At 63.8% G+C, this 55,103-nt stretch carries 57 protein-coding genes, 1 tRNA gene and 1 pseudogene (2 of these 59 cut by a window edge); 15 read left to right on the top strand and 44 right to left on the bottom strand.

Annotated elements, in window-relative coordinates:
* A protein-coding gene (locus AC1DEK_RS10710; protein WP_478125197.1) for a PD-(D/E)XK motif protein crosses the window boundary here: on the top strand, nt 1-50 show its 3' end. It extends 904 nt beyond the left edge of the window; 50 of the gene's 954 nt are visible here — the last part of the coding sequence; its start codon lies beyond the left edge, outside the window; its stop codon occupies nt 48-50.
* A gap of 87 nt (nt 51-137) precedes the next feature.
* Here AC1DEK_RS10710 and AC1DEK_RS10715 read toward each other — a convergent pair.
* From AC1DEK_RS10715 to AC1DEK_RS10730, 4 genes and pseudogenes are all read right to left on the bottom strand, one after another.
* Nucleotides 138-380: pseudogene (locus tag AC1DEK_RS10715) on the bottom strand (tyrosine-type recombinase/integrase); the annotation flags it as partial.
* Nucleotides 377-628, bottom strand: a complete 252-nt coding sequence (locus AC1DEK_RS10720; RefSeq protein WP_478125198.1) for a phage integrase central domain-containing protein — start codon at nt 626-628, stop codon at nt 377-379. The gene AC1DEK_RS10720 and the pseudogene AC1DEK_RS10715, both read right to left, overlap by 4 nt.
* Before the next feature lie 178 nt (nt 629-806).
* Nucleotides 807-881: transfer RNA gene (locus AC1DEK_RS10725), tRNA-Arg, on the bottom strand.
* A gap of 44 nt (nt 882-925) precedes the next feature.
* Nucleotides 926-1,564 carry a TetR family transcriptional regulator gene (locus AC1DEK_RS10730; protein WP_478125199.1) on the bottom strand — a complete coding sequence of 213 codons (639 nt, stop codon included), beginning with the start codon at nt 1,562-1,564 and terminating at the stop codon, nt 926-928.
* A 161-nt stretch (nt 1,565-1,725) separates the two neighbouring features.
* Between AC1DEK_RS10730 and AC1DEK_RS10735 the strand changes: the two genes are divergently transcribed.
* The 4 genes from AC1DEK_RS10735 (at nt 1,726) to AC1DEK_RS10750 (ending at nt 8,508) form a co-directional block, all read left to right on the top strand.
* The gene (locus AC1DEK_RS10735; protein ID WP_478125200.1) at nt 1,726-2,973 is read left to right on the top strand and encodes an efflux RND transporter periplasmic adaptor subunit; all 1,248 of its coding nucleotides are present in this window, start codon (nt 1,726-1,728) and stop codon (nt 2,971-2,973) included.
* Nucleotides 2,974-2,986: 13 nt separating this feature from the next.
* A complete protein-coding gene (locus tag AC1DEK_RS10740) occupies nt 2,987-6,151 on the top strand; it encodes an efflux RND transporter permease subunit (protein WP_478125201.1) in 3,165 nt (1,054 codons plus the stop codon).
* Nucleotides 6,138-7,640: an efflux transporter outer membrane subunit gene (locus AC1DEK_RS10745; protein ID WP_478125202.1), complete on the top strand. Its 1,503-nt coding sequence runs from the start codon at nt 6,138-6,140 to the stop codon at nt 7,638-7,640. Before AC1DEK_RS10740 ends, AC1DEK_RS10745 begins: the two co-directional genes overlap by 14 nt.
* Before the next feature lie 193 nt (nt 7,641-7,833).
* Nucleotides 7,834-8,508 (top strand): c-type cytochrome, encoded by a 675-nt coding sequence (locus AC1DEK_RS10750; protein ID WP_478125203.1) that lies wholly within the window; start codon nt 7,834-7,836, stop codon nt 8,506-8,508.
* Nucleotides 8,509-8,580: 72 nt separating this feature from the next.
* Here the strand turns inward: AC1DEK_RS10750 and AC1DEK_RS10755 are convergent, their stop codons facing one another.
* The 4 genes from AC1DEK_RS10755 to AC1DEK_RS10770 are packed head-to-tail and all read right to left on the bottom strand — an operon-like array spanning nt 8,581 to nt 11,390.
* Nucleotides 8,581-9,126, bottom strand: a complete 546-nt coding sequence (locus tag AC1DEK_RS10755; protein WP_478125204.1) for a DUF2946 family protein — start codon at nt 9,124-9,126, stop codon at nt 8,581-8,583.
* A gap of 29 nt (nt 9,127-9,155) precedes the next feature.
* On the bottom strand, nt 9,156-10,130 hold the full coding sequence (locus AC1DEK_RS10760) for a YheT family hydrolase (protein ID WP_478125205.1): 975 nt from the start codon (nt 10,128-10,130) through the stop codon (nt 9,156-9,158).
* Nucleotides 10,130-10,582: a YybH family protein gene (locus tag AC1DEK_RS10765; protein ID WP_478125206.1), complete on the bottom strand. Its 453-nt coding sequence runs from the start codon at nt 10,580-10,582 to the stop codon at nt 10,130-10,132. Before AC1DEK_RS10765 ends, AC1DEK_RS10760 begins: the two co-directional genes overlap by 1 nt.
* A 43-nt stretch (nt 10,583-10,625) precedes the next feature.
* On the bottom strand, nt 10,626-11,390 hold the full coding sequence (locus tag AC1DEK_RS10770; RefSeq protein WP_478125207.1) for a Rossmann-fold NAD(P)-binding domain-containing protein: 765 nt from the start codon (nt 11,388-11,390) through the stop codon (nt 10,626-10,628).
* Between the two features lie 45 nt (nt 11,391-11,435).
* Here AC1DEK_RS10770 and AC1DEK_RS10775 point away from each other — a divergent pair, with 45 nt between their 5' ends.
* From AC1DEK_RS10775 to AC1DEK_RS10785, 3 genes are read left to right on the top strand one after another with little or no spacing between them, the layout of a single operon-like run.
* Nucleotides 11,436-12,032, top strand: coding sequence for a LemA family protein (locus AC1DEK_RS10775; RefSeq protein WP_478125208.1), 597 nt, complete (start codon nt 11,436-11,438; stop codon nt 12,030-12,032).
* A gap of 15 nt (nt 12,033-12,047) precedes the next feature.
* On the top strand, nt 12,048-12,968 hold the full coding sequence (locus AC1DEK_RS10780) for a TPM domain-containing protein (RefSeq protein WP_478125209.1): 921 nt from the start codon (nt 12,048-12,050) through the stop codon (nt 12,966-12,968).
* A gap of 2 nt (nt 12,969-12,970) precedes the next feature.
* Nucleotides 12,971-13,489, top strand: a complete 519-nt coding sequence (locus AC1DEK_RS10785; RefSeq protein WP_478125210.1) for a TPM domain-containing protein — start codon at nt 12,971-12,973, stop codon at nt 13,487-13,489.
* Nucleotides 13,490-13,511: 22 nt separating this feature from the next.
* Here the strand turns inward: AC1DEK_RS10785 and AC1DEK_RS10790 are convergent, their stop codons facing one another.
* The 17 genes from AC1DEK_RS10790 to AC1DEK_RS10870 all read right to left on the bottom strand — a co-directional run bounded on the left by AC1DEK_RS10790 (nt 13,512) and on the right by AC1DEK_RS10870 (nt 30,436).
* Nucleotides 13,512-14,084, bottom strand: a complete 573-nt coding sequence (locus AC1DEK_RS10790; protein ID WP_478125211.1) for a Crp/Fnr family transcriptional regulator — start codon at nt 14,082-14,084, stop codon at nt 13,512-13,514.
* Between the two features lie 32 nt (nt 14,085-14,116).
* The gene (locus AC1DEK_RS10795; RefSeq protein WP_478125212.1) at nt 14,117-15,763 is read right to left on the bottom strand and encodes an ATP-dependent DNA ligase; all 1,647 of its coding nucleotides are present in this window, start codon (nt 15,761-15,763) and stop codon (nt 14,117-14,119) included.
* On the bottom strand, nt 15,760-16,785 hold the full coding sequence (locus AC1DEK_RS10800) for a ligase-associated DNA damage response exonuclease (protein WP_478125213.1): 1,026 nt from the start codon (nt 16,783-16,785) through the stop codon (nt 15,760-15,762). The genes AC1DEK_RS10795 and AC1DEK_RS10800 overlap by 4 nt, the downstream gene beginning before the upstream one ends.
* Before the next feature lie 41 nt (nt 16,786-16,826).
* The gene (locus AC1DEK_RS10805; protein ID WP_478125214.1) at nt 16,827-17,993 is read right to left on the bottom strand and encodes a Gfo/Idh/MocA family protein; all 1,167 of its coding nucleotides are present in this window, start codon (nt 17,991-17,993) and stop codon (nt 16,827-16,829) included.
* Nucleotides 17,994-18,224: 231 nt separating this feature from the next.
* Nucleotides 18,225-19,190, bottom strand: a complete 966-nt coding sequence (locus AC1DEK_RS10810) for a substrate-binding domain-containing protein (protein ID WP_478125291.1) — start codon at nt 19,188-19,190, stop codon at nt 18,225-18,227.
* Nucleotides 19,191-19,255: 65 nt separating this feature from the next.
* Nucleotides 19,256-20,281 (bottom strand): ABC transporter permease, encoded by a 1,026-nt coding sequence (locus AC1DEK_RS10815; RefSeq protein WP_478125215.1) that lies wholly within the window; start codon nt 20,279-20,281, stop codon nt 19,256-19,258.
* Nucleotides 20,253-21,779, bottom strand: a complete 1,527-nt coding sequence (locus AC1DEK_RS10820; protein ID WP_478125292.1) for a sugar ABC transporter ATP-binding protein — start codon at nt 21,777-21,779, stop codon at nt 20,253-20,255. The genes AC1DEK_RS10815 and AC1DEK_RS10820 overlap by 29 nt, the downstream gene beginning before the upstream one ends.
* Nucleotides 21,779-22,948 (bottom strand): ROK family protein, encoded by a 1,170-nt coding sequence (locus AC1DEK_RS10825; protein WP_478125293.1) that lies wholly within the window; start codon nt 22,946-22,948, stop codon nt 21,779-21,781. Before AC1DEK_RS10825 ends, AC1DEK_RS10820 begins: the two co-directional genes overlap by 1 nt.
* Nucleotides 22,949-23,259: 311 nt before the next feature.
* Complete coding sequence (locus tag AC1DEK_RS10830) at nt 23,260-23,679, bottom strand: F0F1 ATP synthase subunit epsilon (protein ID WP_478099104.1); 420 nt, start codon at nt 23,677-23,679, stop codon at nt 23,260-23,262.
* Between the two features lie 16 nt (nt 23,680-23,695).
* A complete protein-coding gene (gene atpD / locus AC1DEK_RS10835) occupies nt 23,696-25,111 on the bottom strand; it encodes a F0F1 ATP synthase subunit beta (protein WP_478125216.1) in 1,416 nt (471 codons plus the stop codon).
* A gap of 51 nt (nt 25,112-25,162) precedes the next feature.
* A complete protein-coding gene (gene atpG, locus AC1DEK_RS10840) occupies nt 25,163-26,038 on the bottom strand; it encodes a F0F1 ATP synthase subunit gamma (RefSeq protein ID WP_478125217.1) in 876 nt (291 codons plus the stop codon).
* A 21-nt stretch (nt 26,039-26,059) separates the two neighbouring features.
* Complete coding sequence (gene atpA / locus AC1DEK_RS10845; protein ID WP_478125218.1) at nt 26,060-27,613, bottom strand: F0F1 ATP synthase subunit alpha; 1,554 nt, start codon at nt 27,611-27,613, stop codon at nt 26,060-26,062.
* A gap of 36 nt (nt 27,614-27,649) precedes the next feature.
* Entirely contained in the window at nt 27,650-28,180 is a 531-nt protein-coding gene (locus AC1DEK_RS10850) for a F0F1 ATP synthase subunit delta (RefSeq protein WP_478125219.1), read from the bottom strand.
* An 8-nt stretch (nt 28,181-28,188) separates the two neighbouring features.
* Nucleotides 28,189-28,659, bottom strand: a complete 471-nt coding sequence (locus AC1DEK_RS10855) for a F0F1 ATP synthase subunit B (RefSeq protein ID WP_478125220.1) — start codon at nt 28,657-28,659, stop codon at nt 28,189-28,191.
* Nucleotides 28,660-28,740: 81 nt separating this feature from the next.
* Entirely contained in the window at nt 28,741-29,004 is a 264-nt protein-coding gene (atpE, locus tag AC1DEK_RS10860; protein WP_019657641.1) for a F0F1 ATP synthase subunit C, read from the bottom strand.
* A gap of 61 nt (nt 29,005-29,065) precedes the next feature.
* Nucleotides 29,066-29,935, bottom strand: coding sequence for a F0F1 ATP synthase subunit A (gene atpB / locus AC1DEK_RS10865; RefSeq protein WP_478125221.1), 870 nt, complete (start codon nt 29,933-29,935; stop codon nt 29,066-29,068).
* 12 nt (nt 29,936-29,947) lie between these two features.
* Nucleotides 29,948-30,436 (bottom strand): ATP synthase subunit I, encoded by a 489-nt coding sequence (locus AC1DEK_RS10870; protein ID WP_478125222.1) that lies wholly within the window; start codon nt 30,434-30,436, stop codon nt 29,948-29,950.
* Nucleotides 30,437-30,608: 172 nt separating this feature from the next.
* On the opposite strand from AC1DEK_RS10870, the gene AC1DEK_RS10875 reads away from it, so the two are divergent.
* Genes AC1DEK_RS10875 through lipA form a run of 4 tightly spaced genes read left to right on the top strand, consistent with a single transcriptional unit; the run spans nt 30,609 to nt 33,546 of the window.
* The gene (locus tag AC1DEK_RS10875) at nt 30,609-31,514 is read left to right on the top strand and encodes an aminotransferase class IV (RefSeq protein WP_478125223.1); all 906 of its coding nucleotides are present in this window, start codon (nt 30,609-30,611) and stop codon (nt 31,512-31,514) included.
* Nucleotides 31,511-31,822, top strand: a complete 312-nt coding sequence (locus AC1DEK_RS10880) for a YbeD family protein (protein WP_478125224.1) — start codon at nt 31,511-31,513, stop codon at nt 31,820-31,822. The genes AC1DEK_RS10875 and AC1DEK_RS10880 overlap by 4 nt, the downstream gene beginning before the upstream one ends.
* A gap of 10 nt (nt 31,823-31,832) precedes the next feature.
* Nucleotides 31,833-32,513: a lipoyl(octanoyl) transferase LipB gene (gene lipB, locus AC1DEK_RS10885; protein ID WP_478125225.1), complete on the top strand. Its 681-nt coding sequence runs from the start codon at nt 31,833-31,835 to the stop codon at nt 32,511-32,513.
* Nucleotides 32,514-32,532: 19 nt separating this feature from the next.
* A complete protein-coding gene (gene lipA, locus AC1DEK_RS10890) occupies nt 32,533-33,546 on the top strand; it encodes a lipoyl synthase (RefSeq protein ID WP_478125226.1) in 1,014 nt (337 codons plus the stop codon).
* Nucleotides 33,547-33,572: 26 nt separating this feature from the next.
* On the opposite strand, the gene AC1DEK_RS10895 is transcribed toward lipA, so the two are convergent.
* From AC1DEK_RS10895 to AC1DEK_RS10980, 18 genes are all read right to left on the bottom strand, one after another.
* Nucleotides 33,573-34,820 carry a SulP family inorganic anion transporter gene (locus AC1DEK_RS10895; protein ID WP_478125227.1) on the bottom strand — a complete coding sequence of 416 codons (1,248 nt, stop codon included), beginning with the start codon at nt 34,818-34,820 and terminating at the stop codon, nt 33,573-33,575.
* A 6-nt stretch (nt 34,821-34,826) separates the two neighbouring features.
* Complete coding sequence (locus tag AC1DEK_RS10900) at nt 34,827-35,648, bottom strand: c-type cytochrome (protein ID WP_478125228.1); 822 nt, start codon at nt 35,646-35,648, stop codon at nt 34,827-34,829.
* 7 nt (nt 35,649-35,655) lie between these two features.
* Nucleotides 35,656-36,117 carry a DsrE family protein gene (locus tag AC1DEK_RS10905; RefSeq protein ID WP_478125229.1) on the bottom strand — a complete coding sequence of 154 codons (462 nt, stop codon included), beginning with the start codon at nt 36,115-36,117 and terminating at the stop codon, nt 35,656-35,658.
* A 13-nt stretch (nt 36,118-36,130) separates the two neighbouring features.
* A complete protein-coding gene (locus AC1DEK_RS10910; protein WP_478125230.1) occupies nt 36,131-37,165 on the bottom strand; it encodes a 3-oxoacyl-[acyl-carrier-protein] synthase III C-terminal domain-containing protein in 1,035 nt (344 codons plus the stop codon).
* Nucleotides 37,138-38,106: a hypothetical protein gene (locus tag AC1DEK_RS10915; RefSeq protein WP_478125231.1), complete on the bottom strand. Its 969-nt coding sequence runs from the start codon at nt 38,104-38,106 to the stop codon at nt 37,138-37,140. The genes AC1DEK_RS10910 and AC1DEK_RS10915 overlap by 28 nt, the downstream gene beginning before the upstream one ends.
* Before the next feature lie 13 nt (nt 38,107-38,119).
* Nucleotides 38,120-38,989 carry a hypothetical protein gene (locus AC1DEK_RS10920; protein WP_478125232.1) on the bottom strand — a complete coding sequence of 290 codons (870 nt, stop codon included), beginning with the start codon at nt 38,987-38,989 and terminating at the stop codon, nt 38,120-38,122.
* Nucleotides 38,986-39,576: a hypothetical protein gene (locus AC1DEK_RS10925; protein ID WP_478125233.1), complete on the bottom strand. Its 591-nt coding sequence runs from the start codon at nt 39,574-39,576 to the stop codon at nt 38,986-38,988. Before AC1DEK_RS10925 ends, AC1DEK_RS10920 begins: the two co-directional genes overlap by 4 nt.
* Nucleotides 39,573-40,751, bottom strand: coding sequence for a type III PLP-dependent enzyme domain-containing protein (locus AC1DEK_RS10930; protein ID WP_478125234.1), 1,179 nt, complete (start codon nt 40,749-40,751; stop codon nt 39,573-39,575). The genes AC1DEK_RS10925 and AC1DEK_RS10930 overlap by 4 nt, the downstream gene beginning before the upstream one ends.
* On the bottom strand, nt 40,751-41,008 hold the full coding sequence (locus AC1DEK_RS10935) for an acyl carrier protein (protein WP_478125235.1): 258 nt from the start codon (nt 41,006-41,008) through the stop codon (nt 40,751-40,753). The genes AC1DEK_RS10930 and AC1DEK_RS10935 overlap by 1 nt, the downstream gene beginning before the upstream one ends.
* Nucleotides 41,009-41,059: 51 nt before the next feature.
* Nucleotides 41,060-42,169 carry an ABC transporter permease gene (locus tag AC1DEK_RS10940; RefSeq protein ID WP_478125236.1) on the bottom strand — a complete coding sequence of 370 codons (1,110 nt, stop codon included), beginning with the start codon at nt 42,167-42,169 and terminating at the stop codon, nt 41,060-41,062.
* Nucleotides 42,166-43,083 carry an ATP-binding cassette domain-containing protein gene (locus AC1DEK_RS10945; RefSeq protein ID WP_478125237.1) on the bottom strand — a complete coding sequence of 306 codons (918 nt, stop codon included), beginning with the start codon at nt 43,081-43,083 and terminating at the stop codon, nt 42,166-42,168. The genes AC1DEK_RS10940 and AC1DEK_RS10945 overlap by 4 nt, the downstream gene beginning before the upstream one ends.
* Complete coding sequence (locus AC1DEK_RS10950) at nt 43,080-44,627, bottom strand: acyl-CoA ligase (AMP-forming), exosortase A system-associated (protein WP_478125238.1); 1,548 nt, start codon at nt 44,625-44,627, stop codon at nt 43,080-43,082. Before AC1DEK_RS10950 ends, AC1DEK_RS10945 begins: the two co-directional genes overlap by 4 nt.
* Nucleotides 44,628-44,718: 91 nt before the next feature.
* Nucleotides 44,719-46,098 (bottom strand): hypothetical protein, encoded by a 1,380-nt coding sequence (locus tag AC1DEK_RS10955; protein WP_478125239.1) that lies wholly within the window; start codon nt 46,096-46,098, stop codon nt 44,719-44,721.
* The gene (locus tag AC1DEK_RS10960; protein WP_478125240.1) at nt 46,095-46,904 is read right to left on the bottom strand and encodes an outer membrane lipoprotein-sorting protein; all 810 of its coding nucleotides are present in this window, start codon (nt 46,902-46,904) and stop codon (nt 46,095-46,097) included. The genes AC1DEK_RS10955 and AC1DEK_RS10960 overlap by 4 nt, the downstream gene beginning before the upstream one ends.
* Nucleotides 46,897-48,330, bottom strand: a complete 1,434-nt coding sequence (locus tag AC1DEK_RS10965) for an ABC transporter permease (RefSeq protein ID WP_478125241.1) — start codon at nt 48,328-48,330, stop codon at nt 46,897-46,899. Before AC1DEK_RS10965 ends, AC1DEK_RS10960 begins: the two co-directional genes overlap by 8 nt.
* Nucleotides 48,324-49,028 (bottom strand): ABC transporter ATP-binding protein, encoded by a 705-nt coding sequence (locus AC1DEK_RS10970; protein WP_478125242.1) that lies wholly within the window; start codon nt 49,026-49,028, stop codon nt 48,324-48,326. The genes AC1DEK_RS10965 and AC1DEK_RS10970 overlap by 7 nt, the downstream gene beginning before the upstream one ends.
* A gap of 16 nt (nt 49,029-49,044) precedes the next feature.
* Nucleotides 49,045-50,250: a beta-ketoacyl-[acyl-carrier-protein] synthase family protein gene (locus tag AC1DEK_RS10975; protein WP_478125243.1), complete on the bottom strand. Its 1,206-nt coding sequence runs from the start codon at nt 50,248-50,250 to the stop codon at nt 49,045-49,047.
* Nucleotides 50,247-50,606 carry an acyl carrier protein gene (locus AC1DEK_RS10980; protein ID WP_478125244.1) on the bottom strand — a complete coding sequence of 120 codons (360 nt, stop codon included), beginning with the start codon at nt 50,604-50,606 and terminating at the stop codon, nt 50,247-50,249. Before AC1DEK_RS10980 ends, AC1DEK_RS10975 begins: the two co-directional genes overlap by 4 nt.
* A gap of 263 nt (nt 50,607-50,869) precedes the next feature.
* Here AC1DEK_RS10980 and AC1DEK_RS10985 point away from each other — a divergent pair, with 263 nt between their 5' ends.
* The 3 genes from AC1DEK_RS10985 to AC1DEK_RS10995 are packed head-to-tail and all read left to right on the top strand — an operon-like array spanning nt 50,870 to nt 54,385.
* Entirely contained in the window at nt 50,870-52,393 is a 1,524-nt protein-coding gene (locus tag AC1DEK_RS10985; protein WP_478125294.1) for a class I adenylate-forming enzyme family protein, read from the top strand.
* Complete coding sequence (locus AC1DEK_RS10990; RefSeq protein WP_478125245.1) at nt 52,374-53,501, top strand: SLC13 family permease; 1,128 nt, start codon at nt 52,374-52,376, stop codon at nt 53,499-53,501. Before AC1DEK_RS10985 ends, AC1DEK_RS10990 begins: the two co-directional genes overlap by 20 nt.
* 35 nt (nt 53,502-53,536) lie before the next feature.
* Nucleotides 53,537-54,385 (top strand): DMT family transporter, encoded by an 849-nt coding sequence (locus AC1DEK_RS10995; RefSeq protein ID WP_478125246.1) that lies wholly within the window; start codon nt 53,537-53,539, stop codon nt 54,383-54,385.
* Here the strand turns inward: AC1DEK_RS10995 and AC1DEK_RS11000 are convergent, their stop codons facing one another.
* A protein-coding gene (locus AC1DEK_RS11000; protein ID WP_478125247.1) for an NADP-dependent oxidoreductase crosses the window boundary here: on the bottom strand, nt 54,386-55,103 show its 3' portion. 317 nt of this gene lie beyond the right edge of the window; only the last 718 of its 1,035 coding nucleotides appear in the window; its start codon lies beyond the right edge, outside the window; its stop codon occupies nt 54,386-54,388.

Here is a 55,103-nt window from a genome sequence, read left to right on the forward strand (position 1 = left end):
TGCCCTCCCTCGAAGTTATGGAAGTCCGGCAGATTCTTGAGAGGGTCTGACGCACGACCCCACTGGCACCGCCAGGAATTTTCCATGATCGTGCGCGCCGTGCCCCGGAGCCGGTGGGCGGTCATCACGTCCTTGGCATACCCCATTCCGCGCAGCGCGGCATTGACCGTGTTCTCGCTCATCGGGCGCTCCCCGGTGCGCATGCTCGGAAACACATATCGCCCGTGACCCGTGGCGGGGTGCAGGTCGCGCAGAAGGTCAACCGCTTGGGTCGACAGCGGAACGATGTGATCAATCCACATCTTCATCTTTGCGCCCGGGATGCGCCACTCGGCTGCGTAGAGGTCAATCTCCGCCCATTTCGGCCGTACGCAGTTCACCGGGGCGCACGAACACGAGCACAGACAGCTTCAGTGCAGTAAGGGAATACATGTGCCCGCGCAATAGCGGCGTAGTGGGTCGGCTCGATGGTCGCTAGCGCGCCACGAAGATCCGCCGTCACATCTCGCTCTACTAGGCCAGTCGCAACGGCGTAGCGAAAAACTTGTGAGCAAATCTGCACGAGGCCGTGGGCGCTTTCATGGGATGCCCCGCGCCTCCATGCGTCGACTGTGTCTCCAAGTGCCATGCCTCGCCTTCCACGCTGTAAGTACCTCAAAATCCAAGCGGTAGCCGGTACTTACGAAAGAACCGACGGTACCGTTCGTAGCAGTACTGTCCGAGGCGACGTGAGACGAAGAAAAACCCGCTGTACCTGGGAAGTACGCGGGTTTTGAGACGGTGTGAGACGCTGTGAGTTTGTAACTTGGTCCCGCCGCCAGGAATCGAACCTGGATCTCAGCCTTCGGAGGGCCGAATTCTATCCGTTGAAATACAGCGAGATGGGTGTCTCCTGAGCGTGTCAGGAGCCTCGTATTATCGCCTATCAGCCAGCGCTCGCCAACGGCCGCACAAAGCCCAGGCCTGAAAGATAGACACGGAAGGTTCGCCGCCCCGTGGACACGAGATCGAAGGCCTCCGGGTCCAGCAGCCAGTCCTGGATGAGTCCGCTGATCAGCGCATGCAGCCCCTGCGCCGCCGCCGCCGCGGGGATCGGCATCCGGATGCGGGCGCGCCGGGCGCCGCCGAGCAATGCCTTCTCAAAATCAACCACGCAGGCGTTGCGTGCTTCCAGGTGCCGCTGGTGCACCGATTCCATGTCGTGCGTGTATTCGACCTTGTGCGTGGCCACCTCGAACACGCGCCGCACCTGGGGGTCGGAGGTCATTTGCTTCAGGGCCTCGACCATCATGCTTTCGACATCGTCAACGGGGTCGGCGTCGGGGCCGCCGGCCACCTTCTGCGCGGCAGCCTCCAGCGGCAGCGTGATGCGATCCATCATCGCGTTGAAGAGATCGGCCTTGTCCTTGAAGTGCCAGTAGATCGCGCCGCGCGTGGCGCCGGCGTGTTGGGCAATCTGCTGCAGCGACGTCTGCGATACGCCCTGCGCCTGAAAGAGCACTTCGGCCGCATCGAGCAAGCGATGCCTGGTCTCCTGTGCCTCTTCCTTGGTACGACGAGCCACCTTGTCCCCTTTTTATAGAATCTGCTGCGCTGCGCAAGCCGTCACTATACATGCATGAATGTATGTAAACTACGGCACTTTCCCGATGGCCGACTTCGCCGTGTTGCCTTTGGCAGCCGCGCGGACATGCGCTGTCCCCGTCCTCGTTTCAAAGGAATCGCATGCCCGTCCTGCATGTCTCGCGCCTCTCGTTGTTTTCGCCGCGCAACGCGGCCATTGCAGCCGCCGCCGCAGCGCTTTTTGCGCTGACCGCCTGCGGCAAGAGCGAAGCCCCGGCCGGCCATGCCGGCGGCGCGGCGCCACCACCGCCTGAAGTCGGCGTGGTGGTTGCCACACCCACCAACGTCGGCCTGATCACGGAACTTCCGGGACGGCTCGAGGCCTCGCGGGTGTCGCAAGTTCGCGCACGCGCGGCGGGCATCCTGCAAGAGCGCCTCTTCAAGGAGGGCACCGACGTCAAGGCGGGCCAGTTGCTGTTCCGCATCGATCCGGCCCCTTATGCCGCTGCCTCGCGCAGTGCCGAGGCGAGCCTCGCGCGCGCCGAAGCGAACGCAGCGCAGGCCAAGGCGCTGGCCGAGCGCTACAAGCCGCTGGTCGCCGCCAATGCCGTCAGCAAGCAGGAATACGACAACGCGGTCGCCGCGCAGAAGACGGCCGAAGCGGACGTGGGCGTGAGCCGCGCCGCGGTCACGACCGCCAAGATCAATCTCGGCTACGCCGCCGTGACTGCGCCGATCTCCGGCCGCATCGGGCGTGCGCTAGTGACCGAAGGCGCCCTCGTCGGCCAGGGCGATGCCACCGAGCTGGCGGTGATCCAGCAGATCAATCCGGTCTACGTGAACTTCACGCAGTCGGCGACGGACGTTCTCCGGCTGCGCCGCGCGATGGAAGCTGGCCAGTTCAAGCGCGCCAGTGGCCCGAACGCCGCCAGCGTGCGCGTGGTGCTCGAGGACGGCAGCGAATACCCCCTGCCCGGCAGGCTGCTGTTTTCTGACCTGACGGTCGACGCCACCACCGGCCAGGTCACGCTGCGGGCCGAAGTTCCGAATCCCAACGGCACGTTGCTTCCGGGTCTGTATGTGCGCGTGCGCCTGGAGCAGGCTCAGGCTGCCAATGCGATCACGGTGCCGCAACAGGCCGTTACGCGCACGCAGCAGGGCGACACGCTGACGGTGGTCGAACCTGACGGCAAGCTCACCAAGCGCACCGTCAAGATCAGCGCGGCGCAGAACAACCAATGGGTGGTGCTCGAAGGCCTGAAGGCCGGCGAGCAGGTGATGGTCGACGGCTTCCAGAAGCTGCAGATGATGCCGCCGGGCACGCCCGTGAAGGCGGTGCCATGGAAGGCCCCCGCGCCGGCAGCTCCTGCTGCCGCGGCAGAAGTTCCGGCTCCCGCCGCGAAGCAGTAAGGAGCTCGCCCGCATGGCCAAGTTCTTTATTGATCGTCCCATCTTCGCGTGGGTGATCGCGCTGTTCCTCATCGTGATGGGCGGCGTGGCAATCACGCAGCTGCCGATCTCGCAATACCCGCCGGTGGCACCGCCTGCCATCGTGATCAACACGGCTTATCCCGGTGCGTCGGCGCAGACGCTCGAAGACAGTGTGCTGTCGGTGATCGAGCGCGAAATGAACGGCTCGCCCGGTCTCATCTATATGGAGTCGGTCGCCCAGGCCGATGGCACGGGCACGATCACGATCACTTTCGAGACGGGCACCGACCCCGACCTCGCGCAGGTGGACGTGCAAAACCGCCTCTCGCGCGCCACGCCACGCCTGCCGGCGGCCGTGACGCAGCAGGGTGTGCGGGTGGACAAGTCGCGCAACAACTTCCTGTTGTTCACGATCCTGTCTTCGGACAACCCCGATTTCGACCCGATCGCGCTGGGCGATTACGCATCGCGCAACGTGGTGCCTGAGCTGCAACGCGTCGCCGGTATCGGCCAGGCGCAGTTGTTCGGTACCGAGCGTTCGATGCGTGTGTGGATCGACCCGGCCAAGCTGCAGGGCTTCAACCTGTCGCCCGGGGACGTGAATGCAGCCATCAAGGCGCAGAACGCGCAAGTCTCCTCCGGCATCATCGGCGACCTGCCGAACGTGCCCGGCCAAGCCATTGCCGCGACGGTGGTGGTCAATGGGCAGCTCACGTCGGTCGAGCAATTCGGCGACATCGTTCTTCGTGCCAACACCAACGGCTCGACGGTTCGGCTGAAAGACGTCGCTCGCATCGAGCTCGGCGGCCAGGCTTATTCGACGTCCGCTCGCCTGAACGGCCAGCCCGCGGTCGGTATCGGCGTCCAATTGGCGCCGAGCGGCAACGCGCTGGCTTCGGCAAAGGCGATTCGCGCCAAGATGACCGAACTCTCGCGCTTCTTCCCGCCGGGCGTGAAGTGGGTGATTCCGTACGACAGCTCGCGCTTCGTGAGCATCTCGATCCGCGAAGTGGTCAAGACGCTGTTCGAGGCTGTGGCGCTGGTGTTCGTGGTGATGTTCCTGTTCCTGCAGAACTGGCGCTACACGATCATCCCGACGATCGTGGTGCCGATCGCCCTGCTCGGTACGTTCGCGGTGTTGTTCGCGCTGGGCTTCTCGATCAACGTGCTGACGATGTTCGGCATGGTGCTGGTGATCGGTATCGTGGTGGACGATGCGATCGTGGTGGTCGAAAACGTCGAGCGCATCATGAGCGAGGAAGGACTGTCGCCGCTCGAAGCCACACGCAAGGCGATGCGCCAGATCTCCGGCGCGATCATCGGCGTGACGGTGGTGCTGATCTCGGTGTTCGTGCCGCTGGCATTCTTCGCCGGCTCGACCGGCAACATCTATCGCCAGTTCTCGGCGGTGATGGTGGCGTCGATCGGCTTCTCAGCTTTCATGGCGCTGTCGCTGACGCCGGCGCTGTGCGCAACGCTGCTCAAGCCCGTCGAAGCTGGTCATCATCACGAGAAGACGGGCTTTTTCGGGTGGTTCAATCGCGGCTTCTCGCGCACGGCCAAGGGCTACGAAAGCTTCGTGTCGCGCATTCTGCGGCGCGCCGCGCGTTATCTCCTGATCTACGTCGCGATCATTGCGGCGGTGGTGCTGGTGTATCGGCAGTTGCCCACGTCCTTTCTTCCGCAGGAAGACCAGGGCAACATCATCGTGAACGTGCAGTTGCCTCCGGGCGCCACGCAGGAGCGCATGCTGTCGGTCATTCAGGATGTCGAGGGCTACATCCTCAAGCAACCCGAAGTCGAGAGCATGGTCGGGGTGCTGGGTTTCAGCTTCTCGGGCCAGGGCCAGAATGCCGGTCTCGCCTTCGTGACGCTCAAGGACTGGGACCAGCGCAAGGACCCGGCCCATTCCGCTGATGCGCTGGCAGGTCGCGCGTTCGGCGCGCTCTCCGGCATTCGCGACGCGTTCATCTACCCGCTGAGCCCGCCGCCCATTCCCGAACTGGGCAATGCCAGCGGCTTCACGTTCCGACTTCAGGACCGTGGAGGCCTGGGCCACGAAGCGCTCGTCAACGCGCGCAACCAGATCCTGGGTGCGGCGAGCCAGAGCAAGCTGCTGACACAGGTGCGTCCCGAGGGCCTCGAAGATGCGCCGCAGTTGCAGATCGACATCGACCGCGACAAGGCGAATGCATTGGGCGTGACTTTCGATGCGATCAACACCACGCTATCGACAGCGCTCGGTTCCGCCTACGTGAACGACTTCCCCAATCAGGGCCGTCTGCAGCGTGTGGTGGTGCAGGCCGACGCGCCGGCGCGGATGCAGCCGGAAGATCTGCTCAAGCTCAACGCGAGCAATAGCCAAGGCATGCCTGTGCCGCTCTCGACGTTTGCGACCACCCGCTGGATCACCGGTCCGCAGCAGACGGTGCGCTACAACGGCTATCCGGCGATCCGCATCTCGGGTTCAGCGGCACCGGGCTACAGCTCGGGCGCTGCGATGGCGGAGATGGAGAGGATCGCTGCCCAACTGCCGGCCGGCTTCGGCTACGAGTGGACCGGGCAATCGCGCGAAGAAAAGCTCGCCGGCTCGCAGGCCATCATCCTGTATGGCTTCGCGATCCTGGCGGTGTTCCTGTGCCTGGCCGCGCTGTATGAAAGCTGGACGATTCCGCTGTCGGTGATCATGGTGGTGCCGCTGGGCGTGCTCGGCGTGCTGCTCGCGACGCTGATCCGCTCCTACTCCAACGACGTGTACTTCCAGGTCGGGCTGATCACGATCATCGGCCTGTCCGCGAAGAACGCGATTCTGATCATTGAATTCGCCAAGGACCTGCAGGCGCAGGGCAAGGGCGTGATCGAGTCCGCATTGGCCGCCGCCCACCTGCGGTTCCGGCCGATCATCATGACGTCGCTGGCCTTCGGCCTCGGCGTGCTGCCGCTGGTGCTCGCCAACGGCGCCGGCTCCGCAAGTCAGCGTGCCATCGGCACCGGCGTGCTCGGCGGCATGCTGACCGGGACCACGCTTGCCGTGATCTTCGTGCCGGTGTTCTTCGTGGTCGTGCGCACGCTCTTCAAGGGCAGCGATCGCCAACACGAAATGGACAAGCGACATGCGCAGGCTGCGGGTATCGAGGAAGACCATGACAAAGAGTAAGTACACCCCCAGGCTCGCGCACTTCGTGTCGCTCTCCACCCCCTTGCAGGGGGCAACACCTGCGGCCCGGCGGAGCCGGTTCCGCGGTGTTTCACGCGGGGGGCTTGCCGCTGGGGCGGCGGCCGTGGCGGTTCTTCTGAGCGGGTGCTCGTTGATTCCTACTTATGAGCGGCCTGCGGCGCCTGTGCCTGCGGTGTTTCCGAACACGCAGGCGGCCGAGGCGCAGCAACCGCTGGCATCGACGATCGCCTGGCAGGACTACTTCACCGATCCGCGGCTTGTGAAGCTGATCGAGATGGCGCTGGCCAACAACAAGGATCTGCGCGTGGCGGTGCTCAATATCGAGCAGGCGCGTGCGCAGTTCCAGATTCAGCGATCGGCGCTGTTTCCGGCTCTCAATGCGTCCGGCAGCGAGAACCGTCAGCGGCCTTCTCTGGTGGGCCCTGGCGTGTCGACCGTCTACCAAGTCGGCGTCGGGATCACGTCGTGGGAACTCGATTTCTTCGGGCGCATTTCCAGCCTGAAGGATGCGGCGCTGGCGCAATATCTCAGCACCGAGGAATCGCGCAAGGCGGTGCAAATCAGCCTTGTCGCCGCCGTCGCCAACGGCTGGTTGGCGGTGCTGGGCGATGACGAGGTGCTCGAGATCACGCGCCAGACGATGGTGACGCGCGACGAGTCGCTCAAGCTCACGAAGATGCGTTTCGACAATGGCGTGTCTTCAGAGATCGACTATCGCTTTGCCGAATCGCAAGCCGAGACCGCGCGCGCAACCTACGCACAGCAGCAACGCCTGCGCATGCAGGATGAGAATGCGCTGGCGCAATTGCTTGGCGCGCCGATGCCGCCCGATGCCACCACGGGAAGCAGCAAGGGGCTCCAGGCGCTCGCGCCGATGCAGGACCTGCCCGCCGGGCTGCCATCGGACCTGCTGATCGAACGGCCCGACATTCGCGCGGCCGAACAGCAGTTGATTTCGGCCAACGCGAACATCGGCTCAGCCCGCGCCAACTTCTTCCCGCGCGTCACACTGACGTCGTCGATCGGCACCGCCAGCACCGAGTTCTCGGGGCTCTTCGGCAGTGGGTCGAAGGCATGGACTTTCGCACCGCAGATCACGTTGCCGATCTTCGACGCGGGCCAAAACCGAGCGACGCTCGAATCGGCACGCGTGAGCCGCGACATTGCCGTAGCGCAGTACGAAAAGACCATCGAGACGGCCTTCCGGGAAGTCGCCGATGCGCTAGCGGGCCGTGCAACCTTCGATGAAGAACTGCGCGCCCTGCTCGCTCAGTCCAACGCCGAGGAGATCCGCTTCAAACTCTCGGACCTGCGCTACCGAAACGGTGTGGCAAGCGGCCTGGACCTGCTGGACGCACAACGCTCGCTCTACACGTCCCAACTCGCAACAGCTCAAACGCGTCAACGAAGGCTACAAAACCAGGTAACACTCTTCAAAGCCCTCGGCGGCGGCTGGAGCACAAAGTAAGCCAACGATCAAGGGCGGCGCAAAGCGCCCGCCCCTTCGCGGGCTGCCGCGGATCCGGCTTCGCCGGTCCGCCGGCAGCGCCCCCTGCAAGGGGGTGGGCGGCTACACGAAGTGAGCCAACCTGGGGGTCTCTCTATAATCCCGCGGTTGATTTCGAAAAGCCCCCCGAAGAGCCCCCGATACTGAGGACCCAATGAGCGACGACCCGCACTACCAGGCCACAGAAGAAGCCCACACAGGCCCGATCAAGAATCCCAAGCAACTCCTGCTCGCGGTATTTTTCTCCTTCGTTGCTCCCATCCTGATCATTGCGGGCCTCGTCTCGTACGTGGTCTCCGGAACCCATCCTTCGGGTTCCGCCGTGGGCGAAAACATGTCGCTGTACGGCGTCTCAAAAGACATACGCGATCGCGAAATCGCCGAGCGCCTGAAGAAGGTCGGCTCGATCGAGATCCGCGATGCCAATCGTCCCCTCGCTGCCGGCGAAGCGGTGTTCAAGGCGCAGTGCGTGGCCTGTCACGGCAGCCCGGGCATTCCCGCCGCGCCGCACCTGGGCGATGCCGCCGCCTGGGGGCCCCGCATCGGCCAAGGCTACGCGACGCTGCTGGAGCATGCGCTCAAGGGCAAGGGCATGATGCCTCCGCAAGGCGGTGGCGATTTCGAGGACCTGGAAGTGGGTCGCGCAGTGGTCTACATGGCGAACGCCGGCGGTGCCACGTTCCCCGTGCCGGATCGACCTGCTGCTGCGGCGGCTCCGGCCGATGGCGCTGCACCGGCGGGCGATGCTGCACCGGCGGCTACCGCAGCGCCGGCAGCAGCCGCTGCCGAAGCAAAGCCAGAGACCAAGCCCGCCGAAACGAAGCAGTAGTCTTCGGTCAGTCACCCAACGCAAAACAGCCCGCATTCGTGGGCTTTTTTGTTGCTTCCTGCCAGCGAGTGGTCAGTCCGACGCGGATGATCTGGCCAGTTGCCGCGCAGCCGGGCTCACGACGAACCCAAATTGGCCGGGCAAGTCTCCTGCCCGTACCTCCTGCGGCGCCCACCGTCCCTGATCGATGGCATCCGATGCTGTGCCGACGTCCTGCGTATGAACCAGCCCAAGCCCGATGGGCGAGGCCAGGTACAGCTTTCCCGCTTCATCCAGAAGACAAGCAGAAGGTTCGATCGCCACGCCCGTATGCGAGCGGACGGAGAAATCCTCGCCGATACGCCAGACCCACGGTGCGGTTTCCAGTTCAACATACACGCGCTGCGGCCCATTCTGGAAGAACCACTGCCCGAGATCGTCGTGTTCGTAGTTGCGCTGGATGAAGTCGATCAGCTTCTCGTGGCGCAGCATCGACCCTTTGGCGAGCGCGAACGCTCCGGCGGCTTGCGTTCGATCGTCTCGCAGGTACCAGTTGCCGCGTGCATCGAGGCCCAGCCATCCATAACAGTGCGGCACGTTGGGCCACTTGGCGAGCGCCTGCTTGACGATGTCATCCATAGGGCCGATTTTGCGCCTGTCATGGCCAATCAGCGCTGACCCAACCATTCGACGACGCGCTCAGGCATTTCGCGCACATGACCGGGCGGCATTCCACCCGGAAAGCCGACGTGCCCGCCATGGGCGGGCTGCCAAAGCGTCACGTGGCGACCGACTTCCCCTTGACGCGGAAGGCTATAGGCCGGCACAAAAGGATCGTTGGCAGCGTTCACGACCAGCGCCGGAATCCGGATGGCATGCAGATGCGGCTTGGCCGAGCCGCGCTTCCAATAATCATCCGTGTCACGGAAGCCGTGCAGCGGCGCGGTGAAAACATTGTCGAAGTCGTACAGGGTCCGGGCGGCGGCGAGCTTTTCACGATCGAACAAGCCCGGATGCTGCGCCAGCTTGGCGAGCGCCTTCGGCTTCATGGTCGACAAGAACATGCGCGTGTAGACAAGCTTGTTGAACCCGCGCCCGATGGCGGCTCCCCCTGCGGCCAGATCGAGCGGCGCCGAAATGGACGCGACCGCGCGCGCGGATTTCGACGCCTCGCTGCCCGCCTCCTCGGCCCAGCGCATCAAGGCATTGCCGCCGAGGGACACACCCGCCGCCCTGACGACCTCGCGGCGCTCGCGCAGCCGCGCGAGGATCCAGCCGATTTCCTCGAAATCGCCCGAATGGTAGGCACGCGGCGCCAGGTTGAGTTCGCCACTGCAGCCGCGAAAGTGGGGCACGGCATAGTCCCAGCCGCGCTCCATCGCGAAGGCAGCGAACGCTTCGGCATAGTGGCTGCGCGACGAACCCTCCAGACCGTGAAACAGCACGAGCAAGGGCTTCTGAGCTTCACTTCGCCCGCCAAGCGGGGCGTCCAGAAAATCGACGTCGATGAAGTCGCCGTCGGGAGTGCCCCAGCGCTCACGCCGGTAGTCGGGCAACGGCGTCATCACACGGCGCCCGTACAACGCGGCCCAAATGGTTTGCAAGTTGCCGCCCGGCAACCAACGCGGCGCAACGTACTGCATCAGTGAATGGTCTGCGGAGCTTCGCCGGAATCGCCAGGATCCTGCACGCTGCCCGGGCTGGCATGGTGCGCGACCATGCGCCAGCCTTGCGCGGTCTTGTGATAGACGTTGGTCGCCAGTACGAAGGCGTGACGGGGGCCCTCGGCAGTCAGCACTTCGATGCGCTCGAGCACGTTGTGTACCGCGCTCGCGAGCGATTCGACCTTGCGCACGCGTGCCGGCGTCGCACGAATGGCACCGTTGCCGAACATATGCTCGAACGCGGCGCGGATGGCATCGGGGCCGACCAGCCTCGGTCCGCCAGGATGCACGCAGAAGATTTCGTCCTCGTCGGCCCAGCAGTTCATCAGCGCGTCGACGTCGCCGCGCTGCAATGCCTCGTAGAAAGCCGCTTCGACTTCGTCGGCGGTGCCGCCGACAGTGGCGGCGCGGAGTTTGGTCTTCGTGGACATGGATGATGAAGCTGGAGCGCCGATTTTGCCTTGGCCGAAGCCTTCATGGACGCCCACACAGCCAGCTCTCCGCCACCACGCGAACATCAGCCTGGGCCGCCTGCCACACCAGTTCAGGCGCCGCGACGTGTACCCCCGGCGGCGCAATCCGCAATGCGACGTCGACGAGTTCAGCCACCTTGGACGCGCGCACCGGCTGTTCGCTCGTGGGCACCATGAAGCGCGCGATCGACAGCATCCAGTTCGCGAGCCGTTCGGCCGGATGAATGAAACGCACCTGCGCGGGCTTCTGCGCGGAGCGCACGAGGATGACGCGGTCGAAGCCCTGCGCCACCACCGCCTGTTCGTCGAGGCTCGCCAGTCCCCGCTTGAGCGCTTCCGGCAAGCGCCCCTGCGCGTGCGGCTGCACGACGGCGAGGGTGTGGACACCGCTGGCGCGAAGCCACCGGGCGAGCGCCGGCAATTGGGCGGGCTCGGGCGTCCAGAGCGCGCGCTCGCGGTCGTAATAAAGCCGCGGCGGCTCGAACAGGACCAATGCCGTGTCGGCCCTGACCGGCGGCCATTCGGCAAGGGGTGCGTTCGGCACCAGAACGGTTTCGACGCTGCGCAGTCCGTCGCGGATGGGTTCGCGCACCAGCACCTGCGTGTGATCGAACCGATGCCGTCCCGCCAGGCGCCGGACCAGTTCCTGGCCGAGCGCGCCGGTGGCGCCGCAGATCAGCAAGGTGCCAGTGGATTCAGCCGCGGCATGGCTGGACGCGGGCCCGCGATGGGCCGCCTGCAGCGCTTGGAATGGATCGACAGCCATTGCATCTATGCTACCTTTGCCGACTTCACAACAAGGGGCTTGGTGATGGTGAAACGCTGGCTTTTGATCATCCTCGCTGCGTTCTCGCTGGCGGGTTGCGGCTACAACGACTTTCAGCGGCTCGACGAGGCCAGCAAGTCGGCCTGGAGCGAAGTGCTCAATCAATATCAGCGCCGCGCCGACCTGGTGCCGAACATCGTGGCCACGGTCAAGGGCGAAGCCAACTTCGAGCAGGAGACGCTCACCAAGGTGATCGAGGCCCGCGCCAAGGCGACGTCAATCCAGGTCACGCCCGAGACGCTGAACAACCCCGAGGCCTTCAACAGGTTCCAGCAGGCGCAAGGCGAACTGTCGAGCGCGTTGTCGCGGTTGATGGCGGTGTCGGAGCAGTACCCCAACCTCAAAGCCAACCAGGCATTTCGCGACTTGCGCGTGACGCTCGAAGGCACCGAGAACCGCATCACAGTGGCGCGCAACCGCTACATCCAGACGGTCCAGGAATACAACGTGCTGGCACGCAGCTTTCCGACGAACCTGACGGCCAAGATCTTCAGCTACGAGCCCAAGGCCAACTTCACGGTGCAGAACGAGGCGCAGATCTCGACGCCACCCACGGTGGACTTCAGCGCGCCGAAGAAGTAGGCCCAGGCCTTTGCCATGACGGCTGCCCGAATCCTGCGCGCCCTGGCGGTCCTTGTGCTGTGGGCCGTCTTCGGCGCCCATGCACAGGGGTTGCTGCCGGTGCCGCGGCTCGACGCACGCGTCATCGACCAGACCGGCACGCTGACGGACGCGCAGCGCACCGCGCTCGAAGCCAAGCTGCAGGCCTTCGAACAGCAGAAGGGCTCGCAAATCGTGATGCTGATGGTGCCGACCACGCAGCCTGAAGACATCGCAAGCTATGCCAACCGCGTGGGCAATGCATGGAAGATCGGGCGCAAGGAGGTTGGCGACGGCATTCTCGTGATCGTCGCAAAGAACGACCGCAAGATGCGCATCGAAGTCGCGAAAGCACTCGAAGGCGCGGTGCCCGACCTTGCCGCCGCGCGCATCATCGATGACGCGATGAAGCCGCGCTTCCGTGAGAACGATTTCGCGGGTGGCCTCGACGCGGCGGCGGACCAACTCATCGCTCGCGTCAAGGGCGAGCCGTTGCCGGAAGTCGATGCGCGCAGCGGCGACTTCGGCGATGGCCGCAGCAACAACAGCGGATTCAACTGGCAAGACCTCGCTGTGTTTCTCTTCGTCGGCGTGATGGTGGCCGGGCCGATCGCGCGTCGGATTTTCGGAAAGATCCCCGGCTCGCTCGCGATGGGCGGACTGACAGGTGCGCTGGTGATGCTGCTGACGTCGAGCATCGTGATCGCAGTGCTGGCTGGCTTGGGCGCCCTGCTCTTCACGCTGCTGTCGCTGGCTTTTGGATCGGGCATGGGCCGCCGAGGCGGGGGCTTTGGTGGGGGCGGTTTCGGCGGCGGCGGATTTGGCGGCGGTGGTTTCGGCGGCGGAGGCTCCGGCGGAGGCTTCAGCTCCGGAGGCGGCGGCAACTTCGGGGGCGGCGGCGCCTCGGGCGATTGGTGACCATGGCTTCAATCACGTCCCGTCTTGCGCGGCTCTGGCGCCACCGTTGGGTGGACGAGGCCGAGGTGCGCCGGGCACTGCCGCCCGATGTACTCGAAAGGCTTGAACGCCGCGTCGGCGCGAGCGAACGCCGGCACAGCGGTGAGATCCGAATCTGCGTCGAAGCCGGCTTGCCGATGTCCTATCTATGGCGCGACGCGAATCCCCGCGAGCGCGCCATCACGCTTTTCGGCAAGCTGCGCGTGTGGGACACCGAGCACAACAACGGCGTGCTGATCTACCTTCTGCTGGCCGAGCACGCGATCGAGATCGTGGCCGATCGCGGCATCGATTCGCGCGTGAGCGATGAGGACTGGGCGGCCATGGCGCAGCGGATGGGCGCAGCCTTTCGTGAAGGAAGATTCGAGGATGGGCTGACGCAGGCGCTCGAAGAAATGTCCGCGCTGCTGGTCGAGCACTTTCCGCTGGCGGAAGGCGGAGCCGATCGCAATGAGCTCCCCAATGCGCTGGTGATTCTCTGAAGCGTTCCGACCTGGGCGGGCCTCAGAAGCCTTGAGCGTCGAGAAGCCTTCGATTGACTGCGTGCACTGCATCCAGTTCGGCCTGCAAAGCGCGCGTCACTTGCGACAGGGTGCGCAGACGCCGATTGCTTTCACGCAGACGATCCGCGAGCCCCTTCGACAGCGCCAATGCGAGGCGCGATGCCGCCGCAGGTTGGGTCTTGATGAGGCCCATGAAGGCCTCCCGCGACAAGACCCCAAGCTTCACGTCCGTGAGTGCCGTGCACGTGGCCGAACGCGGACCGCCATCGATCACGCCCATTTCGCCGATGAGGCTGCCTGGCCCGATGACGGAAATCACCACCTCATCGCCCGGGACGCCGGCACTGGTGGCGCGAACCTGTCCTTCGAGCACGAGCACCATATAGTTGTTGTCCTGCGTGTCCCCCTCTTCGAACAAAAGGGTGTCGGCCACGAGATGCACCGGGCGCATCACATCCAGCACGAGCCGCGCCTCGTCGGGCGTCATGTCCATCATGGGCGCGGCCTGCGTCAGCATGTAGACGGCCTGCTCGCGCAGATCGGCGGCGGGATAAGAATCGCGAGGATTGTCCATGCCTCATTGTCCGACAGCCGCACGCCCGGCCGTCAAGAAGGCAGCAAGGCTTCCAGCGTCTGAAGGGTGTCGGCTTCTTCGACCGGCTTGTCCTGGCGCCAACGCAGCATCCGCGGAAAGCGCACTGCGATGCCGCTCTTGTGTCGGCCGCTCCGCGCGATGCCCTCGAACCCGAGCTCGAAGACAAGCGTTGGCTCCACACTCCGAACAGGGCCGAAGGTTTCGATCGTGGTCTTGCGGATCACCGCATCGACACGTGCCATTTCGGCATCGGTCAAACCTGAATAGGCCTTGGCGAAGGGCACGAGCTTGCGGTCGGGGTTCTCGGGCGCACTGTCCCAGACGGCGAAGGTGTAGTCGCTATAGAGGCTCGCACGGCGCCCATGGCCGCGCTGAGCGTACACAAGCACCGCATCGACCGAGAGCGGATCGATCTTCCATTTCCACCACACCCCCACGTCCTTGGTGCGCCCGACCCCATAGTGCGCGTCACGTTGCTTGAGCATCAAGCCCTCGACGCCCATCGAACGCGCAGCTTCGCGCTGGCGTACAAGATCGAGCCAGCCGTCGCCGTGCAGCATCGGGCTGGCGATCAGCGAGGGATGTTGCGCTGCAGTGAGCACTTCATCGAGGCGCGCACGACGTTCCTGCTGGGGCGTGCTGCGGAGATCGCGTCCTTCCCATTCGAGCAAGTCGTAGGCAAGCAGCACGACAGGAATCTCGCGCAGGAGCTTCGGCGTGAGCGTCTTGCGCCCGATGCGCTTTTGCAGTTCGGCGAAAGGTTGCACGCGGTCATCCCGCCACACGACGATTTCGCCATCGATCACCGTTCCGTCGGGCAGCGTTTCGCCCATCACTGCGAGTTCCGGGAATCGGTCCGTCACCAGTTCCTCGCCGCGCGACCACAGCCACACGCGCCCGGCGCGCTTGACCAACTGCGCGCGGATGCCGTCCCACTTCCATTCGATGAGCCATCCGGAAGGGTCCCCGAGAACTGGGTCGAATTGCTCGAGCGGAATATTGAATGGATGCGCCAGGAAGAACGGATAAGGCTGTCCGCTGGTTTGCTGGTCGACCTCGCCCGTGCTCTCGGGCGCAATCAGTGCGGCGTAGTCGGCGGCGGTGGGCTTGCCGCTGATGTGGGTGTAGCCCATCAGCCTTTGCGCGACGCGCTTGGCATCGAGCGCGCCGACTGCGGCGAGCGCCTGCGTGACCTGCAGACGCGACACACCGACCCGGAATGCGCCCGTGATCAACTTGAAATAGACCAGCCTTTCCTCCGGCGCCAACTGCCGCCATTGCCAACGCAACGCTTCCGTCAACGCTTCCGGCGGCTTGTTGCGCAGCGGCAAGAGGTGCTGTTCGACCCAGTCCGCCAATCCGAGCTCGTGCGCATCCGTGGGCGGCGGCAGCAGCAGCGCGATGGTTTCCGCGAGGTCGCCGACAGCTTCATAGCTTTCATCGAAGAGCCATTCGGGCAGCCCCGCGGCTTCTTGCGCGAGCAGTCTCAGCAACTTGTTCGGCACCAGCTGGCGCGGCTTTCCGCCAGCCAGAAAGTAAACGGCCCAAGCGGCGTCCTTCGCCGGGACGAGCCGCAGGTACCGCTGAAGGGCCGCCTGCTTCGCGAGACTGGAAGTCGTCGCATCCAGCTCGCGATAGAGGGCAGCGAATGCCTTCATGGCGCTGCGGCCGGCGTGTCGGTCGGCTCCAGATCTTCGTCCCCGTATTCTGTTTTGAAGCCCTGTGCATCGAGTCCCAATTCACAGAGCCATCGCACCATGACTTCCACGCTGCCGTGCGTGACGATGACGCGCTCCGCACCGGTTCCGGCGATGGCTGACTGCAGGCCATTCCAGTCGGCGTGATCGGACATCACGAAGCCGCGATCCACCCCGCGGCGCCGTCGTGTGCCGCGCAGCTGCATCCATCCGCTGGCGAATGCGTCGGCGTAGTTGCCGAAGCGGCGCATCCACGTCGAACCGTGCGCCGACGGCGGCGCAAGCACAAGCGCGCGCTTGAGCAGAGCCGCATCGACGCCGGCATCCGTCACACGCAAGGTCGCCGGCAACGCGACACCCGCGGCGCGATAGACGTCGTTCAATGCCGCGACTGCGCCGTGAACCACGATCGGCCCGATGGTCGGATCCACACCATGCAAGATGCGCTGCGCCTTGCCGAAGGCGTAGCACAGCAGCACCGATGCCCTCCCCTGCTCCGCGTTGGCGCGCCACCAGTCGTTCATCTCGGCGAACAACTGCGCCTGCAAAGGCCAGCGATAGATCGGCAGGCCGAAGGTCGATTCGGTGATGAAAGTGTCGCAAGGCACCGGCTCGAACGGCGTGCAGGTGCCATCGGCTTCGGTCTTGTAGTCGCCCGACGCGACCCACACGCGCCCCTCATGTTCGAGTCGCACCTGTGCGGAACCCAGCACGTGACCCGCCGGATGAAGCGAGATTCGAACGCCGTTGTGTTCGATCGCCTCTCCATACGGCAAGGTCTGCAAAGTGATGTCGCCAAGCCGCACACGCAGCGTACCGGCGCTGTCGGTGTGCGCCAGATAGTGGCCGTGGCCGACGCGGGCGTGGTCAGAGTGCGCGTGCGTGATGACTGCGCGTCCGACCGGCCGCCATGGGTCGATGTAAAAATCGCCCGGCGGGCAATAAAGTCCTTCGGGGCGGGCAATGACGAGGTCGCGCGACACCCCGTCAGCTTAAGCCGACACGACCCTCTCAGTCATGTCGGCTACCACCCCGTCCATTTGACCGTGCTGCTCGATGAAGCCACCGTGCGTTCGATGAAACGCACTCCGCGCGCACCGTCCTCCACGCGCGGATAGTCCGCCGCGAGCGGATCTGCAGCCACGCCCGACGTCCGCGCACGAATGTCCGCGACCACGCCACCGTAGACATTGGCAAAGGCTTCGATGAAGCCCTCCGGATGCCCACTCGGAAGCCGACTCGCGCGCCGCGCCGATTCGCACAGCCAGCTCGCGCCCCGCGTGAAGATGCGCTTGGGCCCATCGTGCGGCAGATGCGTCAATTCGCTGGGTCGCTCCTGATGCCATTCCAGGGTGCCGAGCGTCCCCGAAATGCGCAAGCGCAGGTCATTCTCGAGGCCCGTGCTGATCTGCGATGCAATCAGCACTCCTCGAGCGCCGCCGCGAAACCTCAGCAGCATGCTGCCGTCATCGTCGAGCGGCCGCCCCGGTACCAGCGAACTGAGATCAGCGCAAAGACTTTCGATCTCCAGCCCCGTCACCGTTGCGACGAGGTTCTCCGCATGCGAACCGATATCCCCAATGGCCCCAGCCGCGCCGCTCTGCGCAGGATCGCTGCGCCAGGCGGCCTGCTTGTTGCCCGTGCCTTCCAGCCGCGTCGCGAGCCATCCCTGGTTGTATTCAACGACCACCTTGCGAATTTCGCCGAGTTCGCCCGAGCGCACCATCTCCCGCGCCTGCCGAACCATCGGATAGCCCGTGTAGTTGTAGGTCACCCCGAAAACCGTACCCTGCCGCGCCACCGCTGCCACCAGCGCATCCGCCTGCTCGCGCGTGTGCACCAGAGGCTTGTCGCAAACCACGTGAAAGCCCGCGTCGACAAACGCTTGCGCGACCGGATAGTGCATGTGGTTGGGCGTCACGATCGAAACAAAATCGATCCGCTCATCCGGCGGCCGCTTCAATTCGTCGTCAAGCAGGCTCCGCCAGTCCCCATGATTGCGGTCCTCCGCAAGAAACAGATCGCGCCCCGACGCCCTCGCCTTCTCCGCATTCGAAGAAAGCGCCCCCGCCACCAGCTCCACCTGTCCATCCAGCGCCATCGCCTTCCGATGCACAGCACCAATAAAGGCATCCCGCCCCCCGCCAACCATGGCGTAGCGCAGCCTCCGCAAAGAAATATCGTCATTCATGATGTAAACCCAAAAGCTCCTCCCTTTCCAATCCAGAACCACCGCGGAACCGGCTTAGCCTGGCCGCCGATGCTGCCCCCGGTCAGGGGAAGGCGAAGCGACACGATCTGCGCGCAGCCTGAGGGCGAATAACAGGAACACCGCGGAACCGGCTTCGCCGGGCCGCTGGTGTTGCCCCCGGTAGGGGGTGGAGAGCGACACGAAGTGCGCGAGCCTGGGGGCGAGCTCTATCTAGAACGGCGAATCCGGGTGATAGAAGGACTTCGCGTTGTCCTTCGTGATCAGCACCGAAGGAATGATCGTGGTCGCCGGCAGCTTCTCGCCCTTCAGCCGAGCTTCGGCAGTCAGCTTGATCGCGTCGTAGATGAACTTCGGCGAATAGCTCACGTCGGCGTCGATGCGCGGGTCCTTGCCGTCGATGATGGTCTTGACCATGCCCTTGGCACCGGCGCCGCCGAAGACGATCTTGATGTCGTTGCGCTTGGCCTGCTCGACTGCCTTCAGCACGCCGACGGCCATGTCGTCGTCAGCGGCCCAGATCGCGTCGATGTCCTTGAATCGCGTCAGGTAGTCCTGCGTGACCTTGAAGGCATCGTCGCGGTTCCAGTTGGCGTACTTTGCGTCGAGGATCTTGATGTCGGGATAGCCCTTCATCACGCTGTTGAAAGCATCCATGCGTTCGTTGTCGAGCGTCGTCGGGATGCCGCGCAGGGCGACGACGTTGCCCTTGCCGCCGAGCTTCTTCGCGATGTATTCAGCCGGGATCTTGCCGAAGGCGGTGTTGTCGCCGGCCACATAGGCGTCTTGCGCGCTGGTGTCGGTCAGGCCGCGATCGACCACGGTGACGTAGACGCCCTTGGCCTTGACCTGTGCCACCGGCTTGGTGAGTGCCGCCGATTCGAACGGAAAGATCACGAGCGCGTTGATCTTGCTCACGGTCGACAGATCCTGCAGCTGATTGGCCTGCTCGGGCGCGTTGGCGGCCGTCTTGATCGTGATCTTCAGATCCTTGTGTTCCTTCTCCAGGTCCTTCTTGGCCTGTTCGGCCCAGTAGTTGATGCCGCCCATGAAGCTGTGCGTCGCCGCCGGGATCGACACGCCGAGATTGACCTGCTCGGCGGCCGCAAGGACCGGGAATGCCGCGATGGTGGCGGCGGCGACGGCGCTCAGTGCGATGCGTCGGGTGATGGAAGCCATGGAAGTCATGCTGCTTGTCTCCTTTGGTGAATGAAACGAAACGGACGAGAACGCTGGAAAAACCGCTACCGCCGACCTCTCTGCAGGAAGGCGACGACGATGATCACGAAGCCCTGCACCGCGGCGTTGAGATATACGCTGATGATGCTGGTGAGATTCAGGATGTTGCTGATGACCGAGAGCAGGATGGCGCCGATCACCGTGCCGACGACGCTGCCCGAGCCACCCTTGAGCGCAGTGCCGCCGACGATCACCGCGGCAATGGCTTCGAGCTCCCACAGCAGCCCGGTGGTCGGCGATGCAGAGCCGAGCCGCGGCACATAGAGCAAGGTCGCGATGCCGACGCACACGCCGAGCAGCACGTAGGTCATGATCTTCACGCCGTCGACGCCGACGGCCGCGTAGCGCGCGACCTGTTCATTCGAGCCGATCGCCTGCACATAGCGGCCGTAAGCCGTGCGGTTGAGGATCACCCCGCCGATGATCGCCACGATCAGGAACACCCAGACCGGCACCGGTATGCCGAGCAAGCTCGCGTAGTACACCGGCGCGTAGAGGTCCGACAGGTCGTTGTCGAGCGTGAGCGCGCCGCCGTTGGCGAAATAGGTCAAGTAGGCGCGAAAGATGCCGAGGGTGCCCAGCGTCACGATGAAGGGTTCGATCCGCCCCTTGGTGATCAGCAGCCCATGCGCAAGCCCGAACGCGGCGCCAAGCACGATCGCGAGGACCGCGCCGAGGATCACCGCCAGCAGCGGCGATCCAAGCGCCGGCCCCATGGCATTGATGAACATGATCACGCAACCGGCAATCAGCGCCGCCATGGAACCCACCGAAAGATCGATGCCGCCGGAGATGATGACGAAGCACATCCCGACCGCAATGATGCCGATGAAGGCTGTGCGCGTCAGCACGTTCATCGCATTGTCGAGCGTCGCGAAGTCGCTGTTGAGGAGCGTGCCGGCGATGCAGAGCAGCACCAGGCCGATAACGGGGCCGAGGCCGTGCAGGCGCTCGGTCCAGCGCGGCCGTGCCTCGCTGCGGTGCGCGGGCTGAGCGCTCGGCTCAACGCTCTGGGGCTGTTCCGGTGGCATGAGCGATGAGCTCCTCTTCGGTCAGGTGGGTGGCGTCGAGCGTGGTGACGAGACGGCCGGCTCGCATCACCGCGACGCGGTGGCACAGCCCGATCAGTTCCATCAGTTCGGACGACACGACGATGACGGCAAGCCCTTGCCGGGCCAGCCGCTGGATCAGGAAATAGATGTCGCGCTTGGCGCCCACGTCGACGCCACGCGTCGGTTCGTCGAGCACGACGACCTTCGGATGCGGCTGCAGCACCTTGGCGAGCGCGAGCTTCTGCTGGTTGCCGCCGGAGAGCGCCGACGCGCGCGCACCGAGGTTGCCGGTGCGAATGCCGTAGTCCCTCACGGCCTCGGCCAAGGCCGCACGCTCTGCGTCAGGCTTGAGCCATGGCGCTGCGTAACGCTCCAGCGCCATCAGCGTGAGGTTCTGGCGCAGCCCGAGATGGACGTGCAAGCCTTTGCCCTTGCGGTCCTCGCTGAGATAGGTCAGTCCGTGCCTTGCGGCGTCGCGCGGGTTGCGAAACTGGACGGCGCGCCCTTCGATTTCGACCGTACCGCTCGCAGGGCGCAGACCGAGCAGGCCTTCGAACAGTTCGGTGCGTCCGGCTCCCACCAGGCCGGCAAAGCCAAGAATCTCGCCGGGGCGGACTTCAAAGTTGGCGTTTTCGGCCCACCCGGGCACTGTGAAGTCGCGCACTTTCATCGCCGGGGCGGCGGTGGCGACAACAGCATCGCGCGGCGGATAGAGATCCGCCAGTTCGCGCCCAACCATCAAGTTCGCCATTTGGTGCCGCGTGACGTCGGTCGTCGGCGCGCGCGCGACGAAGCGGCCGTCCCGCATGACGATGACTTCGTCCGTCACGCGCTCCACCTCGTCGAGCTTGTGCGAGATATAGACGATCGTCACGCCGTCCGCGCGCAATTGCGCGATCAGGTTGAAGAGGCGTTCGGTCTCGCCCGGCGTGAGGGTCGCCGTGGGCTCATCCATGATGAGCAACCGTGCATGGCGCGAGATTGCCTTCGCGATTTCGACCATCTGCTTCTCGGCGACGATGAGTCGGCGCACCTTCGTGGTCGGGTCGATCCGCAGCCCGACCTGGGCGAGCGCAGTGGCGGAATCGCGCACCATCGCGGCGTCATCCAGCAGCCAACCCTTTTTCTTTTCGTGGCCGAGGAAGATGTTCTGCGCGACGCTCAGGTCTTCCGCGAGGTTGAACTCCTGGTGGATCAGAACGATGCCGAGAGCTTCGGCATCGCGCGAGCTGTTGAACACCTGGGGCTCGCCGTTGATGAGCAAGGTCCCGGCGGTCGGCGATTCATAGCCGGCGAGGATCTTCATCAATGTCGACTTGCCTGCGCCGTTTTCGCCGAGCAAACCGTAGACGTGGCCGGGCGCGAGCGCAAAACTGACGCCGTGCAGCACCTGCACGGGGCCGAAGGATTTCTCCACCCTTTCGAATTCCACCGCGACGGCGGCTCTCGCGTTCGAGGGGCTGACGGCCGTGTCCATCATGGCGCCACGCCCCGCACTTTGAGGGTCTGCTGCATGGCAAGCACCCCAGCGCCAATCAGCCCGCCCTGGCCCTCGAGCGGCGTGTATTGGATCTCCAGATGCCGAGTTGAAAGCGCCAACGAGCGCTGGTAAACGCTTTGGCGCACTGCGGCAAGAAACAGCGGTCCGATGCGCGTGATGCCGCCCCCGATGAACACGTGCGACGGATTGAAGAAGTTGACGATCGACGCCAGCATCTGACCGATCAGGCTGCCCGCGCGCTGCACGATCGCGTTTGCCGCGGCATCGCCCGCGCGGCTCGCCTGCCCGACATCAGTCGCCTCGATGCGGCCTTGCGTGCGTAGGCATTCCGCCAGCGGAGCGCTTTCACCCGCTTCAGCCGCGTGGACCGCCATGCGCGTGATCGCCGGTCCTGCTGCCATGGCCTCCACACATCCCAGATTGCCGCAGTGGCAGCGCGGTCCTTCCTGGTCCACGCAGATATGGCCAACGTCGCCCGCAGAGCCTGCCGCACCCCTGTAAACCTCCCCGTGGCAGACGATGCCGCAACCGATACCAGTCCCCACCTTGATCACGAGGAAGTTGGAAAGTGAACGCTTCAGCCGCCAGAGCTCGCCCAGCGCCATCAGGTTGACGTCGTTGTCGACGAAGACGGGTGCCGCGTAGTCCTCGCGCAGGTAGTCGCGAATAGAAAAGCTGTCCCACGCAGGCATCAGCGGCGGGTTCACAAGTTGGCCGATCTCGAAATTGACGGGTCCTGGCACGCCGATCCCGATGCCGATCACGTGCTTGGCCTCGAAGCCCGCCTGCAGCAGCAGCTCACGCATCAGCCCTCTCACGCGAGCTAACACCGCGCCCGGCCCTTCCCGCACATCGGCAGGTTCCGCGTGATGCGCCAGCACACTCAGATTGGGTGCAAGGACGGCCACATCGAGACTGGTCGCGCCGATGTCCACGCCCACCAGCACGCCAATGCCGGCATGCAACTGGAGGTTCTCGGGACGCCGCCCGCCGCTGGAACGCTGAAGCCCCGCTTCGGCCAAAAGCCCCTGCTCGACCAGCCCCGCGATCAGCGAATTCGCCTTGCTCTTGGAAAAACCCAACTCGTCGGCCATGCGATGACGCGAGCCGCCGGCCGACCAGAAGGTCGTTTCCAGCAACTGCAGCTCATCCGTCGTCAGGCGACTCCAAGGGCCCACGTTGTCTCCGTCATATTTGTTCTGCGCTCAGATCCGTCCGATCCAAGCGAAGCCGAATACTATGAGCCGCGCTTCAGCCAAACAAGTCTTAACTTCGACCAAATAAAATTCAAAGCGACGCTGCACAAGCTCCCCAAACGAGGAAAAGCCGCCCAAAGGCGGCTTTTCTGCTGTTCCCAACCCGTGGAACACCGCGGAACCGGCTTAGCCGGGCCGCTGGTGTTGCCCCCGGTCAGGGGGTGGAGAGCGACACGAAGTGCGCGAGCCTGGGGGCGAGCTTATTTCTTTTCGCGGTACTTGCGCAAAGCAGCAAGTTGAGCAGCCATCACGGCCAGTTCGGACTGGGCCATCGCGATGTCGATGTCCGTCTTCGCGTTTTTCAATGCTTCCTCGGCGGCAGCCTTGGCGACGTTCGCCTTCTCGTCGTCGAGGTCCTTGCCGCGAATCGCGGTGTCGGACAGCACGGTCACCGAGGTAGGCTGCACTTCGAGAATGCCGCCGGCAACGAAGACGAATTCCTCGCCGCCATCGGCCGTCTCGATGCGCACGGCGCCGGGGCGGATGCGCGTGATCAGCGGCGTGTGGCGCGGGTAGATGCCGAGCTCACCGACTTCGCCGGGGAGCGCGACGAACTTGGCCTCGCCGGAGAAGATGGACTCTTCGGCGCTGACCACGTCCACGTGAATGGTGCCTGCCATGGTGATTCCTTAAGCCTTAAGCGACCTTCTTGGCCTTCTCGAACGCTTCGTCGATGCCGCCAACCATGTAGAAAGCTTGTTCCGGCAGGTGGTCGGCTTCGCCGTTCACGATCATCTTGAAGCCGCGGATGGTCTCCGACAGCGGCACGTACTTGCCGGGCGAGCCCGTGAACACTTCCGCGACGTGGAAGGGCTGCGACAGGAATCGCTGGATCTTCCGAGCGCGGGCCACGGCCAGCTTGTCTTCCGGCGCCAGTTCGTCCATGCCCAGAATCGCGATGATGTCGCGCAGTTCTTTGTAGCGCTGCAGCGTACCTTGCACCGAACGCGCGACGTTGTAGTGCTCTTCACCAACGACGTTCGGGTCGAGCTGGCGGGAGGTCGAGTCCAGCGGGTCCACGGCAGGGTAGATACCGAGCGAAGCGATGTCACGCGACAACACGACGGTGGAGTCCAAGTGGGCAAAGGTCGTTGCGGGCGAAGGGTCGGTCAAGTCATCGGCCGGCACGTACACAGCCTGGATCGACGTGATCGAACCGACCTTGGTCGACGTGATCCGCTCCTGCAGACGACCCATTTCTTCGGCCAGCGTCGGCTGGTAGCCCACGGCGGAAGGCATGCGACCCAGCAGCGCGGACACTTCGGTACCGGCGAGCGTGTAGCGATAGATGTTGTCCACGAAGAACAGCACGTCACGGCCTTCGTCGCGGAACGACTCGGCGATGGTCAGGCCGGTCAACGCCACGCGCAGACGATTGCCCGGGGGCTCGTTCATCTGGCCGTAGACCATGGCCACTTTCGACTCGCCGAGGTTCTCCAGATTCACGACGCCGGAATCGGCCATCTCGTGATAGAAGTCGTTCCCTTCGCGGGTGCGCTCACCGACGCCGGCAAACACGGACAGACCCGAGTGCGCCTTTGCGATGTTGTTGATGAGCTCCATCATGTTCACGGTCTTGCCGACGCCGGCGCCACCGAACAGACCCACCTTGCCGCCCTTGGCGAATGGGCAGACCAGGTCGATCACCTTGATGCCGGTTTCGAGCAGGTCTTGCGAGGGCGAAAGTTCGTCGTAGGCGGGTGCCTTGCGGTGGATCGAAGCGGTGAGTTCCTGGCTCACTTCGCCGCGCTCGTCGATCGGGCGGCCCAGCACGTCCATGATCCGGCCCAACGTTGCCTTGCCGACGGGCACCGTGATCGGCGCGCCGGTGTTGGTCACGATCAGGCCGCGGCGCAGGCCGTCCGACGAGCCGAGCGCAATCGTGCGCACCACGCCGTCGCCGAGCTGCTGCTGCACTTCGAGGGTCAGTCCGCCGCCTTCGAACTTCAAGGCGTCGTACACCTTGGGCATGCGGTCACGCGGGAATTCCACGTCGACAACGGCGCCAATACATTGAACGATCTTGCCTTGAACTGCGTTTTCTTGAGCCATCATCTGCTCCGATAAAAATTTAAATCTGTTGAGGTCGAGCGACTGGCCGACTTAGACGCCAGCGGCCGCCGCGGCGCCCGAAACGATCTCCGACAGCTCTTTGGTGATGCCTGCCTGGCGGGTCTTGTTGTAGACCAGCTTGAGCTCGTTGATCACGTTGCCGGCGTTGTCCGTGGCGGACTTCATCGCAACCATCCGTGCCGACTGCTCCGAAGCCATGTTCTCGGCGACTGCCTGGTACACCAGCGATTCCACGTAGCGCACCAGAAGTTCGTCGATGACGCTCTGCGCATCGGGCTCGTAGATGTAGTCCCACGAATGCTGGCCCTTTTCGACCTTCAGCGAGTCCGCCGCGAGCGGCAGCAGCTGCTCGACCACGGACTCCTGGCGCATCGTGTTGATGAACTTGGTGTAGCAGAGATAGACGGCGCTGAGCTTGCCCTCGGCATAGGCGTCGAGCAACACCTTGACCGGGCCGATCAGCTTGTCAAGGTGTGGCGTGTCGCCCAGTTGGGTGACATGCGATACGACGCGCGCGCCGACGCGATTCAGAAAGCCGAGGCCCTTGTTGCCAATGGCGACCGCTTCGATCCCCACGCCTGCGGACTGCAACTCGCGCATCTTGGTGGTCAATGCACGCAACACGTTGGTGTTCATGCCGCCGCACAGACCCTTGTCCGTCGTGACCAGGATGAAGCCCGTCGCCTTCGTATCGTTCGTCTTCATGAACGCGTGCGTGTACTCCGGGTTCGCGTGGCCGAGGTTGGCCGCGATGTTGCGGATCTTCTCGCTGTAGGGGCGGGCGGCGCGCATGCGTTCCTGCGCCTTGCGCATCTTTGACGCGGCCACCATTTCCATGGCCTTGGTGATCTTCTTGGTGTTTTCCACCGATTTGATCTTGCCGCGGATTTCCTTACCAGCTGCCATTGGGACTCCTTGCGTCGCCGATCAGGCGAACGACTTCTTGAACGACGTGACGGCTGCGGTCAGCTCGGCCTCGGCATCCTTGTCGATCGCCTTGGCTTGTTCGATCTTGTCGAGCAGCGCGCCATGGCTGGACTTGAGGAACTGATGCAGGCCATGTTCAAACGGCAGCACCTTCTTCACCTCGAGGTCATCCATGAAGCCCTTGTTCACTGCGAACAGCGACGCGCCCATCAGCGAGATGGGCAGAGGGCTGTACTGCGCCTGCTTCAGCAGCTCGGTCACGCGTGCACCGCGGTCGAGCTGCTTGCGGGTCGCTTCGTCGAGGTCGGAAGCGAACTGCGCAAAGGCGGCGAGCTCGCGGTACTGCGCCAGATCAGTACGAATACCGCCGGACAGGCCCTTGATGACCTTGGTCTGCGCCGACGAACCCACGCGGGACACCGAGATACCGGCGTTGATGGCGGGGCGGATGCCGGCGTTGAACAGGTTCGTTTCCAGGAAGATCTGGCCGTCGGTGATCGAAATCACATTCGTCGGAACGAAGGCGGACACGTCGCCGGCTTGCGTTTCGATGATCGGCAGTGCGGTCAGCGAACCCGTCTTGCCCTTGACTTCACCCTTGGTGAAAGCTTCGACGTAGTCAGCGTTCACCCGAGCTGCGCGCTCGAGCAGACGGCTGTGAAGATAGAACACGTCGCCAGGGTAGGCTTCACGGCCTGGTGGGCGGCGCAGCAGCAGAGACACCTGGCGGTAAGCCACGGCTTGCTTGGACAGATCGTCATAGACGATCAGCGCGTCCTGGCCGCGATCGCGGAAGTATTCGCCCATCGTGCAGCCCGAATAGGCGGACACGTATTGCATGGCAGCCGATTCCGAAGCGGAGGCTGCGACGACGATGGTGTATTCCATCGCACCGGCTTGTTCCAGAGCGCGAACCACGTTCTTGATCGACGAAGCCTTCTGGCCGATCGCGACGTAGACGCAGGTCATGTTTTGACCCTTCTGGTTGATGATCGCGTCGATAGCCACTGCCGTCTTGCCGGTCTGGCGGTCGCCGATGATCAGCTCGCGCTGACCGCGGCCGATCGGCACCATCGAATCGATGGACTTCAGGCCGGACTGCATGGGCTGGTCGACCGACTTGCGGGCGATCACGCCTGGAGCGACCTTTTCGATCACGTCCGTCATCTTGGCGTTGATGGGACCCTTGCCGTCGATCGGCTGGCCCAGTGCATTCACCACACGGCCGATGAGTTCGGGTCCGACCGGCACTTCAAGAATGCGGCCCGTGCACTTGACGGTATCGCCTTCGGAAATGTGCTCGTACTCGCCCAAGATCACGGCGCCGACGGAGTCGCGCTCGAGGTTCAGCGCGAGGCCGTATGACGGCGTGCCGTCCGGCGTGGGTGGGAACTCGAGCATTTCGCCTTGCATCGCATCCGACAAGCCGTGCACGCGCACGATGCCGTCGGTCACGGACACCACGGTGCCTTCATTGCGAATGTTCGCGCTGACCCCGAGACCCTCGATGCGGCTCTTGATCAGTTCGGAAATTTCTGCGGGATTGAGTTGCATGACTCTTTCCTTCTTTCGTTAAGGGGGCTGGCGGCCTCAGGCTGCCAGCGCAACTTTCATTTGTTCAAGACGCGCTTTGACGGAGGTGTCGAGCACTTCGTCGCCGACCACCACGCGGACGCCGCCGATCAGCGACGGATCCTGCTGGACCGAGACCTGCAGCTTGCGGCCGAAGCGCTTTTCGAGCGCGGCAGACACGTTACCCAACGCGGCTGCATCAATGGGGAAGGCGCTGTACACCACCGCATCGGACGAACCGCTCTGCGCATTCGCCAGACTCCGGAACTGCTTGGCGATTTCGGGCAGCGCGGTGAAGCGTCCGTTCTCGAGCAGCGCCGTCAGGAAGTTGTGCGCGGCGGGCGGCAGCGGTGATCCGAAGGCACCGGAGACGACGCTCAATACCTGTTCTGCCGTGACCTTCGGGTTGTCGGCGAACTGCTGGAGCTCGGCGCTGGCGGCAATGGCCGCAACCTTCTCGAGCCAGGCGCCGGCGCCGGACAGGTCCGATGAGGACGCCTTGAAGAGCGCTTCGGCGTAAGGACGTGCAATGGTGGCGAGTTCTGCCATGGCTTCGATCAGAGTTCGGTCTGCAGGCGGGACAGCAAATCGGCATGGACAGCCGGGTTCACTTCCTTCCGCAGGATCTGCTCGGCGCCCTTGACGGCCAGTGCAGCCACTTGCTCGCGAAGGACTTCACGTGCCTTCATGGCTTGCTGCTCGGCTTCGACGCGAGCGGCCGCAACAATCTTGTTGCCTTCTTCCGTGGCACGGGCCTTGGCCTCTTCAACGATGGCCTGCGCACGACGTTCGGCATCTGCAAGGCGCTGCGCGGACTCGTTGCGAGCCTGCCCGAGTTCGGCTTCCACGCGCTTGTTGGCGGCAGTCAGCTCGGACTTGGCCTTGTCGGCTGCGGCAAGGCCTTCGGCGATCTTCTGGGCACGATCGTCCAGCGCCTTGGCGATAGGCGGCCACACAAATTTCATCGTGAACCCGACAAGAATCAGGAACACGATCATCTGGATGATCAGGGTACCGGTAATGCTCACTTTTCACCCTCTCTTTGGGAATGAATCCAACGCCATTCAGCGAAAGAACGACATGGGTTCGACGAGAAAGCCTGAATCCGATTACTTCGGCAGGTTGGCGATTTGCGAGAGGAACGGGTTGGCGGTAGCGAACCACAGCGCAATACCAGTACCAATGATGAACGCGGCGTCGATCAGACCGGCAAGCAGGAACATCTTGGTTTGGAGTTCGCCCATCAGCTCAGGTTGACGCGCAGCCGACTCGAGGTACTTGCTACCCATGATGCCGATACCGATACAAGCGCCAACAGCACCCAGACCGATGATCAGGCCGGCGGCCAGTGCGACAAAGCTAATAACTTCCATGATGACTCCTAGAGGACTTTGGTTGAAGAGAAAAGAAAAAAACGAGATCGAAAGCAGCGGCTCAGTGTTTATCGTGAGCCTGGCCCACATACACGAGCGTCAGCATCATGAACACGAAGGCCTGCAAGATGATGATCAGGATGTGGAAGATGGCCCAGGCAGTGCCCGCGATGATGTGGCCGATGGCCAGCAAAATGCCGGTTGCAGACAGGGTCCAGGCACCGCCCATCAAGGCGATCAGCAGGAAGATCAGTTCGCCGGCGTACATGTTGCCGAATAACCGCATGCCGTGCGAGACGGTCTTGGCGATGAACTCGATCATCTGCATCGCGAAGTTGAACGGATACAGCGCCCAGTGGTTGCCGAAGGGGGCCGTGAAGAGTTCGTGAACCCAGCCGCCCAGACCCTTGATCTTGATGTTGTAGTAGAGGCAGATGAGCAGCACCGAGACCGAGAGACCCATGGCCACCGAGAGATCAGCCGTCGGGACCACACGCAGGTAGGCGTGGTGCGGATCGCCACCGGCCACGCCGAAGATCTTGGCCCACAGGAACGGCAGCAGGTCGACGGGCAGCAGGTCCATCCCATTGAGCATGACGATCCACAGAAAGACCGTGAGCGCCAGCGGCGAGACGAACTTGCGGCTTTTCGCGTTGTGGACTATGCCCTTGGCTTGCTGGTCGACGACCTCGACCAGGATTTCGACCGCGGCCTGGAAGCGGCCCGGTACGCCCGAGGTGGCCTTGCGAGCCGCCAGCCACAGGAGCCAGCAGCCCAGCACGCCGAGCGCGATCGAAAAGAAAAGCGAATCGAAGTTGAAAACGGTGAAGTCGGCAACCCCTCCAGGTTTGGAGCTCTGAAGATGCGTCAAGTGGTGAACGATGTATTCACCAGCGGTTTGACCATGTTCCGCAGCGTTTTCAGCAGCCATCCGTTACTCGTCTCAAAGTTTCTGGCGCTTGGGGGCAAACATTACCGCCACCCACGCCGCCTTCATTGTCACCACCAGGCCGATCAGCATTGCTGGCCAGCTCAGCGCCACTACAAGTCTTGGCGCGGCGATCAGCATCGCCACCGTCAAGACCATCTTGACCATCTCCCACAAGAAGAATCCGAACACCGCAGTGCCCGCATTCAAGGAAGAAAACCTTCCGGTCAGTCCCCGCGCGAAAACCGCAGCAGGCACAACCACCGCCAGTGCGCCGTACCCGGCGGACCACCCCAGACTTAGCCTCCCTGTCAACCCCCAGGCGGCCAACGCCACCAGGAGCCCCGCCACGACTTGAATTGCGATCACGCGCCATGGCGAGATCGACGGCTTCTTGTCGCGAAGCCGTTGCGCCTCCTCGGCTGTCAACGGCTTGAAGTCGTCTTCTGAATCGAGGGTGTCCTCATGGACCCCTTTGGAGGCATCGCGGGCGATTGTTTTCATTTCGAATGAAGCCCGGATGACGACCCAGAATTTCTACAAAGCCATTGATTATAGGGAGAAAGCTACGGCTTCCCGCCAATTGACCGAGCATGCCGTGGAAATGATCCTTGCGCTCCGGTGTGGAATCGGGTCCGGGTTGGAAAGCCCGGATGAGCCCCCACCATAATTCGATATGCATCCGATCACCGACGCTCTTCCCGATTCAATGTGTTACCTCGACGGCAACTACACGCCGCTGCGCGATGCCAAAGTGAGCGTGCTGGATCGCGGCTTCATCTTCGGCGATGGCGTCTACGAAGTGGTGCCGGTCTACGGCGGTCAGCCGTTCTGTTTCGAAGAGCACATGGCCCGCCTCGATCGCTCGCTGGCCGAGCTGCAGATCAAGAATCCACTCACGGCGCGCCAGTGGCGCACCATTGCGATGCGGCTGATCGATGAGGCCCCGCCGACCGTCCGCAGCGGCATGCAGGGTATCTATATTCAGGTCACGCGTGGCGTCGCACCGCGCGACCATGCGATGCCGCAGGGGCTCACTCCCACAGTCTTCGTGATGGCCAATCCGATGAAGCCAGTGCCGGATTCAGTGCGCACCAAGGGCGTCGCCTGCGTGAGTGCACATGATTTCCGCTGGCAGAAGGCGCACATCAAGAGCACCAGCCTCCTTGGGGCCGTGCTGGCTCGGCAGATCAGCGTCGAAGCCGGCGCGGCGGAGACCATCATGTTTCGCGGCGAGTCGCTGAGCGAGGCGTCCTCGAGCAATGTCTGGGTCGTGAAGGACGGCGCGATCAGCGGTCCGCCCAAGGACGAGCTGGTGCTTGCAGGCATTCGCTACGGGCTGATCGAACGGCTGTGCGCCGATGCCGGCATTCCATTCAGCCTGCGCCGCATCGCGCGCGATGAAGTTTTCGGGGCCGACGAACTTCTGCTTTCGTCTGCCAGCAAGGAGATCCTGCCGGTCGTGACGCTCGATGGGCAAACGATTGGCGAAGGCCGGCCCGGACCCATCTACCAAGCCTTGCATGCCGGCTATCAGCAGGCCAAGGCACGCAGCAAGCAAGACACCGGAGTCGCAGCATGAGCACCATCCCACCCACTGACGGACCGACGGAAACCACAGCCGATGCGCGCAAGGACTCGTTGATCGAGTACCCGTCGAAGTTCCCGATCAAGGTCATGGGCGCGAAGGTCGACGGTTTCGTGCACGCGGTCACGAAGATCGCCGAACAGTTCGACCCGACCTTCGACGCGGCGACCGTCGAACTGCGCAACAGCAAGGCGGGCAATTACCTCGGCGTGACGATCACGGTCACCGCGACCAGCCGCGAGCAGCTCGATGATCTGTACCGGGCGCTTTCCAGTCATCCGATGGTGAAGGTGGTGCTCTGAGCGCCTACCGATGACCGCAGCGCTCCAAGTAACGGTGCTGGGACGCGTCGACTATGCCGCGACCTACAACGCGATGCAGAAGGCAACGCAGGCGCGGACAGCGGAAACGCCCGACCAGCTGTGGATCTGCGAGCACGAGCCGGTCTACACGCAAGGTTTGGCCGGAAAGGCGGACCACGTATTGAGCCCTGGACCTGTTCCCGTCATGCAGACCGACCGAGGCGGGCAGGTGACTTACCACGGGCCCGGGCAAGTGGTGGCGTACCCGCTCATCGACCTGCGCCGCGCCGGCTACTACGTCAAGGAATACGTCTACCGGATCGAGGAATCGGTGATCCGCACGTTGGGCCATTTCGGCGTCACCGGCCACCGCGTCGGCGGCGCACCCGGCATCTACGTGCGGCTCGACGACCCGTATTCGCACGCAGCGCTGACCGGCCCCGTTCATCCGGGCGATCCATTTCGAGGTCTCGGCAAGATTGCCGCCCTGGGCATCAAGGTCAGCCGCCATTGCACCTACCACGGCGTCGCACTCAACATCGCGATGGACCTCGAACCCTTTTCCCGCATCAACCCTTGCGGGTACGCGGGGCTGAAAACCGTCGATCTTTCTACAATCGGCGTTCAAACAACCTGGGACGAAGCCGCGCAGGTGCTGGGCAGCAAGCTCAACATCTATCTCGCACCTTGAGCCCCGCCAAAGAGAAGCCATGAGCACACTCAATGTTGTCCGCGACGCGCAGAGCCCCGAGGACTACAACCCTCTCGCCAAGCAGAAAGCGGCGGCCAAGCTGTCGCGCATCCCCGTCAAGGTGGTCCAGGGCGAAGTGCTCAAGAAGCCGGAATGGATTCGCGTCAAGGCAGGCTCCCCCACGACACGCTTCTACGAGATCAAGCAGATCCTTCGCGAAAGCAACCTGCACACCGTCTGCGAAGAGGCTTCGTGCCCCAACATCGGCGAATGCTTCGGCAACGGCACGGCAACTTTCATGATCATGGGCGACAAGTGCACGCGGCGCTGCCCGTTTTGCGATGTCGGCCATGGCCGTCCCGACCCGCTCGACAAGGACGAGCCGCTCAACCTCGCCAAGACCATCGCAAAGCTGCGCCTCAAATATGTGGTGATCACCAGCGTGGACCGCGACGACCTGCGTGACGGCGGCAGCCAGCACTTCGTCGATTGCATCCGCAACATCCGCGAGCTTTCGCCACAGACGCAGATCGAGATCCTGGTGCCAGATTTTCGCGGCCGCGACGATCGTGCCCTCGAGATCCTCAAGGCCGCGCCGCCGGACGTCATGAATCACAATCTCGAGACGGCACCGCGCCTCTACAAGGAAGCGCGGCCTGGCAGCGACTACCAGTTCAGCCTCAACCTGCTCAAGAAGTTCAAGGCGCTGCATCCGGACGTGCCAACAAAGAGCGGCATCATGGTCGGGCTCGGAGAAACCGACGAAGAAATCCTGCAGGTGATGCGCGACATGCGCGCGCACAAGATCGACATGCTGACGATCGGGCAGTACCTCTCGCCCAGTAACAGCCACTTGCCGGTGCGTCGCTACGTGCATCCCGACACGTTCAAGATGTTTGAGGAAGAGGCCTACAAGATGGGCTTCAGCCATGCGGCTGTCGGCGCGATGGTGCGCAGCAGCTACCACGCGGACCAACAGGCGCATGCGGCGGCTTCGCACGCGGCAGACGCTCAGGTGCTGCCGCAAGCCTGATTCCGCAAAAAGGTGGGGCGGTGCTGCTAGCGCGAGCGGCTCAGGACCAGTTGCACCACTACCAGCACGATCGCGAGCAGCAACGCCGTCTCTACGCCCGCGAGCGGAACACTGAGGCCGAGCCCCACCGCGGCGAAGCGCCCGAAACCGCGCTCTCGGCACGCGGTCTGCCAACCGGAACACACCATTCGCCATCCCACCAGCGCGAGCGTGCCCGCGATCGCGGCGTGAGTCACATGGGCGAGCGCCGGCGAGGCGATCCACGCCAGCAGCAGCATGAACAAAGACGACAGCACCGCAGCCCACCGCGTCAGCGCGCCGGCTTCAATGTGAGCCGAGGTCCGATTGAAAGACCCGGAGCAAGCGAAACTGTTGGTGAAGGATGCGGACAGGTTCGAGCAACCCTGCGCCAACAATTCGCGGCGGCAGGCCCGGTGATCGGCCTCCGGCACCACGGAGCGAAGAATGATCACGGACTGAAGGCTTGCGACAATCGCGATGCCGGCCGCGCTCAGCACCAACTGCTTGAGGATGTAGAGCTCGCCTGAATCGAACGCGGGCCGTCGAAGCACGTCCCATGTCAATTGCAGATGTCCCACTCGATCGAGGCGTGTCGGCTCCACGCCGATCAGGAGGTCCAGCACGCCACCTGTGATGGCGCCGAAGAGCATCGCGGCCACCAGCGACGGCATCCAGGGCCTGCGCCATCGCGCAAAGAACTGCCCCGCGCCAATGGACATCAGGGTCACGAATAACGCCCAAGGATTTGCATCTCCCCAACGCTGCAGATACAACCAGGGCATCGCCCAGGGCGGCAGATCGGGCGCGGACAGCAAGCCCATGGCGGGTGCGATCTGGCTGGCCAGCATGAGCATGCCGATCCCGATGTTGAGACCTGTCCCGGTGTATTGCGGCAGCAGCGCGAAGAAGCGACCGACACCACACCACGCGCCCGCGAGCTGCATCAACCCAACCATTGCAGTCAGCGTTGCTGCGAACCGGAGGTGGTCTGCACTGCCCGGCACGCCGAGCGGAAGGAGCGCGATGCCCAGCATCATGGCGACGGCCGTGTTCGGGCCGGACAGGAGCACGCCAGACGGCCCCAACAAAGAGGCGACGATGACCGGGATGATCGACGCGTAGATGCCCATTTCCGGTGGCAAGCCCGCGAGCATCGCAAACGCGATCCCTTGCGGCAGCATGATCAACGCCGACACCCATGCAGCCCGGACGTCGCTTCGAGCCGGGAAGTATTTGACGCAACCTTCGAGCACCAGCGGCTAGTTCGCAAGAAGGCCCGGCAACAGGCCCTTGCGGGGATCAGGCCAGCGTTCCTGCAGGCCCATCCACGCCGCAACGTCCAATGCTTCCTGGTCGGTCAGGTTCGCATTGCCGAGCGGCATGTTGGCCTTCAGGAAGCCGGCCAGCAGATCGGTGCGGTGCATTCCCGCCCCTTTGTTGAAGCTGCCGAATCCCCACACAGGCGGCGCCGCGTAGGTGCCCTCACGGGCTTGGTAGCCCCGGCCTTCGCCTTGTTCACCATGGCAGCTCGCGCAGCGCTGCGCATACACCTGCTTACCCCGAAGCGGGTTCGGGTCGGAGCCCGTGCGCGGGATCGTCGGGAAACCTCGTCCCTCTTGTTCGACGCCCACGGGGCGATCGATCGCCAGCCATTGCAGATAGGCCATCAAGGCTCGCATCTCGTGGCTGTCCTGCGGAGGAGACAAACCGTTCATGCTGAAGCGGAAACACTGCTGAATGCGTTCTTCGAGAGTGACAACGCGATCGACCTTCGATACATAGGCCGGGTACATGCCGAACGCGGCCCACATGGGCGCCGCATCGGCTTTGCGTCCAGCATCGAGATGGCAACTCGCGCAGGTCAGGCGATTGCCGGTGTAGATGCGTGCCGCCTTCGGCGTTTGCGTGAAGACCCGGTAGCCCTGGTAGACAAGCTCTCCATGCTTGTCCGCGGGGAACTGCGCGCGGGCGCTCGGGTCTGCGACATCGGTCTCGACGTCGGCGCCCGGCTCGACCTCGGCGCGAGGCGCGCAGCCGGCCAGCGCCAGCGCAGCAGCAAGCCAAAGGACGACGCTTTTCATCCAAGCATCAGGGCTTGATGTAGGCGTAGCGTTCGGCGCCTTGAAGGCGAGTCAACTCGACCACCGCGGACGGGACGACCGCGACATTAGCGATGAGAGACGAAGCGGCCACGTTGTTCTTCTTCATCGACATACCGCAGGCGACGAAATGCACGCCTTTGCCCTGTAGCTCAGCAATGGCGCTGCCGAAATCTCCCTGGCGATCGCGCTCGCCGCTGACGAGCGAGAAGATGCCCCGCCCATTGGCCAGGAGCGAGATATTGGCGTTGGGGGTGGCCGCCAACTGATTGTTGATGTTGTTGAGCGCCTTGCGCAGGGAGCCGACGTCATCCACGTGATAGACCACACGCAGACCCGCAGGAGCGATGTTCGTGGCAGGAGCGGCATGGGTCTCGGCAAACGCGACAGGAGCGGCGACAAACAGGCAGCCGGCGACGGCCGACAGAAGCAAAGCGTTATTCGATTTCATGAGAATTCCAGGTTCAGGATGAGAGGGACGTGCGAGGGGGCGCCCCCTGCGCCGTCCAGGCGTCGGAAATCCCCAGGGCGCAAAAAACGCCTGAGGTCGCGGAGGCAAACAAGATCGCGTTGCCGCTGCCCACAGCGTGCGGTTGCGCGAAACGCTGCAGAAAGTTCGCGAAGGGATCGCAGCAGAAGACATGGCCGATCTCGCCGATGTTCCGGCTGTGCAGCTTGTGCAGCGGCAAGCCCAGCAGTTGCATCACGCGCTTGAAGGCCGACAGGTTGGCATTCATGGGCAGAATGGCATCGACGTCACCGGCAGACCAGCCAGATCGACACATCACGTCCGACACCATCCGATGCGCCAACAGGGGATAGTTGAGCACGTAGCGCTGGCCGAGTTCGGCGCTCTTGGCCGTGCCGCGGTAGTAGCGGCTGTCAATCGAATAGGCGATCTGCCCGATACGGTTGAGTGGGTTGTCGCGACGGACCAGCAGGGCCAGCGCGCCATCGCTCTGGATGGCATAGGCCCCGACATTCCGGTAGGGCTCGCCGACGACTTTGTCGGCGCCGACGATCAGCACGTTGTGCAGCGACCGGTGTCGCCACATCAAAGTCCGAATCAGCCGCACGGCGCACATGATCGACGCACAGTTCTGCTGCGAGATCGAATACCCAATTGCTTTGCCCAGCCCGAAGCGCTTCATGATCACTGCGGGGATGCTGGCCGGCGCTGCCATCGTGCTCATGGTCGCGGCATGGCAGAAGATGACCAGGTCGATGTCGCCCGGCACGAAGCCGCCGCCATCCAGCAGCTTCTGCACACCGGCGCAACTGAGTCCCTCGATGTCGAGTTCGGGTGCCACGCGGTAGTTCGCCAATCCGTTCGCGATCATCGTCGGCAGCAGTTTTCTCGCAGCAGGCCCTGCCGCCGCGGCCCATTCATCGAGATGCCTGCTGATAGGCGGCACGTAGCTGGCGCCGGCTGCGATGCCGAACTGCGGGATTGCAGGCGCATTGGCAGTCTTCAGATCGATCTTGTCAGGACGCAGCATGCGAACTCTCCGTTGTTCCCGGTACACCAGGCCAGGATCGGCCGATCGGTTTCGGCCCGCTGCTCCAAGGCCGACAGCCTCACCAGCAGATCGGCCGAAGCGATGTACTCGGCGCGCAAGCCCGAGGGCTTTTCATGGCGCAGAGCACTCAGGCCCGCGGATGCTTGGATTTGCCGTTCCAGGCTGGCGTCAGGGCAAATCGGCAACACCGCACCGAGTTCGTCCGCCGCAAGCCCCGCATGGCTCAGGCAGCCTGCAATGCGCTCAGCGCAAAAGCCTGCGAAGGTATCCAGTTCGCGCTGCGGCCATCTCTGGTGCGATCTGGACTCGGTGGCGAAATGATGAACCGCGACGTGATCCAGTCGCCAACCATCGCGCTTCTCGCGACTGACCACCACGGCGGCGGCCACGTCGCGCCAGTGCATTTGCGAGGGCCGGTTGGGTGCCCGTCCATAAAGCAGTTTGTCGGACGCGATCACGAGCACGTTCGATATCGCCTCCGGGCCTTCGATCAGAGCCGCAGCCATGTCCAAGGCAATAAACACCCCGGTGTTGTGCGCCTGGGAAATCGAAAATGGGAAGGCGCTGCGCAACTGCAATTCGAACTGCACGTGTCCGACGCTGGAATCCGTCGGTTCCTCGTCCGACGTCGCGTGGCAGTAGATGATTCCGCCGACGCTCTCCTTGTCGACGTCATCGACCGCTCGACTTGAAACCTGCAGTGCCAACTCCACCGCGCTTTCCTGGCCGGTGCGCTGCCTGGCAAGCGGAATCACCGCAGCGGGGTAGCGCATGGACGACCTGGACAACAGACGTCGAACGACGCTCGGCGCATCGGTGCAGTCGCCCAGGTTGGCACGCCGCGTAATGAGCGCGCGGCGCAAGCCCATGCGCTCGTCGACTCGGCCTTCATGTGAAGCGATTGGGGAAAGATAGACCATGGCGCGCCAGGCATCAGCCGCCGAGGGCGGCCAGACATGCCCCCTCCGGCGAAATCGGTTCGACCCGAGTCCACGGGCCGACTTGCACGCTGCCGATCGCGTAGTAGCCGCTGAAGGCGAAGGAGCCGAGCGTGACGCACTCCGCATACGTTGGCGCTTGCGCGCGCAGCCGTTCCATGAGGCCGATCCACGGGTCCGCGCCAAAACAATGGCCGTAGTCGGCGTACCGATTGGGCGCGAGGCGGCCCCCGACCGAACGCCTGGCGATGCCGTCGAGGCCATCGGGCATGAACGGCAGGAAGGTGGGGAGAGGCCCAGTGGTCTTCCGGTGGGCACGCAGCGCATGAAGCATGTCGGTAAAGCCATGGTTCGGAAGCGGCCCATCGCAAGTCGGCAGCATCAACCCAGGCGGGAGTTCCAATGCCAGCGTGGTGACGCCATAGCCGATCTTTCCGAGGGTGGCTTCGTACTCGCCCGAGAAGAGCTCGTGCAGATCAGCGTCCAGGATCGTGAGCGTCAAGTTCCGGCAATCCGTATGCAGCGCCGCAAACCGGATTGCATAGCCCCAGCCTGCGCACTGGTAGGCCTGCAGAAAGCCAGAGGGCGACCGGCCGCAGCGCTTCGCCACGGCATCGACAAAGCCATCACGGATGGCGTCCCATCCCGTGGCGATCTTGCTCAGCATCGAGGTGCTGATCAGGTGAATGCAGGAGTCATCGCTCACGCCGCCGCGTACTCGCGCCGCTTGCTCGCCAACTTCGTTACGCAGCCACGTCAGGCGTTCCTCGAACGATGCCCCGACGCCCAGCAACGGCGCGACCACGCGCGCATGCATCATGGCGTGCACCTTCACCAAGGCAAGTTCTTCCATCTTCTGCGTCATGCCGTGGGCGTCTCACCGAGATATTGCAAGCGCAGTCCGCTCAGTCGGTGGACGAAGGAGCAACGCGCGACGAAACGCGAGAACGCCGCCAGCCCCGCTTCTAGCGCGTCGGGTGCAAGCAGTGCAACAGACAGCGAATTGCGCCCGAGCTCGACCCCATCGGCCCGAATGTCATGCTGAACGACCGCGACGTTGCGACGACCGGATTCAAGTACGCTCGTCACCATGTCCGCCGGCCAATGCACCAGAAGAACATCAGGCGCCAAAAGGTCGGCTGGCAACGGGATGTTGAAGTCCGGCCCGTACAAGCGAACCAGAACACACCCCAAGTCAGGGACATGAGCCCGCAGGTCACCCACCACACCGGCCAGCACGGCGTTGCGTTCGCTCAAGGACATCAGCACCGGGGTGTCGCAGCGATGCTCGAACTCTGAGACGTGCGCATAGTCCCCTGCTTCCTTCATCGGCACGCACTGCAACTCCGATTTCTGGTAGTTGCCGGCGAAGGGCGAACGCGCATACACACCGCCGGCGCACCAGCCGCTCAGGGGTCCCAGGTCCGCCAGATGGCTCGTGATCTGGTTCATGTCGCGATGTAGTGCTGGGCCTGACGCAGGCTGAGAAATCCGGTCGGCGAATAGCTGTGATACGCGCCGCAATGGTCGAAGACGAGCATGTCGCCTGGGGCCGGCGATCCGTGGGACTGCAGGAGCCCGATCACATCGGCAGGGCTGCAACTGCTGCCCACTATCTTGTGCGTACGCATCGCGTTCGTGTCTTCGAAGGCGCCACCGGACAATCGCACCAGCACGGGCTGCCGGCGGCGCTTCACGAAATGCTCGGTCTGCGCGAGGCTGAAACACTGCGCCATCCCGCCATCGCACACGACGACTGGCTCGCCCTGCAGTTCCTTGGTAGCGACCACGCGCGCAACGAAGCGGCCGGCGCGAGAAAAGACGGAACGCCCGGCTTCGTGCAGCACGCGCACGCGTGTTTGCAGCTTCCGGACACTTTCGCGATAGCTGGGGAAATCGAGGCCGGTGTCGCGATCGGCTTGCCAGTCCGCGGGGAGACCGGCGCCGATCAGTGTCAACTGAAGATCCACTGCGGCGTACCTGTCGATGTGCTCGACAAGTGCCGTCAACCGCTTCACGACCACGTTGGCGCTGCGGGCAAAGCTATTCGATCCCGCGAATACGTGCAGCCCTATGACCTTGAGCTTGGTGCCGCCCTCCGACAGCCGCGCGAGTTCACGGTGCAGCGCGGCCACCTCCATGCCGAAGTGATCCGCCGCCGGACCTTGCTGTTCGAGCAGGCTGGCAGCGTTCACGCGCAGCACGATACCGAGCGGCGCGCGTTGCGCGGCCTTGCGCTCTTCGAGAACTTGCTCGATCAGTCGGATCTGGTGCGGGCTGTCCGCCACCAGTGTGGCTCGACAAGCCATTGCGGCAGCCGCCAGATGACTGTCCAGCGCTGGCGTGTTGACAAAGCGCGGGACACTCATCCGGCCCATCGTGAGGTTCAATTCGCCGATGGAGGCGACCTCTATCCCGCCATTGAGGGCATGGCTGCAACGAACCAGCAGATCGAGAACCGGGCAGGCCTTGAGCGAAACGACGACTTCAGTGCCCAGTTCTCGCTGCAGTTGATTCAGGTCATCGATCACGATGGACGGATCGAAGAGATAGCAAGGCGTCTCGAGTTTGGCCAGCTGGGCGGGGTCCAACGAGTTCAGCGCATTGCGGGCGAGGTCAGGCGTCATCACTCCTGCTCGCTCGCCCGAAGTGCCTGGGCACGAAACTGCGAATCGATCTCTCGCAAGGTCGTGTATTGCGTCAGCTCCATGGACTCCGCATCGATGGTGGTGCCATAGACCTGGTCGCAGATCATGATGAGCTCGACGACACGCATCGAGTCGAAGCCCAGTTCGCCGATGGCAACGTCGGGATCGATGGTGTCCCGCCCCATTGTTTCCTTGAGGTGACCGGCCAGCAGGCCGAGAGTGTCTTGTTCGATCATTTCGTCATTCCCTGAAAGTAAGTGGTCGCGGAGGCGATCGTGGATCCGGATCTATTGCTCGTGCCAGCGGAAGGTGAGCGACGCGACCAGCGCGAAGAGGCCGGTCCAGCCTGCCATCTCGGCCAGGCTGCGCAGATGCTGGCCGAAGTCGTCGCCCTGGATGAAGACATGGCGCAACACGTCCACCAGCAGTGCTGGCGGCAGGTGAGCCATCACCGCGCTGACCGCCGGGGGCATCGCATTCATGGGCATGGTCAGGTCGCACAGGAAGAGCAGCGCGATATAGACCAGGCCCGTGGTGAAGGTCGCGGCGGAGAGCGTCGCGAGGCGCGCACCCATGGCAGTGCCCAACGCGAGCAGCATGATCCCGCCGAAGAACATGACCACGCCGCCTCGAAGTACCTGGCCCGCGCCGAGCGACAGCGGAACATCGAAGAAAAAGTGCGCCCCCGCGACCAGCCCGCAGGAGGCCAGCATCAGCAGCAGCAAGCGCGACAGCAGCATGCCCAGCAAGAAGGTGAACGCATTCACCGGCATGCACGCGAGCATCTTGAAGCCGCTGCGCTCCCGGCGATACGCCAGCGAGTTGCAGATGGAGTTCATGCCGGCGGCAAGCATCGCCATCACCATCGTCCCTGTCAGGACGTAATGCACGAAGGACAGCGCCGGCAGCGCGCCGCGCGGATCGTCTCTGACTTCGATCAGCGGCGGATCGTCACGGACATCGCCCTCGAACTTGAGCGTCAGCGCGCGCATGACACGAACGACCAACTGCGCGGGCAATCCATCCTGTGCAAAGGTGACGTCGACCGGAACCGGCCGTCGATTCTCGACATACCGGCCGAAGCCTTCCGGAATGGTCACGCGAGACGCACGATCCGCCACCGGCGCTTCATCCTCTGCCATGCGCAGTTCGGCCGGTATCGATTCGCCACCGGAGAACGTGCGCCGCATCTCGCCGATGTATCGCCGGGAGAGCGTCGTGTCGTCCAGATCGACGATCTCGACGATCTGCTGCGGGAGATTTCCCTCGCGACCGAATGCGAACAACATCATGAACATGAAAAAGAACGGGAACAGGAAGATCCAGAACAAGGCGGAAGAATCTCTCGTCAGGATCTTCAGTTCGTGCACGATCAATCGGGGCAGCGTCCAGCTCATTCCGATGCCTTCGCGCAATAGCGCAACAGGTCGGCCAGGTGGCTGCGACCGACTTCGACGGCCAATGCGTCGGGATGGCTCATGAGGGCGTTCGCCAGATCCGCCAACGGCGTGGACGATGCCAGGCTCAGGGTCTGCTGCTCAATGACGGGCGGGCGCTCGACGTCAAAGTTGCATTGCACGTGCATTGAGAGCTGCCGCGCGCTTTGCGCGTCCTTGCATTGCACCGTCAACTTGAATGCGCCGACCAGATCGCGGCGCAGCGACTCGGTGGGTTGGTGACGCACGATGCCCTCGCGGCTCAACCAGGTGGTGTGCGAGGCAAGTGCGAGTTCTTCGACCGTGTGACAACACATCACGAGCGTGGTGTCCGGCATTTCGCTCAGCAGCTCGCGAAGCCGATGCGCGAACTGCGGATCCAGACCCGTGAATGGCTCGTCGAGAAAGAGGATGCGCGGCCCGTGCGCCAGGGCGAGGAATAGCTCGACGCGCTGCGTTTCGCCCCGCGAGAGAAACTCGTACAGCCGCCGGGACAAAGCCGGAATCCCCAGTGCATCCATCACACGCTCGGATGTCTTGGGATAGAGGTTTCGGTGCAGGGTGACGATTTCGCTCACGCGCGGTCGGCCGGGAAAGAACGCCCGCTGCAGCTGGACGCCCAGCTGTCGGCGCAGCAAGGGGCGGCGTTTCCACTGCTGGAGTGCAACGCCGAGCATGTCGCCCTCCGCCACGGCCGTCGCGCGAAGGCCGAGGATCGCTTCCATCAGGCTGGTCTTGCCCGCGCCGTTGCGGCCGATGATCGCGACCTTTTCGCCAGCCTGAACCCGCCAGTCGTCCACCTGCAGGTCGCGTTGCGGCAAGGGTACGGCGAGGCGGCGCACATGCAGATCCGAGGACAAGGTTGCGGTGCTCACACGCCCCCTCCGCTGTGCAAGTCTGCGCACAGCCTGCGCAGTTGCGGCCGGTCGATCTTTCCGTTGACCGAGCGCGGCAGCTCAGACAAAAGCACGAGCTGCGGCACCATGTAGGAAGGCAGGATTTTTCGGCACTGCGCTTCGAGGCTGCTCTTCAGATGCTCCAGCCCGCCGCTGTCGGCGGATGCGACGACAGCCGCATAGATCGCATCGCCCAAGTTGCCTGCGGGTACTCCCAACACGGCCACTTCGCGAACCTCTGGCAAGGCGATGATGAGGCTCTCTATTTCCGTCGGGCTTATGCGGTAGCCGCTCGACTTGATCATTTCGTCTCGCCGACCGACGAAGTAGAGGAATCCTTCGGCGTCACGTGTGACGATGTCACCCGACCAGACCGCGTATTCCGGAGTCAAGCCACTGCACAGGCGGCTGGGGACCGGACGAAAACGCTCGGCCGTCTGCGCCGGCGCGTTCCAGTAGCCCAGCGTGACCAGCGCCCCGCGATGCACCAGTTCGCCAGGTTCCCCGACTGCGCAAATTTCTCCCTCGGGATCCACCACGAGGATTTCAGCGCCCGGGATAGCCTTGCCGATGGAGCCGGCGCGGCGATCGACTTCCGAGGGGTCGAGATATGTTGACCTGAAGGCCTCCGTCAGCCCATACATGAGGAAGGGCCGCGCAGCAGGAAAGATCGCCCTCAACTGCGCCAGGAGGCTTGCGTTCATGTGCCCGCCCGTGTTGGCGAACAGACGAACGCAACGGGTATCGACCTGGTCCCAGTGGGCCTGCGTCAATAAGGACCAGAGCGGCGGTACTGCCGTGATCATCGTCACGCCCTGGCTGGCAACGAGCCGTGCAACGGCGGGTGCAAGCATCGGTGAGTGAAGCACAACGCGCGCGCCTGCAGCCAGCCCAGTGGTGAGTTGGCTCAAGCCAGCGTCGAAGCTGATCGGCAGCAGCGCCAGAACGACGTCGTCTTCCTTGGTGCCCAGATAGCTGTTGACCGCGCTGCATCCGGCGATCAAATTGCCGTGCGAAACCACGACGCCCTTCGGCTGGCCCGTCGAACCCGAGGTGTAGAGCAGCGCCGCTGGGTCCGTGGCGATGCTGGGATGCAGAGTCGCCTTTCCGTGCACGATCTTGGGCAGCGAGCCTGGCTGGTCGCAAAGGACCACGCGAATTTCGAGATCGTCGATGCTTCCGCCCAATTCTTCGTGGCGCGCGGTGGTGGTGAAAAGCAACTCGGCCATGCAGTCGACCAGCACGTGTCGCAGTTGCTGCTGCTTCAGTTTGGGATTGAGCGGCACGACGATGCCGCCCGCGTGCATGGCGGCCAGGATGAGCGCGCAGGCGTCGATCGACTTGTCCATGAACACAGCGACGCGGCCCTTGTCGCGCAACCCGAGCGCAATCATTGCGTGCGCGAAGTCCTCGACCCGCTGAGCCAGCGCGGCATAGCTGATTTCACTGCGCTCATCGACGAGGGCAATCTTTTCCGGCCGGCGCGCCGCGGAATCGAGCAGTTGGGCGACGACCGTCTCCATCAGTAGATCCCCCTCAGGGTGGCGCCGGAGAGCACGTGTGCGCACAGGCATGCGCGAGCCTCGATGAATTCGCTCATGACAGGAGAGTGGGCTAAAGGAAGTGAGTGATGCTGAGAAGAAGCGCCCGCCGGACCGGATCGGTGCCATACAGGCTGTCCGCGCTGCCGCCCGTGGCGACCCACATGCCACGCAGCCGGGTGGCCGGCGTCAGCCTGTACTCCAAGGCGGTCTGGAAGACCCATGACTGGTCGTCAAGGCTCCGGTTGACGAAGGCGCTGAAATACAGGTCGCGAAATCCGAGCTGGTCCCACTGCGCGCGCAGAAAGACGCTGCGCTGCGAAAGAGGCTCCTGCATGGCCTGCGCGTAGTTCCTGACATACCAGGCAAGCGCAGCACCGTCTTTGCTGGAAGAACCCATGGCGAGCCAGCGCTGCCACTCGGCCGAATCGAGCCCCGCCTCGTGATAGTTGAATTGACCGCTGAAGCTCAGCCCGGAGCTGCCGGCCCACGTGGCGCCGATTGCCGCATCGTTCTGCCAGGAGTCGCCCGGCCGCACCTGAGCCGAACTCAATGCCCGCGCCGGCAAATCGCCAAGGGCTGCCCCGCTGCGCAACGCCTGCCGCATGAGCGAAGCGCCACGCCCGCCGGAATACTCGAGGAACATCGTGGTGTTCCGACCGAGGTTCTGCGTAAGGTTGCTTCCCAGACGCCATCCTCGCGAATCACGGAAGGCCAGCACTTCGGGGCTCCAGAACGAAGGCGCATCGAACGCTGCCTTGAAGAGCACGCGCTGTTCGCTGTTGGTGTCGGCCAAGCGCAGCCGCTCGGTGGGCGGCTTGAAGGCCAACGCTTCGGGGCGGGTCAGCTTCGGCGCTACCGCCACGCTGATTGCGCTGTGCGAATCGATCCGCTGGGCGGACAGCATGACTGCCCCGAGGCGATTGTTTCGCTGCACCTCGGGGTCGCGGGTGCTGTTGTCGACGGCAGAGCGGGACTTGAAGTAGTCGGTCGGGTTGTAGCCGACCGCGGCACCATTGCGGACATTGATGCGTCCCACTTCGAACAGGTCACGATCGTCGGCTCGCCATTGCACTGCGGCTTCGCGCGGGTCGAGATGCTCGTCACGCGAAACGGCTCCGTCGTGCGTGCGCGAAAGCCCGGCGCGCGCGCTCGCACGAGCGCTCAGCGAGGGCCCCAATTGCCACTCGCCCCTGGCATCGACGATGCCGCGCGCGATGTTGCGGGTGAGCGCAGTCGAGGCGATGGGCACCCTGGGCGTTCGCCTGTCGACCGTCTCCGCGTTCAGCTCTACAAAGGCCGCCCCGATGCGAGGCGGCATCGGCAATGGTCCGTCGTCATCGAGCAGCACGGCAGACGGAATCCGATCGGCATCATCGGCCACATGCTGCGCAGCAAGGCTGACGTGAGGCGCGAGCGCACACACGCACGCACTCATAGCGAGCAACTTCACGGTCGAGCGCCTCCGCCGTTGTCGCGCAACTTGGGCAGGTATCCGCGGTTGAACCAGTTGTCCGGAATCTCCCGGGCGGCGTAGCCGCTGAGCACGAGCTTGGTGACCACGCTCTTGTCCACTTCGTCCAGGATGACGACTTCGCCCGGCCGCAATTCCCCGAGCTGCCGGCTGAACTTGCGATAGAACGCCAGCTTGAGCGCCCGGCCACTGTCGACGAAGAACCGCGCCTTCACTGGCTGATAGCTATCTCGCTCGATCCAGTACTCGATGCGCATGTAGACCGCCGCCGGCGTTGCGGCGTCGAGTTCGATGCGCCAGGTCTTGCGCTCGGCGTTGTCGGCGTCCCTGACGGTCTCTTCGCCCACCATGCGCGGCGTGTAGTCGAGCCCGAAATTCACGCTCATCACGTCGCCGTTGGCCGCTTGCCCGACGAGGCGCTGCTGCGGCGAGATTCGTATGCTGGCGGAAGAGGCAGGGTCGTAGAACCAGTAGGCCTCGTCTTCCATGAGGATGGCCTTTCCGTGGTCCGCAGCGGGTTCTACATAGCGCGCCAGGTTGCGAAAGCGGCCGGTTCGGGTGTCCGGCTTCGAGTGAAGCACCAGGGTTGCCGAGTCGCGCGCCCGGCCGTTGCGGTATTCGGTCAGCCTCATCTGCGCCCGAAAGGATTGCTGTGGATTGCGAATCTGGTCGGCGCGCGCAACGGCACGCCGAGCGAGATTCGCGTCCTGCGCAATGGCACCGAGAGGAGAGATCGCAATCGACGATGCCGGAACCACCTTCAGTAGCAGGCGACGGCTAAACATGGCGGAGTGCATCGACGATCGGCATGCGTGATGCGCGGTGCGCTGGGAGCCATGCCGCCACTGCGGCAACGAAGATCAGCAACAACCAGGTGGCGCCGATCATGACGGGGCTGCCAAACAGGTAGAGCTTGAAGGGCAGGACGCCCGAGGTGGTCGGTGGGCTCCAGACGAGGCCACTTCGATTGACCACGAAGACGATGAAGGCAGCGAGCACAACGCCAACAGTGACGCCGAGCAGCCCTTGCAGCGCGCCTTCGACAATGAACAGGTTCCTCAAGCTGCTGCGCTGCACGCCCAATGCGCGCGCCGTCCCTATTTCACTGAAGCGCTCCATCACGCTCATGCTCATGGTGTTCATGATGGTGAAGAGGACGATGGCTCCGATGACCAGCGCAACGAAACCAAACAGGAAGGAAAAGAACGCCTGGGTCTGCGCGTAAAGGGAGTTGAGTTCGACGAAGTCGCGGACTTCGAGATCCAGTCCGCGCTCTGTGAAAAGCCGCTCCAGCGCCGCCCGGGCCGCAGGAACATCTTCGGTGCGCTGAAGCTGAATATTGATGGCGGTTGCTCGCCGCTCGCCGCGGCCATAGACCAGCCGCTGGGCGTTGCCCAGTTGCATGACGATCAGGTTGTCGTTGAGCTCCTTCACGCCGTGGGCATCGACCCGCTCCACAGCACCCGACACCACGTTGGGCGCGCCGTCCGCAGTCGCAGCCAGGAGCTCGATGCGTGGCACATCGTCCGCGGGAGCGCCGTCGGTGTCCGCATGCTCGCGCTGGCTCAGCAGAACGAGTTCTTGCGCCTCGACATCGCTCTCGATCTCGCCCCCGCCCTTGCTCCCGACAGCCGGCACCGCAGCTTGCGTGCGCACCTTGGGGTGGCGCGGGCAATCGCCTGAGCCTTCCCCGGCGCACAAATGCAGGATGCGGGCCATGCCCTTTCCCACCGCGACACCGTCTTCGCGAGCCAGCGGTGAATGGGTCTTCGGGCCAATGCCTTCGAGCCCATGCTGGTTCCAGCCCTGCATGCGAAGCCGGTCCTCCGGTACCACGCCCTGACCGAAAAAGGTCTTGGAGACGCCCGCCGAGTAGTTTCCCGCCACGCCGGCAATCATCTGCGCCGGCGTCGCGACCCGAAGCAGCGGTCGCATGTCCGGGTCGCTGCGGATGTCGTCCATCAGCGCGGCGTAGTCCTTGATGCCATAGGCGGCAGGATTGCCTGCGCCGTACAGGAAGTAGCCGCTCTGGAAAACGGCAACGTGTCCGCTGCGCCGCACCGTCGCGGTCTGAAATTCCAGCACGATGTAGTTCATGAGCGCGCCGAGCAGCAACAGTGCCGCCGCACCCAGGGCAATGGTCATCGAGGTGATGCCCGTACGGCGCCGATTGCGCCGCACGTTCCGCCACGCGAGGGACAGGTTCAGCATGCGGCCACACCCCCCGATTGCGGGGGGGCCTCATTGCAGGTCACTCGACCATCATTGGCATAGAGCACCTGGTCCGCATGGTCCAGCAGCATCGGGTCATGCGTGGAAAAGATGAAGCTGGTGTCGAACTGTCTCTGCATGTGGCGCATCAGTTCGACGATCGCGAGGCCATTTGACGAATCCAGGTTGGCCGTCGGCTCGTCGGCCAGAACCAGCGCCGGTCGCTTGACCAGCGCACGAGCGATCGCGACTCGCTGGCGCTGCCCTCCGCTCAACTGGTTCGGACGGTGCCCGCGATGCGCTGTCAGCCCTACGGCGTCGAGGAGTTCGCCGGTGCGTGCGCGCCGCTGCGATTTGGGCATGCCGGTCTGCAGCAACGCGTACTCGATGTTTTCCTGGGCAGTCAGCACCGGCATGAGGTTGAAGGACTGGAAGATGAAGCCGATGCGCTCGGCCCGGAAGCGCGTGAGTTCGCGGTCCGGAAGGCGATTGACGTCTTGTCCTTCGATCACGATACGGCCGTGCGTGGGCCGATCGAGAGTTCCGATCAGGTTCAGCAAGGTGGACTTGCCGCTGCCCGACGGGCCGACGATCATGCAGAAGCTGGATGCCGGGAAGCGCAGGTTCACGTCTTTCACCGCGCGCAGTTCGATGTCGCCTTCCCGGTACGTCTTGCTGACGCCATGCAGTTCAAGCATCTGTCCGTCGCCCCCGTCAGACCGTCGCTGCGGAAGCAACGGCGATCACCGCGTTGTGTCCACCAAAGGCAAAGGAGTTGCTCAGCGCGCAGTCGCCGCGGCCCAGCGGTTGCGCTTCGTTGGGCACGCAGTTCAAGTTGCACTCGGGGTCCGCCTCGAGGTAGTTCAACGTCGGCGGAGCAAAACGCTCCTGCAGGCCCACGAGCGTTGCGAGCAACTCGATCGCTCCGGCCGCACCCAGCGTGTGGCCGTGCATCGACTTGGTGGACGACACCTGCAAGCGATCGACGGTTGCGCCGAGTGACAGCCGCAGCGCGCGCGTTTCGGCGACGTCGTTGGCGGCGGTGGCCGTTCCGTGAGCGTTGATGTAGACGAGATCATCGGCACCCATCTGCGCATCGCGGAGGCAATTCCGGACCGCGTCGGCTTGGCCATCGATCGACGGGCTCAGGATGTGGTGTGCATCGGAGGTGAGTGCGCAGCCGCGAACCTCGCCGAAGATGGGCGCGCCGCGGAGACGCGCATGTGCAAGCGACTCCATGACCAGCATGGCCGCGCCTTCGCCCAAGACCAGCCCGCGACGCTCCCTGGAAAAAGGCCGGCAGGTGTCAGGCGCCAGGACGCGCAGCGACTCCCAGCCCTTGAGATTGCCATCGACAAGGCTGGCCTCGCTGCCGCCGACGATCGCAACGTCTACCGCGCGGGATCGAATCAGCTGCAGCCCCAGGCCGATCGCGTACGCAGAGGACGCACAGGCGGTAGACACGACGAACGCCGGACCGGTCACGCCGAATTCCATGCTGATGTGGCAGGCCGGCGAATTGGCCATGATCTTCGGCACGGTGAATGGCGGAAGCCGCCGGCGTCCCTCGACCAAACTCAGCCGGTATGACTCGTCGATGCTGCAGATATTGCCGGAAGCTGCACCCACGATCACAGCCGCACGCGCGCCCAGCCCGGCAGAAATATCCAGACCGCTTTCAGCCAAAGCCTCTCTCGCAGTCAATAAGGCGAATTGCGCCGATCTGTCCAGAAACGCCAATTCCCCCGCGCCGAATTCCATCGAAGGTTCGAACCCGGTGACCGGTGCCACCGCTTTGACCGGCAGGTCCGCGACCGTGACGATGCCTTGGGCGCCGGCGCGCAGCGAACGGGAGAACTCAGGCACGCCCCGGCCGATGGCGGAGACCACGCCCCGCCCCGTAACGACCACCCGACTCATGCAGCAACGGCGGGATTGGACTGCTTGGCTTGCACGAGCCCGACCACCTGGTCCATCAACTGCCCCACCGATTCGAAAGCCGCGGCAGAGCGACCTTGTCGACCTTGTTCATTGGCGTTGAACGGGATCGAAATGTCGTACTCGTCCTCGATCGCGAAAATCAGTTCGACCAGACCGAGCGAGTCAATTCCTGTGTCGGCGAGCAACAATTCGGGGCGGAATTGTGCGACGTCGAGCTTGGTCGTACGCACAAAGAGCTCCACAACTCGCTGTTCAATTGATTCACGACTTGTGTCGGTCATTGTCTTTTTAATTTCCTGAGATTCGAAGCGGGCAATATGAAATGGGTGCAGCACTGCCGAAGGGATCGCATTGGACCATAGTGTTCTATCTATTTAGGCAGTCGAAATACTATTCAGACACTTCCGGATATTAAAAAGGAATGTTCCTGAGGTAGGAGATAAATTCCCGTTCGGATTAGGGAATCAGACAATTCGCATGGACTGCGCATTCAAAATGCGCCTGGGGTGCGATACCGCCGCGACACCCTCCGCCCCCGAACAACGCTATGCTTTCGGCGACAAAACGGGTTCCGCACATGAATGAAATCTCGGCGGCGATGGACCGCGACTTCGGCGTGATTGCCGACCTCATACGCCTGCACGCTCGGCAAGCTCACGACAGGCCTGCCCTGATCGATGCGAGCCGCGAAGTCAGCTACGGCGAACTCGACGCTCTGATGGACCGCATTGCCGCCAGCCTGCAGCGCGACGGTTTGCGTGCGGGCGATGCGATCGCGATCTGCGCCGCGTCGAGCGTCAACTACGCGGCCGTGTTCCTGGGTGCCTTGCGCGCAGGTGTCGCGGTTGCTCCGCTGGCACCAGGCTCCCCCTCCGCCAGCCTCGCGCGAATGATCGAAGACGCAGGCGCCCGCATCCTGTTCGTGGACGAGGCCGCAGCCCAGGTGCTAGGGCCTGCGGGCTCCGGCGCCGTTGCGCGAATCGCACTCGACGCCTCCGACGCGGGCGATGATTTCGAAGGATGGGTCGCCCCCGATGGCGCGCGGCCAACCGCTGTGGAACTGCAACCTTCATCGCCTTTCAACATCATCTATTCGTCGGGCACCACCGGGGAGCCCAAGGGGATCGTGCAGGGCCACGGCATGCGATGGGCGCACGTCAGGCGCGGCGCCAAGTACGAATACGGCCCCGACACCGTCACCGTGCTTTCGACGCCGCTCTATTCGAACACCACACTCGTCGTGTTTTTTCCGACCATTGCATTCGGCGGCTGCGTCGTGTTGATGCCCAAGTTCGATGCTGGCGGCTACCTGAAGCTGGCAGAGCATCACCGCGCCACTCACACGATGCTGGTGCCGGTTCAATACCAGCGTCTGATGGCGCATCCCAGATTCGGCGCGCACGATCTTTCGAATTTCCGCTTCAAGTTCAGCACCAGCGCGCCATTCAACGCAGCCTTGAAGGCCGACGTGCTCGCTCGCTGGCCGGGTGGGCTCATCGAGTTCTATGGCATGACCGAAGGCGGCGGCACCTGCATCCTTGAAGCGCATCTCCATCCGGACAAGCTGCACACGGTCGGCCGCCCCGCCGAAGGCAGCGACATCCGGCTGATCGACGAGGCCGGCAACGAGGTCGCCCCCGGCGAGGCTGGGGAAGTCGTGGGCCATTCGGCAGGGATGATGGTCGGCTACCACCGGCAGCCCGGCAAGACACGCGAAGCCGAGTGGTTCGATCGTTCCGGCAAGCGCTTCATCCGCACTGGCGACGTCGGCCGCTTCGATGGCGACGGTTTCCTCACGCTGTTCGACCGCAAGAAGGACATGATCATCAGCGGCGGCTTCAACATCTATCCGAGTGACCTCGAAGCGGTGCTGCGCGGCCATTCGGCGGTGGCCGATGTCGCGGTGATCGGCGTGCCATCCGAGCAATGGGGCGAGACGCCAATCGCTTTCGTCGTGCGGCGCGAGGGTGATGAAACGGCCGCCGAAGCGCTCCTGCAGTGGGCCAACGCACAAGTGGGAAAGACCCAGCGGCTCGCAAGCCTGCAGTTCATCGACGAACTTCCGCGCAGCGCGATCGGCAAGGTGCTCAAGCGCGAACTGCGTGAACTCCACGCCCGCTGACATCGCGCCGGCAGAGCCCGAACACGGCGGCGGCAATGGGCTGCTGTGGGTACTGCTGGTGGCGGCGTTCGTCTTCGCCGTGGTGCGCCCACGCGCGCCGATGGACTATGTGCGGCTCGTGGACTGGCAGACGGTTGGAGCGCTCGCTGGCTTGCTCGCGATCACCCAGGGCGTGGAGCGAAGCGGCATGCTGCAGGCGGCCGCGGCGCGGCTCTTGTCCCGCACGACCGAGTTGCGCAACCTGGTCTTTCTGCTCGCCGCGAGCGCCGCGGTGCTGTCGGCACTGGTGACCAACGACGTGAGCCTGTTTCTGCTCGTGCCACTCACGCGCGTGCTGGCAACGCAGGCGCACCTGCCATTGGCCAGGCTGGTGGTCATCGAAGCAATGGCGGTGAATGCGGGCTCCGCACTGACGCCGATCGGCAATCCGCAGAATCTCTTCCTCTGGCATCGGTCTGGCGAAAGCTTCATCGGATTCATGAGCATGATGGCGCCGACTGTGGCGGTGATGCTCTTCTGGCTGTTCGCGGCGATCCGGTTCCTGGTGCCTCGCGCTCCGATCATGCTGAAGCCCTCCGGCGAAACTGCGCCGCTCCAGCCGCGACTGCTTGTCCTGTCGGGCGTGCTCTTCATCGGTTTTGTCATCGCGCTCGACCGGCACTGGTTGCTTGCAGGCCTGACGGGGGTCTTCGGGGCTTTCCTGCTATTGCGCCCGCGGGTGTTGCTCGGCGTGGACTGGGCCTTGCTCGCGATCATCGCGCTGATGTTCGTCGATCTGCGCCAAATGGCCGAACTGCCTGCTATCGCGGCGCTGCTGGGTCGCTTGCCGATCGGCGAGGGATGGCGCGCGTATCTCGCGGCCATCTTCACGTCGCAGGTCATCAGCAATGTGCCGGCCACCATTCTGCTAGACGGTTTCGTGAAAGACCTGCCTGCGCTCGCGGCCGGCGTGAGCGTCGGTGGATTCGGCTGCGTGCTGGGATCATTGGCCAACCTGATCGCATTGCGACTCGCGAAGGTGCCGAACGGATTGCGCGAATTCCATCGCATCAGCATTCCGTTCCTGCTGGTCTGCGGCACGACGGCGCTGCTCCTTCGACTCGCGTGACATCGACGGCAATGCACCCGCTTAAGCTCGGCGGCATGTCTTCCACGCTGAACGCTCTCGCCGCCATTGCACTCTGGGCCACGCTGGCATCGCTGGGCACTTCGCTGTCTCATCTGCCTCCTTTTCTGCTGACGGGGCTGGCGCTCATGATCGGCAGTGCCCTGAGTTGGCCGCTCGTCTTGCGCAATCGCCGCGCATGGGCCGTGCCGCCACGCACATTGGCGCTCGGCGTCTACGGCCTGTTTGGTTTTCACTTCCTGTTGTTCATCGCGCTGCGGCACGCGCCTCCGGTAGAAGCAAACCTCGTCAACTATCTCTGGCCTTTGTTCATGGTGGTGCTGGCGCCGGTGCTTCTGCGGGGCGTGTCGCTGCGGCCACTGCACGTGATTGCGGCACTGCTGGGCTTTGCGGGCGCGGCCATCGCAATCCTCGGCGCGCGCAGCGGGACTTCAGCCGATGCAGCTAGCAGCTATTGGGGCTTCCTGCCGGCGCTTGGCTCTGCGTTCATCTGGGCCAGCTATTCGCTGTGGACGCGGCGCGTGCCCGCCTTTCCCACGAGCGCCATCGGTCTCTTCGGGCTCGTCTCGGGCGCGCTTTCGCTGGCGTGCCACGCACTGCTGGAGCCGTCCGTCGCGCTCTCGCCGCGCGACTGGCTGCTCGTGGTCTTGTGCGGCCTCGGCCCGCTGGGCGCAGCGTTTTTCTTCTGGGACGTGGCGCTCAAGCGCGGCGACGCACGACAGATCGGCATCCTGAGCTACATCACGCCGTTGACATCGACCGCATTGCTGCTGGTCGTGACGCAACGCCCGCTGAGCTGGACCATCGCGCTCGCCGCGGTTCTCATCATCTCGGCCGCAGTGATGGGGACGCGAGCGCGAGGCTGATCAGTCGGCGACCTTGAGCACCAGCTTGCCGAAGTTCTCGCCCGTGAAGAGCTTCGTCAGCGCTTCCGGGAAAGTCTCGATCCCTTCGACGACGTCTTCGCGGCTCTTCATGCGGCCATCCTTGAGATAGCCCGACATCTCGGCGATCGCCACGTGATATCGGTCTGCGTAGTCGAACACGACCATGCCCTGCATGCGAGCACGGTTCACCAGCAGGCTGAGGTAGTTCTTCGGCCCCTGAACGGGCGTGGTGTTGTTGTATTGACTGATGGCGCCGCAGATGATGATGCGGGCACCGCGTGCGAGCTTGGCCAACGCCGCATCGAGGATCTCGCCGCCGACGTTGTCGAAATAGATGTCGACGCCCTTCGGGCAATGCGTCTTCAGGCCCTCGCGCAAGGCGGCCGGCCCGGCCTTGTAGTCGATGCATGCATCGAAGCCGAGCTCCTTCACCACCCACTTACACTTGGCCTGGCCACCCGCAATGCCCACTGCGCAGCAGCCCTTGATTTTCGCGAGCTGCCCGACAGTCTGGCCGACAGCACCGGTGGCGCCGGAGACGAGCACCGTCTCGCCCGGCTTGGGTTCGCCGATGTCCATCAGGCCGAAATAGCCGGTCATGCCGGGCATGCCCAGCACGTTGAGCCATTGAGTGATCGAACCGGCGTTCAAGTCGATCTTCGTGAGCCCATTGCGCTTGATTTCCTCTTGGGGGATC

This window comes from Variovorax sp. 10N420 (assembly GCF_056394705.1).

What these genes read in the sequence shown, in the direction of transcription:
- AC1DEK_RS10720 (WP_478125198.1), bottom strand. Translation starts at nt 628, where the DNA reads ATGGCACTTGGAGACACAGTCGACGCATGGAGGCGCGGGGCATCCCAT.
- AC1DEK_RS10735 (WP_478125200.1), top strand. Translation starts at nt 1,726, where the DNA reads ATGCCCGTCCTGCATGTCTCGCGCCTCTCGTTGTTTTCGCCGCGCAAC.
- AC1DEK_RS10740 (WP_478125201.1), top strand. Translation starts at nt 2,987, where the DNA reads ATGGCCAAGTTCTTTATTGATCGTCCCATCTTCGCGTGGGTGATCGCG.
- AC1DEK_RS10745 (WP_478125202.1), top strand. Translation starts at nt 6,138, where the DNA reads ATGACAAAGAGTAAGTACACCCCCAGGCTCGCGCACTTCGTGTCGCTC.
- AC1DEK_RS10750 (WP_478125203.1), top strand. Translation starts at nt 7,834, where the DNA reads ATGAGCGACGACCCGCACTACCAGGCCACAGAAGAAGCCCACACAGGC.
- AC1DEK_RS10755 (WP_478125204.1), bottom strand. Translation starts at nt 9,126, where the DNA reads ATGGATGACATCGTCAAGCAGGCGCTCGCCAAGTGGCCCAACGTGCCG.
- AC1DEK_RS10760 (WP_478125205.1), bottom strand. Translation starts at nt 10,130, where the DNA reads ATGCAGTACGTTGCGCCGCGTTGGTTGCCGGGCGGCAACTTGCAAACC.
- AC1DEK_RS10765 (WP_478125206.1), bottom strand. Translation starts at nt 10,582, where the DNA reads ATGTCCACGAAGACCAAACTCCGCGCCGCCACTGTCGGCGGCACCGCC.
- AC1DEK_RS10770 (WP_478125207.1), bottom strand. Translation starts at nt 11,390, where the DNA reads ATGGCTGTCGATCCATTCCAAGCGCTGCAGGCGGCCCATCGCGGGCCC.
- AC1DEK_RS10775 (WP_478125208.1), top strand. Translation starts at nt 11,436, where the DNA reads ATGGTGAAACGCTGGCTTTTGATCATCCTCGCTGCGTTCTCGCTGGCG.
- AC1DEK_RS10780 (WP_478125209.1), top strand. Translation starts at nt 12,048, where the DNA reads ATGACGGCTGCCCGAATCCTGCGCGCCCTGGCGGTCCTTGTGCTGTGG.
- AC1DEK_RS10785 (WP_478125210.1), top strand. Translation starts at nt 12,971, where the DNA reads ATGGCTTCAATCACGTCCCGTCTTGCGCGGCTCTGGCGCCACCGTTGG.
- AC1DEK_RS10790 (WP_478125211.1), bottom strand. Translation starts at nt 14,084, where the DNA reads ATGGACAATCCTCGCGATTCTTATCCCGCCGCCGATCTGCGCGAGCAG.
- AC1DEK_RS10795 (WP_478125212.1), bottom strand. Translation starts at nt 15,763, where the DNA reads ATGAAGGCATTCGCTGCCCTCTATCGCGAGCTGGATGCGACGACTTCC.
- AC1DEK_RS10805 (WP_478125214.1), bottom strand. Translation starts at nt 17,993, where the DNA reads ATGAATGACGATATTTCTTTGCGGAGGCTGCGCTACGCCATGGTTGGC.
- AC1DEK_RS10810 (WP_478125291.1), bottom strand. Translation starts at nt 19,190, where the DNA reads ATGGCTTCCATCACCCGACGCATCGCACTGAGCGCCGTCGCCGCCGCC.
- AC1DEK_RS10815 (WP_478125215.1), bottom strand. Translation starts at nt 20,281, where the DNA reads ATGCCACCGGAACAGCCCCAGAGCGTTGAGCCGAGCGCTCAGCCCGCG.
- AC1DEK_RS10820 (WP_478125292.1), bottom strand. Translation starts at nt 21,779, where the DNA reads ATGGACACGGCCGTCAGCCCCTCGAACGCGAGAGCCGCCGTCGCGGTG.
- AC1DEK_RS10830 (WP_478099104.1), bottom strand. Translation starts at nt 23,679, where the DNA reads ATGGCAGGCACCATTCACGTGGACGTGGTCAGCGCCGAAGAGTCCATC.
- atpD (WP_478125216.1), bottom strand. Translation starts at nt 25,111, where the DNA reads ATGGCTCAAGAAAACGCAGTTCAAGGCAAGATCGTTCAATGTATTGGC.
- atpG (WP_478125217.1), bottom strand. Translation starts at nt 26,038, where the DNA reads ATGGCAGCTGGTAAGGAAATCCGCGGCAAGATCAAATCGGTGGAAAAC.
- atpA (WP_478125218.1), bottom strand. Translation starts at nt 27,613, where the DNA reads ATGCAACTCAATCCCGCAGAAATTTCCGAACTGATCAAGAGCCGCATC.
- AC1DEK_RS10850 (WP_478125219.1), bottom strand. Translation starts at nt 28,180, where the DNA reads ATGGCAGAACTCGCCACCATTGCACGTCCTTACGCCGAAGCGCTCTTC.
- atpE (WP_019657641.1), bottom strand. Translation starts at nt 29,004, where the DNA reads ATGGAAGTTATTAGCTTTGTCGCACTGGCCGCCGGCCTGATCATCGGT.
- atpB (WP_478125221.1), bottom strand. Translation starts at nt 29,935, where the DNA reads ATGGCTGCTGAAAACGCTGCGGAACATGGTCAAACCGCTGGTGAATAC.
- AC1DEK_RS10870 (WP_478125222.1), bottom strand. Translation starts at nt 30,436, where the DNA reads ATGAAAACAATCGCCCGCGATGCCTCCAAAGGGGTCCATGAGGACACC.
- AC1DEK_RS10875 (WP_478125223.1), top strand. Translation starts at nt 30,609, where the DNA reads ATGCATCCGATCACCGACGCTCTTCCCGATTCAATGTGTTACCTCGAC.
- AC1DEK_RS10880 (WP_478125224.1), top strand. Translation starts at nt 31,511, where the DNA reads ATGAGCACCATCCCACCCACTGACGGACCGACGGAAACCACAGCCGAT.
- lipB (WP_478125225.1), top strand. Translation starts at nt 31,833, where the DNA reads ATGACCGCAGCGCTCCAAGTAACGGTGCTGGGACGCGTCGACTATGCC.
- lipA (WP_478125226.1), top strand. Translation starts at nt 32,533, where the DNA reads ATGAGCACACTCAATGTTGTCCGCGACGCGCAGAGCCCCGAGGACTAC.
- AC1DEK_RS10900 (WP_478125228.1), bottom strand. Translation starts at nt 35,648, where the DNA reads ATGAAAAGCGTCGTCCTTTGGCTTGCTGCTGCGCTGGCGCTGGCCGGC.
- AC1DEK_RS10905 (WP_478125229.1), bottom strand. Translation starts at nt 36,117, where the DNA reads ATGAAATCGAATAACGCTTTGCTTCTGTCGGCCGTCGCCGGCTGCCTG.
- AC1DEK_RS10910 (WP_478125230.1), bottom strand. Translation starts at nt 37,165, where the DNA reads ATGCTGCGTCCTGACAAGATCGATCTGAAGACTGCCAATGCGCCTGCA.
- AC1DEK_RS10915 (WP_478125231.1), bottom strand. Translation starts at nt 38,106, where the DNA reads ATGGTCTATCTTTCCCCAATCGCTTCACATGAAGGCCGAGTCGACGAG.
- AC1DEK_RS10920 (WP_478125232.1), bottom strand. Translation starts at nt 38,989, where the DNA reads ATGACGCAGAAGATGGAAGAACTTGCCTTGGTGAAGGTGCACGCCATG.
- AC1DEK_RS10925 (WP_478125233.1), bottom strand. Translation starts at nt 39,576, where the DNA reads ATGAACCAGATCACGAGCCATCTGGCGGACCTGGGACCCCTGAGCGGC.
- AC1DEK_RS10930 (WP_478125234.1), bottom strand. Translation starts at nt 40,751, where the DNA reads ATGACGCCTGACCTCGCCCGCAATGCGCTGAACTCGTTGGACCCCGCC.
- AC1DEK_RS10935 (WP_478125235.1), bottom strand. Translation starts at nt 41,008, where the DNA reads ATGATCGAACAAGACACTCTCGGCCTGCTGGCCGGTCACCTCAAGGAA.
- AC1DEK_RS10940 (WP_478125236.1), bottom strand. Translation starts at nt 42,169, where the DNA reads ATGAGCTGGACGCTGCCCCGATTGATCGTGCACGAACTGAAGATCCTG.
- AC1DEK_RS10950 (WP_478125238.1), bottom strand. Translation starts at nt 44,627, where the DNA reads ATGGAGACGGTCGTCGCCCAACTGCTCGATTCCGCGGCGCGCCGGCCG.
- AC1DEK_RS10960 (WP_478125240.1), bottom strand. Translation starts at nt 46,904, where the DNA reads ATGTTTAGCCGTCGCCTGCTACTGAAGGTGGTTCCGGCATCGTCGATT.
- AC1DEK_RS10965 (WP_478125241.1), bottom strand. Translation starts at nt 48,330, where the DNA reads ATGCTGAACCTGTCCCTCGCGTGGCGGAACGTGCGGCGCAATCGGCGC.
- AC1DEK_RS10970 (WP_478125242.1), bottom strand. Translation starts at nt 49,028, where the DNA reads ATGCTTGAACTGCATGGCGTCAGCAAGACGTACCGGGAAGGCGACATC.
- AC1DEK_RS10975 (WP_478125243.1), bottom strand. Translation starts at nt 50,250, where the DNA reads ATGAGTCGGGTGGTCGTTACGGGGCGGGGCGTGGTCTCCGCCATCGGC.
- AC1DEK_RS10985 (WP_478125294.1), top strand. Translation starts at nt 50,870, where the DNA reads ATGGACCGCGACTTCGGCGTGATTGCCGACCTCATACGCCTGCACGCT.
- AC1DEK_RS10995 (WP_478125246.1), top strand. Translation starts at nt 53,537, where the DNA reads ATGTCTTCCACGCTGAACGCTCTCGCCGCCATTGCACTCTGGGCCACG.